General features: G+C 59.8%; 62 protein-coding genes (1 of these 62 running past the window's edge). 39 read left to right on the top strand and 23 right to left on the bottom strand.

Annotation, left to right across the window (positions count from 1 at the left end; genetic code table 11):
* The 7 genes from VWY34_RS04500 to VWY34_RS04470 all read left to right on the top strand — a co-directional run.
* Nucleotides 1–750, top strand: partial view of a DMT family transporter gene (locus tag VWY34_RS04500; protein WP_416538326.1) — the 3' portion only. The gene continues 144 nt to the left of window position 1, outside the view; the window shows 750 of its 894 coding nt (coding positions 145–894); its start codon lies off the left edge, out of view; it ends in the stop codon at nt 748–750.
* A 197-nt stretch (nt 751–947) separates the two neighbouring features.
* Entirely contained in the window at nt 948–1,292 is a 345-nt protein-coding gene (locus VWY34_RS04495) for an AtpZ/AtpI family protein (protein ID WP_374015478.1), read from the top strand.
* Nucleotides 1,293–1,319: 27 nt separating this feature from the next.
* Entirely contained in the window at nt 1,320–2,123 is an 804-nt protein-coding gene (locus VWY34_RS04490; protein WP_340546514.1) for a F0F1 ATP synthase subunit A, read from the top strand.
* Nucleotides 2,124–2,180: 57 nt separating this feature from the next.
* Nucleotides 2,181–2,405: a F0F1 ATP synthase subunit C gene (locus tag VWY34_RS04485; RefSeq protein WP_008562443.1), complete on the top strand. Its 225-nt coding sequence runs from the start codon at nt 2,181–2,183 to the stop codon at nt 2,403–2,405.
* Nucleotides 2,406–2,491: 86 nt separating this feature from the next.
* Nucleotides 2,492–3,037, top strand: coding sequence for a F0F1 ATP synthase subunit B' (locus VWY34_RS04480; protein ID WP_260112726.1), 546 nt, complete (start codon nt 2,492–2,494; stop codon nt 3,035–3,037).
* A 4-nt stretch (nt 3,038–3,041) separates the two neighbouring features.
* Nucleotides 3,042–3,602, top strand: a complete 561-nt coding sequence (locus VWY34_RS04475) for a F0F1 ATP synthase subunit B (protein ID WP_260082157.1) — start codon at nt 3,042–3,044, stop codon at nt 3,600–3,602.
* A 195-nt stretch (nt 3,603–3,797) separates the two neighbouring features.
* A complete protein-coding gene (locus VWY34_RS04470; protein WP_416538327.1) occupies nt 3,798–4,547 on the top strand; it encodes an N-acetyltransferase in 750 nt (249 codons plus the stop codon).
* Between the two features lie 33 nt (nt 4,548–4,580).
* On the opposite strand, the gene VWY34_RS04465 is transcribed toward VWY34_RS04470, so the two are convergent.
* Nucleotides 4,581–5,351: a FadR/GntR family transcriptional regulator gene (locus VWY34_RS04465; protein WP_416544496.1), complete on the bottom strand. Its 771-nt coding sequence runs from the start codon at nt 5,349–5,351 to the stop codon at nt 4,581–4,583.
* 620 nt (nt 5,352–5,971) lie between these two features.
* Between VWY34_RS04465 and VWY34_RS04460 the strand changes: the two genes are divergently transcribed.
* From VWY34_RS04460 to VWY34_RS04450, 3 genes are all read left to right on the top strand, one after another.
* The gene (locus tag VWY34_RS04460) at nt 5,972–9,427 is read left to right on the top strand and encodes a chromosome segregation SMC family protein (RefSeq protein WP_416548869.1); all 3,456 of its coding nucleotides are present in this window, start codon (nt 5,972–5,974) and stop codon (nt 9,425–9,427) included.
* A 58-nt stretch (nt 9,428–9,485) separates the two neighbouring features.
* Complete coding sequence (locus VWY34_RS04455; RefSeq protein WP_416534658.1) at nt 9,486–9,953, top strand: YbjN domain-containing protein; 468 nt, start codon at nt 9,486–9,488, stop codon at nt 9,951–9,953.
* Between the two features lie 75 nt (nt 9,954–10,028).
* Nucleotides 10,029–10,400: a hypothetical protein gene (locus VWY34_RS04450; protein WP_416544495.1), complete on the top strand. Its 372-nt coding sequence runs from the start codon at nt 10,029–10,031 to the stop codon at nt 10,398–10,400.
* A 25-nt stretch (nt 10,401–10,425) separates the two neighbouring features.
* Here the strand turns inward: VWY34_RS04450 and VWY34_RS04445 are convergent, their stop codons facing one another.
* The 4 genes from VWY34_RS04445 to VWY34_RS04430 all read right to left on the bottom strand — a co-directional run bounded on the left by VWY34_RS04445 (nt 10,426) and on the right by VWY34_RS04430 (nt 14,882).
* Nucleotides 10,426–11,598, bottom strand: a complete 1,173-nt coding sequence (locus VWY34_RS04445) for a lytic murein transglycosylase (protein ID WP_416544494.1) — start codon at nt 11,596–11,598, stop codon at nt 10,426–10,428.
* A 39-nt stretch (nt 11,599–11,637) separates the two neighbouring features.
* Nucleotides 11,638–12,549, bottom strand: coding sequence for an adenosylcobinamide-phosphate synthase CbiB (gene cbiB, locus VWY34_RS04440; protein WP_416544493.1), 912 nt, complete (start codon nt 12,547–12,549; stop codon nt 11,638–11,640).
* A complete protein-coding gene (locus VWY34_RS04435; RefSeq protein ID WP_416544492.1) occupies nt 12,546–13,499 on the bottom strand; it encodes a threonine-phosphate decarboxylase in 954 nt (317 codons plus the stop codon). Before VWY34_RS04435 ends, cbiB begins: the two co-directional genes overlap by 4 nt.
* Before the next feature lie 408 nt (nt 13,500–13,907).
* On the bottom strand, nt 13,908–14,882 hold the full coding sequence (locus VWY34_RS04430; RefSeq protein WP_416544491.1) for a glutathione S-transferase family protein: 975 nt from the start codon (nt 14,880–14,882) through the stop codon (nt 13,908–13,910).
* Between the two features lie 311 nt (nt 14,883–15,193).
* Between VWY34_RS04430 and VWY34_RS04425 the strand changes: the two genes are divergently transcribed.
* Complete coding sequence (locus VWY34_RS04425; protein ID WP_416544490.1) at nt 15,194–15,556, top strand: hypothetical protein; 363 nt, start codon at nt 15,194–15,196, stop codon at nt 15,554–15,556.
* Nucleotides 15,557–15,676: 120 nt separating this feature from the next.
* On the opposite strand, the gene VWY34_RS04420 is transcribed toward VWY34_RS04425, so the two are convergent.
* Complete coding sequence (locus VWY34_RS04420) at nt 15,677–16,849, bottom strand: MalY/PatB family protein (protein WP_416544489.1); 1,173 nt, start codon at nt 16,847–16,849, stop codon at nt 15,677–15,679.
* A 97-nt stretch (nt 16,850–16,946) separates the two neighbouring features.
* On the opposite strand from VWY34_RS04420, the gene def (VWY34_RS04415) reads away from it, so the two are divergent.
* The 5 genes from def (VWY34_RS04415) to VWY34_RS04395 all read left to right on the top strand — a co-directional run bounded on the left by def (VWY34_RS04415) (nt 16,947) and on the right by VWY34_RS04395 (nt 19,770).
* Nucleotides 16,947–17,468 carry a peptide deformylase gene (def, locus tag VWY34_RS04415; RefSeq protein WP_416534653.1) on the top strand — a complete coding sequence of 174 codons (522 nt, stop codon included), beginning with the start codon at nt 16,947–16,949 and terminating at the stop codon, nt 17,466–17,468.
* A 72-nt stretch (nt 17,469–17,540) separates the two neighbouring features.
* Nucleotides 17,541–18,050, top strand: coding sequence for a peptide deformylase (def, locus tag VWY34_RS04410; RefSeq protein ID WP_416544488.1), 510 nt, complete (start codon nt 17,541–17,543; stop codon nt 18,048–18,050).
* Entirely contained in the window at nt 18,047–18,544 is a 498-nt protein-coding gene (gene def, locus VWY34_RS04405; RefSeq protein ID WP_340546529.1) for a peptide deformylase, read from the top strand. The genes def (VWY34_RS04410) and def (VWY34_RS04405) overlap by 4 nt, the downstream gene beginning before the upstream one ends.
* 71 nt (nt 18,545–18,615) lie before the next feature.
* Entirely contained in the window at nt 18,616–19,521 is a 906-nt protein-coding gene (fmt, locus tag VWY34_RS04400; protein ID WP_416544487.1) for a methionyl-tRNA formyltransferase, read from the top strand.
* Nucleotides 19,522–19,533: 12 nt separating this feature from the next.
* Entirely contained in the window at nt 19,534–19,770 is a 237-nt protein-coding gene (locus VWY34_RS04395) for a hypothetical protein (RefSeq protein WP_416544486.1), read from the top strand.
* A 20-nt stretch (nt 19,771–19,790) separates the two neighbouring features.
* Here VWY34_RS04395 and VWY34_RS04390 read toward each other — a convergent pair whose 3' ends face one another.
* The 7 genes from VWY34_RS04390 to VWY34_RS04360 form a co-directional block, all read right to left on the bottom strand.
* The gene (locus VWY34_RS04390; RefSeq protein WP_340546532.1) at nt 19,791–20,414 is read right to left on the bottom strand and encodes a trimeric intracellular cation channel family protein; all 624 of its coding nucleotides are present in this window, start codon (nt 20,412–20,414) and stop codon (nt 19,791–19,793) included.
* Entirely contained in the window at nt 20,411–20,878 is a 468-nt protein-coding gene (gene rnhA, locus VWY34_RS04385; protein WP_340546533.1) for a ribonuclease HI, read from the bottom strand. Before rnhA ends, VWY34_RS04390 begins: the two co-directional genes overlap by 4 nt.
* On the bottom strand, nt 20,871–21,470 hold the full coding sequence (locus tag VWY34_RS04380) for a class I SAM-dependent DNA methyltransferase (RefSeq protein WP_416544485.1): 600 nt from the start codon (nt 21,468–21,470) through the stop codon (nt 20,871–20,873). The genes rnhA and VWY34_RS04380 overlap by 8 nt, the downstream gene beginning before the upstream one ends.
* Nucleotides 21,467–21,919, bottom strand: a complete 453-nt coding sequence (locus VWY34_RS04375; RefSeq protein WP_340546535.1) for a DUF3429 domain-containing protein — start codon at nt 21,917–21,919, stop codon at nt 21,467–21,469. The genes VWY34_RS04380 and VWY34_RS04375 overlap by 4 nt, the downstream gene beginning before the upstream one ends.
* The gene (locus tag VWY34_RS04370) at nt 21,916–22,533 is read right to left on the bottom strand and encodes a LysE family translocator (RefSeq protein WP_416544484.1); all 618 of its coding nucleotides are present in this window, start codon (nt 22,531–22,533) and stop codon (nt 21,916–21,918) included. The genes VWY34_RS04375 and VWY34_RS04370 overlap by 4 nt, the downstream gene beginning before the upstream one ends.
* Before the next feature lie 131 nt (nt 22,534–22,664).
* Nucleotides 22,665–23,615 (bottom strand): 4-hydroxy-3-methylbut-2-enyl diphosphate reductase, encoded by a 951-nt coding sequence (gene ispH, locus VWY34_RS04365; protein WP_416544483.1) that lies wholly within the window; start codon nt 23,613–23,615, stop codon nt 22,665–22,667.
* A 189-nt stretch (nt 23,616–23,804) separates the two neighbouring features.
* Nucleotides 23,805–24,374, bottom strand: coding sequence for an NYN domain-containing protein (locus tag VWY34_RS04360; RefSeq protein WP_340546538.1), 570 nt, complete (start codon nt 24,372–24,374; stop codon nt 23,805–23,807).
* Nucleotides 24,375–24,513: 139 nt separating this feature from the next.
* Here VWY34_RS04360 and folK point away from each other — a divergent pair, with 139 nt between their 5' ends.
* From folK to recO, 11 genes are all read left to right on the top strand, one after another.
* Nucleotides 24,514–25,083, top strand: a complete 570-nt coding sequence (folK, locus tag VWY34_RS04355; RefSeq protein ID WP_416544482.1) for a 2-amino-4-hydroxy-6-hydroxymethyldihydropteridine diphosphokinase — start codon at nt 24,514–24,516, stop codon at nt 25,081–25,083.
* 93 nt (nt 25,084–25,176) lie between these two features.
* A complete protein-coding gene (gene rpoZ, locus VWY34_RS04350) occupies nt 25,177–25,530 on the top strand; it encodes a DNA-directed RNA polymerase subunit omega (RefSeq protein WP_061049565.1) in 354 nt (117 codons plus the stop codon).
* A 40-nt stretch (nt 25,531–25,570) separates the two neighbouring features.
* Nucleotides 25,571–27,703: a RelA/SpoT family protein gene (locus VWY34_RS04345; protein WP_340546540.1), complete on the top strand. Its 2,133-nt coding sequence runs from the start codon at nt 25,571–25,573 to the stop codon at nt 27,701–27,703.
* A 33-nt stretch (nt 27,704–27,736) separates the two neighbouring features.
* On the top strand, nt 27,737–28,390 hold the full coding sequence (locus tag VWY34_RS04340; RefSeq protein ID WP_340546541.1) for a DUF2062 domain-containing protein: 654 nt from the start codon (nt 27,737–27,739) through the stop codon (nt 28,388–28,390).
* Nucleotides 28,391–28,489: 99 nt separating this feature from the next.
* Entirely contained in the window at nt 28,490–29,251 is a 762-nt protein-coding gene (locus VWY34_RS04335) for a pyridoxine 5'-phosphate synthase (RefSeq protein ID WP_416538338.1), read from the top strand.
* A gap of 59 nt (nt 29,252–29,310) precedes the next feature.
* The gene (gene acpS, locus VWY34_RS04330) at nt 29,311–29,742 is read left to right on the top strand and encodes a holo-ACP synthase (RefSeq protein ID WP_340546543.1); all 432 of its coding nucleotides are present in this window, start codon (nt 29,311–29,313) and stop codon (nt 29,740–29,742) included.
* Between the two features lie 63 nt (nt 29,743–29,805).
* Nucleotides 29,806–30,642, top strand: coding sequence for a signal peptidase I (gene lepB, locus VWY34_RS04325; RefSeq protein WP_340546544.1), 837 nt, complete (start codon nt 29,806–29,808; stop codon nt 30,640–30,642).
* Nucleotides 30,639–31,325, top strand: a complete 687-nt coding sequence (rnc, locus tag VWY34_RS04320) for a ribonuclease III (RefSeq protein ID WP_340546545.1) — start codon at nt 30,639–30,641, stop codon at nt 31,323–31,325. The genes lepB and rnc overlap by 4 nt, the downstream gene beginning before the upstream one ends.
* Nucleotides 31,322–32,227, top strand: coding sequence for a GTPase Era (gene era, locus VWY34_RS04315; protein ID WP_340546546.1), 906 nt, complete (start codon nt 31,322–31,324; stop codon nt 32,225–32,227). The genes rnc and era overlap by 4 nt, the downstream gene beginning before the upstream one ends.
* Before the next feature lie 6 nt (nt 32,228–32,233).
* The gene (locus VWY34_RS04310; protein ID WP_416534640.1) at nt 32,234–32,563 is read left to right on the top strand and encodes a DUF1491 family protein; all 330 of its coding nucleotides are present in this window, start codon (nt 32,234–32,236) and stop codon (nt 32,561–32,563) included.
* A gap of 2 nt (nt 32,564–32,565) precedes the next feature.
* Nucleotides 32,566–33,291 carry a DNA repair protein RecO gene (recO, locus tag VWY34_RS04305; RefSeq protein ID WP_340546548.1) on the top strand — a complete coding sequence of 242 codons (726 nt, stop codon included), beginning with the start codon at nt 32,566–32,568 and terminating at the stop codon, nt 33,289–33,291.
* Here the strand turns inward: recO and VWY34_RS04300 are convergent.
* Both VWY34_RS04300 and VWY34_RS04295 read right to left on the bottom strand, forming a co-directional pair.
* The gene (locus tag VWY34_RS04300; RefSeq protein WP_416538340.1) at nt 33,275–33,679 is read right to left on the bottom strand and encodes an META domain-containing protein; all 405 of its coding nucleotides are present in this window, start codon (nt 33,677–33,679) and stop codon (nt 33,275–33,277) included. The genes recO and VWY34_RS04300 overlap by 17 nt on opposite strands.
* Before the next feature lie 119 nt (nt 33,680–33,798).
* Entirely contained in the window at nt 33,799–35,484 is a 1,686-nt protein-coding gene (locus tag VWY34_RS04295; protein WP_416544481.1) for an acyl-CoA dehydrogenase family protein, read from the bottom strand.
* A gap of 146 nt (nt 35,485–35,630) precedes the next feature.
* Between VWY34_RS04295 and VWY34_RS04290 the strand changes: the two genes are divergently transcribed.
* Nucleotides 35,631–36,419 carry a sulfite exporter TauE/SafE family protein gene (locus tag VWY34_RS04290; RefSeq protein ID WP_416544480.1) on the top strand — a complete coding sequence of 263 codons (789 nt, stop codon included), beginning with the start codon at nt 35,631–35,633 and terminating at the stop codon, nt 36,417–36,419.
* A gap of 57 nt (nt 36,420–36,476) precedes the next feature.
* On the top strand, nt 36,477–37,376 hold the full coding sequence (locus tag VWY34_RS04285) for a cation diffusion facilitator family transporter (RefSeq protein WP_416534636.1): 900 nt from the start codon (nt 36,477–36,479) through the stop codon (nt 37,374–37,376).
* A 70-nt stretch (nt 37,377–37,446) separates the two neighbouring features.
* Here VWY34_RS04285 and VWY34_RS04280 read toward each other — a convergent pair whose 3' ends face one another.
* Nucleotides 37,447–39,045: a phosphoenolpyruvate carboxykinase gene (locus tag VWY34_RS04280; protein ID WP_340546553.1), complete on the bottom strand. Its 1,599-nt coding sequence runs from the start codon at nt 39,043–39,045 to the stop codon at nt 37,447–37,449.
* A gap of 348 nt (nt 39,046–39,393) precedes the next feature.
* Here VWY34_RS04280 and VWY34_RS04275 point away from each other — a divergent pair, with 348 nt between their 5' ends.
* The 7 genes from VWY34_RS04275 to VWY34_RS04245 are packed head-to-tail and all read left to right on the top strand — an operon-like array spanning nt 39,394 to nt 44,777.
* Nucleotides 39,394–40,095 (top strand): response regulator transcription factor, encoded by a 702-nt coding sequence (locus VWY34_RS04275; protein WP_340546554.1) that lies wholly within the window; start codon nt 39,394–39,396, stop codon nt 40,093–40,095.
* 33 nt (nt 40,096–40,128) lie between these two features.
* The gene (locus VWY34_RS04270) at nt 40,129–41,841 is read left to right on the top strand and encodes a sensor histidine kinase (protein WP_416544479.1); all 1,713 of its coding nucleotides are present in this window, start codon (nt 40,129–40,131) and stop codon (nt 41,839–41,841) included.
* Nucleotides 41,842–41,844: 3 nt separating this feature from the next.
* Complete coding sequence (locus VWY34_RS04265; protein WP_340546556.1) at nt 41,845–42,282, top strand: HPr kinase/phosphorylase; 438 nt, start codon at nt 41,845–41,847, stop codon at nt 42,280–42,282.
* Complete coding sequence (rapZ, locus tag VWY34_RS04260; RefSeq protein WP_340546557.1) at nt 42,275–43,165, top strand: RNase adapter RapZ; 891 nt, start codon at nt 42,275–42,277, stop codon at nt 43,163–43,165. Before VWY34_RS04265 ends, rapZ begins: the two co-directional genes overlap by 8 nt.
* Nucleotides 43,166–43,174: 9 nt before the next feature.
* Nucleotides 43,175–43,582, top strand: coding sequence for a PTS sugar transporter subunit IIA (locus VWY34_RS04255; RefSeq protein WP_340546558.1), 408 nt, complete (start codon nt 43,175–43,177; stop codon nt 43,580–43,582).
* Nucleotides 43,583–43,852 (top strand): HPr family phosphocarrier protein, encoded by a 270-nt coding sequence (locus VWY34_RS04250; RefSeq protein ID WP_340546559.1) that lies wholly within the window; start codon nt 43,583–43,585, stop codon nt 43,850–43,852. It abuts the gene before it with no gap.
* Between the two features lie 34 nt (nt 43,853–43,886).
* A complete protein-coding gene (locus VWY34_RS04245) occupies nt 43,887–44,777 on the top strand; it encodes a lysophospholipid acyltransferase family protein (RefSeq protein ID WP_416544478.1) in 891 nt (296 codons plus the stop codon).
* 120 nt (nt 44,778–44,897) lie between these two features.
* Here the strand turns inward: VWY34_RS04245 and VWY34_RS04240 are convergent, their stop codons facing one another.
* A complete protein-coding gene (locus tag VWY34_RS04240) occupies nt 44,898–45,773 on the bottom strand; it encodes a 3-hydroxybutyryl-CoA dehydrogenase (RefSeq protein WP_340546561.1) in 876 nt (291 codons plus the stop codon).
* Between the two features lie 155 nt (nt 45,774–45,928).
* Between VWY34_RS04240 and VWY34_RS04235 the strand changes: the two genes are divergently transcribed.
* The gene (locus tag VWY34_RS04235) at nt 45,929–46,750 is read left to right on the top strand and encodes a DUF6473 family protein (protein WP_340546562.1); all 822 of its coding nucleotides are present in this window, start codon (nt 45,929–45,931) and stop codon (nt 46,748–46,750) included.
* Between the two features lie 79 nt (nt 46,751–46,829).
* Here VWY34_RS04235 and VWY34_RS04230 read toward each other — a convergent pair whose 3' ends face one another.
* The 6 genes from VWY34_RS04230 to VWY34_RS04205 form a co-directional block, all read right to left on the bottom strand.
* Entirely contained in the window at nt 46,830–47,756 is a 927-nt protein-coding gene (locus tag VWY34_RS04230) for an electron transfer flavoprotein subunit alpha/FixB family protein (protein ID WP_340546563.1), read from the bottom strand.
* Nucleotides 47,756–48,514 carry an electron transfer flavoprotein subunit beta/FixA family protein gene (locus tag VWY34_RS04225; protein WP_340546564.1) on the bottom strand — a complete coding sequence of 253 codons (759 nt, stop codon included), beginning with the start codon at nt 48,512–48,514 and terminating at the stop codon, nt 47,756–47,758. The genes VWY34_RS04230 and VWY34_RS04225 overlap by 1 nt, the downstream gene beginning before the upstream one ends.
* A 310-nt stretch (nt 48,515–48,824) precedes the next feature.
* Nucleotides 48,825–49,397, bottom strand: a complete 573-nt coding sequence (locus VWY34_RS04220; RefSeq protein WP_416544477.1) for a cob(I)yrinic acid a,c-diamide adenosyltransferase — start codon at nt 49,395–49,397, stop codon at nt 48,825–48,827.
* 3 nt (nt 49,398–49,400) lie between these two features.
* Nucleotides 49,401–49,607 carry a twin transmembrane helix small protein gene (locus VWY34_RS04215; RefSeq protein ID WP_040176068.1) on the bottom strand — a complete coding sequence of 69 codons (207 nt, stop codon included), beginning with the start codon at nt 49,605–49,607 and terminating at the stop codon, nt 49,401–49,403.
* A 67-nt stretch (nt 49,608–49,674) separates the two neighbouring features.
* Complete coding sequence (locus VWY34_RS04210) at nt 49,675–50,505, bottom strand: SDR family NAD(P)-dependent oxidoreductase (protein ID WP_416544476.1); 831 nt, start codon at nt 50,503–50,505, stop codon at nt 49,675–49,677.
* Nucleotides 50,506–50,538: 33 nt separating this feature from the next.
* Nucleotides 50,539–51,252 (bottom strand): SH3 domain-containing protein, encoded by a 714-nt coding sequence (locus VWY34_RS04205; RefSeq protein ID WP_340546567.1) that lies wholly within the window; start codon nt 51,250–51,252, stop codon nt 50,539–50,541.
* A gap of 313 nt (nt 51,253–51,565) precedes the next feature.
* Here VWY34_RS04205 and VWY34_RS04200 point away from each other — a divergent pair, with 313 nt between their 5' ends.
* Together VWY34_RS04200 and VWY34_RS04195 are read left to right on the top strand one after the other, a co-directional pair.
* Complete coding sequence (locus VWY34_RS04200) at nt 51,566–53,914, top strand: DNA topoisomerase IV subunit A (protein WP_340546568.1); 2,349 nt, start codon at nt 51,566–51,568, stop codon at nt 53,912–53,914.
* Between the two features lie 128 nt (nt 53,915–54,042).
* The gene (locus tag VWY34_RS04195) at nt 54,043–54,654 is read left to right on the top strand and encodes a hypothetical protein (RefSeq protein ID WP_416544475.1); all 612 of its coding nucleotides are present in this window, start codon (nt 54,043–54,045) and stop codon (nt 54,652–54,654) included.
* Nucleotides 54,655–54,929 lie beyond the last annotated feature (275 nt).

The raw sequence follows: 54,929 nt of genomic DNA, 5'->3' as shown, positions 1-54,929 counted from the left end.
ATCTATGTTTTGGCGGCCCGCAAACGGGTGCCGGAGCAACCGTCGCGCTGGTTGGCTTTGTTTGGCTTCGGCGTATTGAGCTACGCTGCGCCCTTTGCCTTTTACGCACTGGGTCAGCAGCATATTGCCAGCGGCGTGGCCGGGATTCTCAATGCCTTTACCCCGGCGCTAGCAGTTGTTGTGGCGCATTTCTGGCCGGGTGGAGAGCGGGCGACAGTGCTGAAATCAATGGGTGTGATGTTTGGGTTCCTCGGTATTCTGGTGCTGTCGTTGCCGCTTTTGCAAGGGGGGCGGCAGTCCGAGATATGGGCCGTGCTCGTGACGCTTTGTGCGCCGCTGTGCTACGCGTTCTCAGTCAATATTGCCCGGCAGTTTCGCGATATGGATCCGGTGGTCCTGGTTGCCATCGCCCTGACCGGAGCAACAGCCGCGATCGCGCCGCTTGCGATCTGGGCCGAAGGCGTGCCTGTCATCACACGGCTGGAGACCTGGGGAGCGCTGCTGGTGATTGGCTTCATTCTGACCTCCGCCGCCTTTATCCTGTTCTACTGGGTTCTGCCGCGGGTGGGGCCAACCAATATTACCCTGCCCACCTTGATTGCGCCGGTTTCGGCTTTGGTGATGGGGGCCTGGGTGCTTCAGGAACCTCTTAAAATGGAGCATCTGGCGGGCATGGCTGCGATCTTGCTCGGGCTGGTGATGATCGACGGCCGTTTGGTTGGTAAAATCCGGCGCAAACCCGCGCTCTGAGGAAAATCAACCTTTTGGTTGAATATGAGTTTTCAGGGTGAGTTTCATGGGGCCGCTACGAAAAGTCATCCGCGGCCAAGAGGGGGTGTCTTTAATATTTATTATTTTCAATACCTTGCGCGTCCTGCCGCAGTGCAATCTGCGTTGTTGACTCTGGACCTAGGACTCCTTAGCACCGCATCAGAATTCACATGAGGATGGCGCCCGTGTCACAAGAGCCGGAAAAGCAGCGTTTGGCGCAGCTCGAGGCCAGGCTGGCAGAGGCGCGTAAGGCCCATGAGCCCAAGCCGCGTGTGGACGAACATTATTCGACGGCAAGCGATGCCTGGAGAATGGTGATTGAATTGGTGGCCGGTCTGATGATCGGCTTTGGCATCGGGTACGGTTTGGATCTTCTTTTTGGGACCATACCGATCTTTCTGGTGCTGTTCACAATGCTGGGTTTGGCGGCCGGGGTAAAGACAATGCTCCGCAGCGCGCAAGAGATCCAGGAAAAGAAACTGGCCGAAATGGCCGAACAAGATGCGCAAGACCGGGATTGATCCCCCGGCGACAGGAGAAACGGGACAATGGGCAAACTAATCTTTGGTGCAGCTTTTCTGCTGGTACTTGCGTCTGGGCTGTTCTTTGCGCCCGCTATTCCGGGGCTCCAGATTCACCCGACTGACCAGTTCCTGGTAAAGCCGCTGGGTGGCGCAGCAGAGCTGAACTTCTACACCCCGACCAACGTGACCCTGTGGATGGGGCTGGCGATTGTCGCAATCTTCGCTCTGATGGTACTGGGATCGTCCAAGCGCGCGATTGTTCCGTCGCGCATTCAGTCGGTTGCTGAACTTGCCTACGGGTTCATCTACAAGATGGTCGAAGACGTCACCGGTAAAGACGGTCTGAAGTTCTTCCCCTACATCATGACCCTTTTCATGTTCATCCTGACCGCGAACATGCTGGGCCTGATCCCCGGCAGCTTCACCACCACCTCGCATTTTGCCGTAACTGCGGTTCTGGCGATGCTGGTTTTTGTGACCGTGACCGTGACCGGCTTTGTGCTGCACGGCACCAAGTTCCTGGGCCTGTTCTGGGTCAGCTCCGCACCGCTGGCGCTGCGCCCGGTGCTCGCGATCATCGAACTGATTTCCTATTTCGTGCGCCCCGTCAGCCATTGCATTCGTCTTGCAGGTAACGTGATGGCTGGCCACGCGGTTTTGAAGGTATTCGCAGGTTTTGCAGGCGCATTGGGCCTGTTCAGCTTCCTGCCGATCTTTGCCATCACCGCGGTCTACGCACTCGAAGTTCTCGTGGCCTTCATTCAGGCATACGTGTTCACCATTCTGACCTGCGTGTACCTGAAGGACGCGCTTCATCCGTCGCATTAAGTCGCGGTTAGGTCCGAACAACAAGATCCTCAACTTCCAATCGTAAGGAGATACACAATGGAAGGCGAACTCGCACACATCGGCGCTGGCCTGGCTGGCATGGGTACTGGTATTGCTGCACTGGGTGTTGGCAATGTTGCTGCTAACTTCCTGGCAGGCGCTCTGCGCAACCCCTCCGCGGCTGCTTCCCAGACCGCAACCCTCTTCATCGGCATCGCATTTGCAGAAGCTCTGGGCATCTTCTCGTTCCTGGTCGCTCTGCTGCTGATGTTCGCCGTCTAAGACCCTTCGGAACCATTTTCCTTACGGCCGGGCGGTGTGGACGACTGCGCCGCCCGGTGTAACGGCAAGTTCCCTAGGAGGACGACATGGCAACTCAGACGCAGGACGCAGGTCACGGTGCCGCAGAGGCTGCCCACGGTTCGGGCGGCATGCCGCAGCTGGACTTCTCGACCTATGCGAACCAGATCTTCTGGCTCGTGGTCACGCTCGTCGTGATCTATTTTATCCTGTCGCGCATCGCGCTGCCCCGCATTGCGGCAGTGTTGGCCGAGCGTCAGGGAACCATTACCAACGACCTCGCCGCGGCTGAAGACCTGAAGGCCAAAGCCGTTGAGGCCGAAACCGCTTACAATCAAGCTCTGGCGGATGCCCGTGCCGAGGCTCAGCGCATCGCTGCTGAGACCCGTGCGGAAATCCAGGCAGATCTGGATGAAGCCATTGCCAAGGCAGACGCACAGATATCAGCCAAAGCAACGGAATCAGAAGCTGTCATCGCCGAGATCAAGGCCGGTGCCATCGCCAGCGTCGAAGCCGTCGCTGTAGATACCGCCGCCGAAATCGTCGCCGCATTTGGCGGCAAGGCAGACGAAAAAGCCGTCGCAGCCGCGGTTGCCGACCGGATGAAAGGATAAGAACATGCGCTCAGTATTGGCTCTTGCTCTGACCTTTGGTGCCACCAGCCCCGCGTTTGCGGCTTCTGGCCCGTTCCTGTCGATGAGCAACACCGACTTTGTCGTGACGCTCGCGTTCCTGCTGTTCGTCGGTATCCTGCTCTATGCCAAGGTGCCCGGTCTGCTGGGGGGTCAGCTTGACGCCCGTGCCGAAGGCATCAAGAAGGACCTCGAAGAGGCCCGTGCCCTGCGTGAAGAAGCCCAGACCATTCTGGCGTCTTACGAACGTAAGCAGCAGGAAGTTCAGGCGCAGGCCGACCGGATCGTTGCTTCGGCACGTGAAGATGCTGCCAAGGCGGCTGAGCAGGCCAAGGCGGATCTGGAAGTCTCGATCGCCCGTCGTATGACGGCTGCCGAGGAGCAGATCAAGGCAGCGCAGGATTCTGCGGTGAAAGAAGTACGCGATCAGGCCATCCTCGTTGCTATCGCGGCGGCGGATGCTGTGATTTCGAAGCAGATGACAGCGACAGAAGCCAACAAGCTGATCGACGCTGCTATCGCTGACGTGGACGCCAAGCTGCACTAACCTGCACTTGTTATCGGCGCGTATTAAAAAAACCCGGCTCATGTGGCCGGGTTTTTTGTTCGCCCAGCTGTGGGCTTGGCCATTGGAGTGGGGCGGTTGCTGACCTAAATGGTGGATCGGACGCGGGCCGAACGATAGAAGTGAGCCAAGATCCCGAGCCGGAGCTCGGGCCTCCAAGTCCCGAAGGAGACTCACATGCGCGCCCACCCGACGGCCATTGTCAGCCCCAATGCCAAGATTCACCCAAGCGTGGAAATCGGTCCGTTCTCGATCATCCATGACAATGTCGAGATCGGTGAGGGCACAAGCATAGGAAGCAATTGCGAACTCGGCGTTGAAACCCGGCTTGGGGATGGGACGCCGCTGCGGATCTCGGCACGCTCCAACATACGTTCACACAGTGTTTTCTATGAAAGCTCGACTTTTGGAGAGGGGCTGGTGACCGGTCATCGTGTCACCGTCCGTGAACTGACCTCGGCCGGACGCGGTTTCCAGATAGGCACTCTGGGCGATATCCAGGGTCATTGCACCGTTGGTGATTACGTCCGGCTGCACAGCAATGTCCATATCGGCCAAAAGAGCGTCATCGACGATTATGTCTGGATCTTTCCCTATGTTGTGCTGACCAATGACCCCCATCCGCCCAGCGAGGTATTGCTTGGCGCTCGGATCAAGTCATTTGCTGTGATTGCCACGATGACCACTGTCCTCCCCGGGGTGACTGTCGGCGAGGGTGCCCTGGTTGGAGCCTGTAGCGCAGTCACGAGAGATGTTGCAGATCATCGGATCGCGGTTGGGAACCCGGCGGTCGACAGGGGGGATGCGAATAAGGTCCGGCTGAAAGACGGCACCGATCGGCCAGCCTACCCGTGGAAGTCGCATTTCCACCGAGGATACCCCGAAGAGGTCGTGGCCGAATGGCTCGCGTCCTTGCCCGAAGCCTGACCCCGGCCGTGCTGAATGGGGTCGGCGCCTGGCTCAGGATTTGCTGATTTCGTGCTCAAGCCTCTGCTTGGCGATTTCCGCGTTGCGCAGGGTGCGCTGATGGCCGCTGAGCGCCTGTTTCACGTAATCCAGATGGGTTTCGACCGCCGCCCGCGCTGCATCCGGGTCGCGCGCCTGCAAAGCGGCGTTGATGGCGCTGTGCTGCGCGAGCAGGGCCTCGCGCGTGGTGTGCTGTTGGAACATGATCTGCCGGTTGTAGAAGACCCCCTCCCGCAGCAGGTCGAACATCGACCGCATCATATGCAGCATGACGACATTGTGGCTCGCATCCATGATCGCGGAATGGAACTGCGCGTCCAGAGCTGCCGCTTCCTCTGAAGTGGCAGGATCACCGGCCTGTTCCATCTTTTCAAAGATGGTCTGAATGACCTGAAGATCATAGTCGGAGCCGTATTTGGCCGCGCGCTCCGCCGCGAGGCCTTCCATGTCCCGGCGAAAGCTGAGGTAGTCGAAGACGGCCTCATCATGGCTGGCAAAGAGCTGGACCAGGGCAGGCGAAAAGGCTGAGCCGAGCACATCGGCAACAAAAACACCGGCACCGGCCCGCGACGTGAGCAGGCCTCGGCTCTGCAATTCTGCCAGTGCGTCCCGTAGGGATGGCCGCGATACGCCCAGACGCTCCGCCAGTTCGCGTTCCGCAGGCAACCGCTCGCCCGGTGTCAGGATGCCTCGCAGAATGAACTGTTCGATCTGGCGCACCACTGAAGCAGAGAGTTTTTCGGGCTGAACTTTTTGAAAGGGCATGATGATTGCCTTCTGAGGTGCGTTATTGGTCAAAACATATGACCACGCGGCAGGTGCGGCTGCAAGAGGGCGGCATCCATTCGGCAGACAACCTGCGCGTTCCATGCTAGCTGTGAGAGCAAGACCGAAGAATTTGTCACAACCGTCACGGTGATACACATGTTCGACCCGGCCAGATCCACGGTTCTATTCCGCTCGATTTTTACATTCCTCCTTGTCGTATTACTTGCCGCCTGCGATACCGCAAGTCCGCATTTTCGGGGCCAGACCGTGCAGAGGATTGCCGTGGACGGCAGCGTTTTTGATGTCAGGATGCGCGGTCGGTTGGCAGAAGCCGTTCGCGTCAACCCACAGTATGCGCCGCGGCTTGGACCGATCAGAGGTCGGGCGGCCCGTGCCATGGAATTGGCCAGTGGGTGTAGCGTGGGCTATGTACTGGGCGATCAGGCCGTGCTGGTCGGGCGATTGGACTGTGTAGCCGGTTAAGCGGGAAATAGAAAGTTATCCACAATATATGGTGGCGATATCGCGCTGAGCTAGCGGATTTGGGGGGCGGCCACATTGACAGTGGTGTAACAAACCCATGACACTTGGACCCCAATGAATCACAGGATATCGGCTTGCGCTTCTCGAAACTCAGACTGAATGGCTTCAAGAGCTTTGTGGACCCAACGGATCTGCTGATCGCGGATGGCCTGACTGGGGTTGTCGGACCAAATGGCTGCGGCAAATCGAACCTGCTCGAGGCGCTGCGTTGGGTGATGGGCGAAAACCGCCCGAAGGCCATGCGCGGCGGTGGCATGGAGGACGTGATCTTTGCGGGGACAAGTTCCCGGCCTGCGCGTAACTTTGCTGAGGTCAGCCTGCAAATCGACAATAGCGAGCGGCTTGCGCCGTCCGGGTTCAACGAAAGTGACAATCTGGAAATTCTGCGCCGCATCACCCGTGATGTTGGCAGTGCCTACAAGACCAATGGCAAGGATGTGCGCGCCCGCGACGTGCAGATGCTGTTTGCTGATGCCTCGACCGGCGCACATTCGCCAGCGTTGGTTCGACAGGGACAGATTGCCGAACTGATCAATGCCAAACCGAAAGCCCGGCGGCGTATTCTGGAGGAGGCTGCAGGTATTTCGGGACTCTACCAGAGGCGGCATGAGGCTGAACTGAAGCTCAAGAACACCGAACAGAACCTGCTGCGCGTGGATGACGTGATCGAGCAACTGGCTGCTCAGCTTTCGCAACTGGCCCGTCAGGCCCGACAGGCGCAGCGCTATCGTGATATCGGTGAGCAGCTGCGCCGGGCGGAGGGGATGTTGCTGTATCGCCGCTGGCGCGAGGCCGATGACGCGCGGCTTGAGGCAGAAGATGTCCTACGCGCGCGTGAGACGCAGGCCGCCAAGGCCGAGGCGCTGGCCCGTGTCGCAGATGGGAAGCGACTAGAAGCAGAGGGCGCATTGCCGCCTCTGCGCGAGGAAGAAGCGATCGCAGCGGCGGTCCTGCAACGTCTGTTCGTGCAGCGCGATGCGCTGAGCGATCAGGAGGCACAGGCACGCCAGACAATCGAGACGCTGACCAACCGTGTGGCGCAGTTGGGCCTTGATATCGAACGTGAAAGCGGGCTGAACCGGGATGCCGGCGAGACAATCGAGCGGCTGGACTGGGAACAGCGCGAATTGGCGCGGGCGGCCATTGGCCATGATGACCGCATGGCCGAAGCCGTTGAGCGATCCCGCGAGGCCGGATCTGTTCTTCAGGCGCGCGAAGAGCATCTGACGAGTTTGACCGAAGATGTGGCACGGCTAGCCGCGCGCCACCAGTCCGCGCAGCGCCAGGTTGAGGATTGCCGTCGCGCACTGAGTCGTGCGGAAGAGGAAGGCGGCAGTTCCCGCGAGGCGATGGCGGTCGCCCGCGAAACACTGGCCGAAGCCGAGGCCGCATTTGAAGCGGCAGTCGACGCTGAAGAAGAGGCGCGCGCAGCTGCTGAACTGGCAGATGAAACCCTCGCGGCGGCGGATGAAGCCCGCAATGACACCCAGTCGCGAGAAGCAGAGGCCCGTGCTCGCCGCTCCGAAGCTGAAGGAGAGCTGGGTGCGCTGCGTGCTGAGGTGACGGCCCTTGCGAAGCTGGTGGAACGTGACACTGCCGAGGGCGGGCATGTTCTGGATGAAATGCGTGTCGCCGCCGGTTATGAAAAGGCACTCGGGGCGGCGCTGGCAGATGATCTGCGTGCGCCTCTTGCTGAGATCGACGGGCCAAGTGGATGGGTTACCCTGCCGCCTTATGACGGCGATGCGGCTCTGCCTGCGGGCGCTGTGCCGCTGTCTCTGCATGTCAGCTGCCCGGCAGCGCTGCAGCGCCGGATTTCGCAGGTTGGTCTGGTCGACAGTGATGCCGCAAGAGACCTGCATTCGCGCTTGTTGCCGGGGCAGCGTCTTGTGACATTGGAGGGGGATCTCTGGCGCTGGGACGGGTTCCGCGCCTGGGCGGAGGATGCACCCAGTGCTGCAGCGCTGCGTTTGGAGCAGATGAACCGTCTCGAGACGCTGAAACAGGACATGGAGCATGTAGGAGCGCGTGCCGATGGCGCCAGGGCGGCACATGAGGTCCTGATGCGAAAGCTTGAGGAGGTGACCGCCGCTGATCAGGCCGCCCGTCAGGCGCGCCGGGTCGCGGATCAGCGCGTCGCCGATGCTGCGCGTGCGCTGAGCAGGGCCGAAAGCCACCGCAACCTCTCCGAAGGCAAACTCGAAACTCTCAGCATTGCAGTGACCCGCCATGACGAGGATGCAGCGGCGGCAAAGGCGCAGCTGGCTGAGGCTGAGACTGCGGTGGAGGGCCTTGAAGACCTCTCCGAAGCGCGCGCCAAGGTCGAGGATGTGAAGCAAGCGGTCGAAGCCGCGCGGATCACCATGCTGACGCATCGGTCAACGCAGGATGAATTGCGTCGCGAAGGCGAGGCTCGGACCGCACGCGGACAGCAGGTGACCAAAGAGCTCTCCGGCTGGCGTCATCGTCTGGACAGCGCCGAGAGGCGCATTGCCGAGCTGACCGAGCGTCGCGCGGCAACAGAAGACGAGCTGGAAGAGGCCCATGCGGTTCCAGCTGAAATTGCGGAGAGACATGACGAACTGAATGCCGCGATTGAAGAGGCAGAGGCGCGCAAGGCTGCCGCGTCGGACGCGCTGATCGGCGCTGAAACCGTGTTGCGCGATGCCGTGCAGGCCGAGCGCGAGTGCGCGCGCCTTGCGTCAGAGGCACGTGAAGCACGAGCCCGCTCCGAAGCGCGTTGCGATGCCGCCCGTGAGGCGGTGGGACATGCGGAGGCGCGGATCCGTGAGGAACAGCAGACCGTGCCGGACGACCTGTTGGCCCGCCTTGATGCCACGCCTGAAGATATGCCCAATGCAGAGGAGCTGGAAGCGGAGGTCAACCGTCACAAGCGCCAGCGCGATGCGCTGGGAGCCGTCAATCTGCGCGCCGAAGAAGACGCCCGTGTGGTGCAGGAAGAGCATGACCAGCTGGTCACCGAGAAAGCCGATCTGGAAGAGGCGGTGAAGACGTTGCGCGCAGGGATCGCCAGCCTCAATCGTGAGGGACGTGAACGGCTTCTGACCGCCTTTGAGGAGGTGAACGCCAGCTTTACCATGCTGTTCACCCATCTGTTCGGCGGCGGCGAGGCCAATCTGGTTATGGTCGAAAGTGACGACCCGCTGGACGCCGGGCTTGAGATCATGTGCCAGCCACCGGGTAAGAAGCTGTCAACGCTCTCACTGTTGTCCGGCGGAGAACAGACTCTGACCGCTATGGCCTTGATTTTTGCGGTGTTTCTGTCGAACCCGGCACCGATCTGTGTGTTGGACGAAGTCGACGCACCTCTGGATGATGCCAATGTCACCCGTTTCTGTGATCTTCTGGATGAGATGTGCCGACAGACCGACACCCGTTTTCTGATCATCACGCACCACGCGGTGACCATGGCGCGGATGGATCGGTTGTTTGGCGTGACCATGCAGGAGAAAGGCGTGAGCCAGCTGGTGTCTGTCGATCTCAAGAAGGCCGAATCTCTGGTCGCCTGAACCCTTGTTCAACAAGGCCTCTGGTTCTATCGTCGCCGCGACAATGACAGGATTTGCAATGAAATTTCTTTCTCTACTGACAGCCGCAGCCCTGGTCGCCATTCCTGGTCTGGGGCACGCTGAAAATATCCTTGCAAAGGATGCAACCACGCTTGCAAATTTTTTTGAGACTGAAGGGGTCGATTTTGAGGTCACAACTGACGATGTGGGCGACCCCAAGCTAAAGGTCGACTATTACGGCAATGACTTCTCAATCTATTTCTATGGCTGCGAGAACAATAGGAACTGCGATGCGATACAGTTCTTTTCGGGCTACCAGACGGATGGCGGCGTGCGCGTGGCGAAGATCAACGAATGGAACACGGAGAACCGCTTTGGCCGTGCTTATATCTCGGACGAGGGATCCGCTCGGGTTGAGCTGGACGTCTATCTTGGCAAAAGCGGGATGAACCCGGACGATTTCGCCGAGCTCTTGAGCTACTGGTCCAGGATCATACAGGAATTCGAAGAATTCATTGATTGGTGACCCATAAGGTTTCGTCACCGAAACGTGACAGATCAGACTCTGAAATACCGCTAGGCTGGCTGCATGAGATACCCCATGTTGCTGGCCTTTTATGTTTTCCTTGCTGCAGTTGCCGGCTTCGGTACCGTGTCGGCCCAAGACGGTGCGATGCGCAGCGGAGACCGACCTTTTGATGCCGAGGCCTTGGCGGCACTGCCCGGACGTTCCTTTGTCTTTTACGATGATGGCGAGGCGCTGTTCGGCTCGGATGGGGCCTACGCCTACACATATTCTGCGAAGAATGGCGGAGGTACGGCCTGGGGCAGCTACAGCGTCAAGCCGGACGGCCTCATATGCGTAACCTTTGTCAACGGCGCCTCACGCTGCGATCAATATGTGACAAACCGTGACCGCACGGTGGTAATCACCTCCGACGGTCAGAGGTTCCCGGTGCGCTCGACCCGGTGAATATCAGGGGTGCTGCACCAGCTGATCAGAGACGCGACAGCAGCGTTTCGGTCGGCCAGGCGTCGGCTGGTAAGCCCAGGCGCTCCTGCTCTTTTTGCACCGCGATCCGTGTCTTGGCGCCAAGGATGCCATCCACATCGCCGACGTCATGGCCCCGCGCGATGAGTTTGCGCTGAAGCTGTTCCATCTGCTTGGCCACAAGACCTGTATCAGGTGCGCCCGCATCATAGGGGGCGGCTCCTGACAGGCGGGTGGCGAAATATGCCGCCGTCAGCACATAGGTAAAGCTCTGGTTCCACTCGAAATAGACGTCGAAGTTCGGATAGGCCAAAAAGGCAGGCCCTTTGTGACCCTGTGGCAGAATGAGTGCAGCCTTGGTGCCGGTGGCTGCCAGCCGACCGGACCGGGACCGCACGCCCAAAGCCCGCCAATCGCCGACTGTCTGCTTGTGATGAACACCACTCAGGCGGAGGTCCAGATCTTCGGGGATTGTCACCTGCTGCAACCAGGGTTCGCCGGGCCGCCAGCCCAAATGCGACAACATCTTCGCCCCGGACATCAGCGCATCGGGAGCGGAGGTCTTGAGGCTGACGAGGCCGTCACCATCCGCATCGACCCCGTTTTCGAGGATATCGCCGGGCAGCATCTGCACCATTCCGATTTCGCCCGCCCAGGCGCCGGTGGTGCGGCGTGGATCAAAGTTGCCCTGACGAAACAGTTCCAGCGCCGCAAACACCTGCGGGCGGAACAGCTCAGGTCGGCGGCAGTCATGGGATAGGGTGACAAGGGCGTTCAGCGTGTTGAAATCCCCTTGAACGGCGCCGTAGTCGGTTTCGAAGGCCCAGAACGCAAGCAGCACGCTGCGATCTATGCCATAGGTCGTCTCGATCCGGCGGAAGGTCGTATCATATTTGCGCGCCATCGCCAGACCCCGGTCCAGCCGGTTTTTGGAAATCAGGCGCCGCGAAAATTCGATGAACGGTTTTTGGAATACACCCTGCGCGCGGTCCGCTTTCAGGACCGACTGATCCTGCCGAACACCTTCGAAGAACCGGTTCACCGTAGCGCTATCATATCCGCCGGTCAGCGCTTCTTCTTTCATCAACTGGACGAAATTGCGAAATCCGCCGCCACATTGTGCTTGGGCCTGAAGAGGGAGCAGGAATGAGACGAGGGCGAGAAGGCTGGGGCGCAACACGGTTGGCGTGTCCTTTTTGAGAGTGCTGCCCCTTGTTAGCTACAATAGCGCGGCAATGGCAACCGTTAGCGCAAGCCCCAGCGCCCAAGACATCCAAAGCAGGCGAACGCAACGGGTGATACTATGGGCACTGGCGCTTTTCGAGCCGACAGCATTGACCCAAGGAAAATCCTGCATTTTTCCATCGTAGGAGCGGGGCCCGGCCAGCGCGACCTGAAGCGCGCGTGCCATCGCAGCCTCGGGCCAGCCTGCATTCGGGGAGCGATGGCGGCCTGCGTCCTGTGCAATTTCGGGCCAGCTTGGCAGCACGCGACTAACGGCTGCGATCATCAACGCTGACAGCCGCGCCGGGATCAGGTTCAGCGCGTCATCCAGCCGTGCAGCTGCCCAACCAAAATTTCTGTGGCGCGGTGTTTTATAGCCAACCATGCTATCGGCTGTATTGGTGATCTTGTAGATCATCAGCCCGGGCAGGCCACCGACAAGAAACCAGAATGCGGGGGCGATCACCCCGTCGGAGAAATTTTCGGCACCGCTTTCGATGGCTGACCGCGCGATCTGCGGGGTTGTCATGCCGGTGGTATCGCGGCTGACGATCATAGAAACCGCCGTACGACCCTCTGCGAGATCGTGGCGCAGGCCGTGGGCAACAGCTTCGACGTGTTCGCAAAGCGATCGTTGTGCCAGCAGAACCGCAGCTACCAGAAACTGCATGACCGGCCCAAACAGCGACAGAACCCAGCCAAGCCAGCCTGCCCCAAGAACCAGAAGGACGATGGCCAGAACACCTTTGGCCTTGCGTTGTTTGCCGGTGTTGAGCGACCGGTCGGTAAGCTCAACCGCACGCCCCATCAAAACCGCAGGGTGCGGCAGCCGCGTCCAGAGCCAGCGTGGTTCGCCAAAAACAGCATCCAGCAGCAAGGCCGGTATCAGCAGTTCCGCAGTTGTCACAGAGCCGCCTCAAGCCTCGCCCAGCCATCCCCTGTGGGCAGGCCGAGACGCAGATAGTTTTTTGAATAGGGGAAAATACGCGTCCAGATATGTGCGCGTGCAAGCTGGGTCTGCCAGGCCGCAGCGTCGTCCACATCATATAGGCGGAACAAATCGGTGCCACCGACAATCTGGGCGCCCTTGGCGATGAGCATCTGATCCAGGCGCTCGGCATCCTGCCGCAGCCTCAGCCGTGTGGTGGTGGCCCAGTCCTCGTCCCGCAAGGCCTGCGCGCCGATGCGCAAGGCCGGACCGGAGACCGCCCAGGGGCCTTGCCAAGCTGCCAGACCGTCGATCAGGCAGGGGTCGCCGATAGCAAAACCAAGCCGCAGGCCCGCGAGGCCCCAGAATTTGCCGAAACTCTTGAGGATGATAACGCCCGGGCGATCTGCAAGATGAATAAGGCTGTCCTCAGGGCAGACATCGCAAAAACTCTCATCAATCACGACCAGCGGGGCCTGTGCATCCTCAGCACTCCACCGGCGTCCGTCGGGATTGTTTGGATGGACCAGAACCCGCGCCTCTGCCGGGCCCCCGGCGACGGTCTGCCACCCGTGAGTGGTAAAGGCAGCGGCATGTTCGTTATAGGTCGGTGGCGTGATCTGGACCCACCGTGGGTCAGCCAAGGCCGGAATGGCGGCAATCAGCGCCGAGGCGCCCGGGGCAGCGAGGATTTTTGCATCTTTCGGCACCTTCCAGAAGGCGCGCGCTGCGGCAACCAGATCGGCCTGTGCCGCCTGGTCGGGCAGGGCACCCCAATCCGCGGATGTCAGGCCAGTGACCGGATATGGCACGGGGTTGATCCCGGTCGAAATATCGACCCAATCTCTGGCTACACCACCATATTCCGAAATAGCGGCACTAAGGTTGCCGCCGTGGTCCCGCTGAGGGACCTCTGTCAGATCCAGCATGCCTGTCATCTTGGGCCTTAACAAATGAACCAGAACCGAGGGCCAAGAAAACCGCTGACCCAATACCGCCGTATGGAGCAGCAATGACGAGAAAGCAACCATAGCCCCATGCAATCAACAATTCGCTAATCTCGGGGAGATTGCGGCGCGGAAAATCTGGCTATGGGTGTGCTTGGCGAATACCCGACAATAGGGACGTAATATCTCGTTTGCCGGAAACCGGCTGTCCGGGAGCAACTGCCGATTCCCGCATCGACGGTTGTGATCGCCGATCACAGCGGCAAGGAACATCCATGGGCGACAATCCGGGAACCACGTGAGGATTGTAGCCCGCGCATTCGGCGTACCACGAATGCGCGGTTGCAGGCAGGCACGGCAGCAACCATGCGACAGTGGCAGGCTGGCAGGTCAGCCGCGGCCGTGATGCGCCATCCAGTCGATCTGCGGGTTGATCGGGATGATCCGATGCGGGTTGATGGTCTCATGGCTGTAATGATAGTGGCGCACAATGTGATCCATTCCGACGGTGCCAGCCACGCCCGGCCATTGATACAGCGCGCGAGTATAGGCCCAGAGATTCGGATAATCGATCAGCCGTCGCCGATTGCATTTGAAATGCAGGTGATAGACCGGATCAAAACGGACAAGGGTGGTGAACAGCCGCCAGTCTGCCTCGGTCAACACGTCGCCAAGCAGGAAACGATGTTCGGACAGGATGTCTTCCAGCCAGTCGAGGGTCTCGAACAGCGGCTCAACAGCGGCGTCATAGGCCTCCTGCGTGGTGGCAAACCCGCATTTGTAAACCCCATTGTTCAGGGTGGAATAGACCCGATTGTTCACGGCTTCGATCGGTTCGCGCAGTTCTTCGGGCCAGTAGTCATCATCATTGTGGCTGATGCCGTCGAAGGCGCTGTTGAACATGCGGATGATGTCGGCGCTTTCATTGGAAACGATGGTATTTTGCGTTTTGTCCCAGAGGATTGGCACGGTGACCCGACCGGAATACTGTGGGTCGGCGCGGGTGTATATCTGGTGGAGATGATCATTCCCGAACAGCGTGTCACCCGTCGCGCCATGGTCGTCCTTGGCAAAACTCCACCCTGAGTTCAGCATATCCGGGTGTACGACCGAAACGCTGATATGATCTGCCAGCCCTTTGAGCTGGCGGAAGATGAGCGCACGATGCGCCCATGGACAGGCCAGCGAGACATAGAGATGATAACGCCCGCTCTCCGCGGCAAAGCCTCCTTTGCCGGTTGGCCCGGCCAGACCATCTTTGGTGATCCAGTTTCGAAATTGGGCCTGCGAGCGTTTGAACGCGCCACCGGTTGATGCTGTGTCGTACCATTGGTCGTGCCAGACGCCATCAATCAAGAGGCCCATCACCGTCTCCTGTATGCTGTGAATACATATGTCGAGAGGTAACCTAGGTTGAGCGGGGGCGCGCGCCCATCGCAGTTTACGCGCATCATCCCTGCGCCAGTGCACAGCTGCGACAAGGGGCGTATCCAGCCTGCAACGCGCAGATCAAAAGTGGTGCTGCGCGCAAGATGTGGAAATGACTCAAAAAGTTCACTTGATTTTATCCTTTCCAAGTTCACACTTGTGGTGAACCGGGCAAAACGCCCGCTCGCGCTGGAACAATTATCGCCATGCGATGACGCCAGCGTTTGCCAGATCGAAAGGTCACTGCGATGACGACATTTGTTCCGAAGTCTGTGCTGGACGCGCTGGATGCCGCGCGGCTGGATGGAATGAAACGCAAGAGCCGCCTGCGCGTGTCTGTAGACGATCACATGTTTCCGGTCTTGCGCATGTGGAAAGACGGCTTTTCGATCGAGGCAGCAGATGCACCGCAGCTGCGGGGCCTGGTTGATCTGTTTGACGGCAGTCGGCATCTGTCCCAATGCCTGATCGTTGCCTCTGATGAGGAGGGCGGCGAAATGCGGTATGAGTTCAAACGCGCAACACCGGCCTCGGACAAGGCACCATTGGATTTCTACCGTGCTCCGGACGCGCCGGTGGGGCTGATTGCACAGGATGACCTGCGGCTCTGAGCCGGGCGAATTTGCTTGGGTATATTGATATTTGATTGGAAAACGGGGGCCTTAAATAGAGCCCCAGTTTTTTTCTCCTCGGTCTCGCGTATCTGAGCGAGACCGATTTTCCACCCGGCATTATTGAAGGTCGGCGAATGCCCTGCGCAGACGCTCGCAGGCCTCTTCGACCCGTGCGCGCTGGGTGCCTAGGTTGAACCGCAGGAAGCTGCCGCCACCAGTTCCAAAACTTGGCCCGTGGTTGGCAGCAATCTTCGCGTCGTTTTCAACCCGTGCGGTGAACTCCTCGCGGCTCATGCCAGTGCCGGAGAAATCGACCCAGGCCAGATAGGTCGCTTCCAGCCGGGTTGAATGTAGACCGGGGATCTCGTTCACGGCGGCATCGAAGATCTGCCGGTTGCGGTCCAGATAGGGCACCAGTTCATCCACCCAGGCGGCGCCTTCCGGAGAGTAGGCGGCAGCCGTTGCCCATTGGCCGGGAGAGTTCGGCGACAACGCCAGCGCCAGCATCCGGCGGGAGAATTTTGCGCGCAGATCGGGATCGGGAATGATGACCTGGCCGGTGTGCATACCGGCAAAGTTGAACGTCTTGGACGGCGCGGTCAGCATCAACAGGCGATCGGTGATATCCGGTGCCGCGTTTTGCATCGGGATATGAGTTGCACCGTCGAATACCAGATCGTGATGAATCTCATCGGAGAGCAGGATCAGATCGTGCCGCTTGGCAAAATCGGCAACGCCGCGCAGTTCATCCTGGGTCCAGACACGGCCGACCGGGTTATGGGGAGAGCAGAGGATGACCATCTTTTCCGAACCGGTCATCTGCGCATCATAGGCCGCAAAATCCATTTCGTAGCGCCCATCGTTGACGGCAAGTTCGCATTCGACCACCTCACGTCCGGCGTTGCGAATAACCTTGGCGAAGGCGTGATAGACTGGCGTGAACAGCACAATGCCGTCACCCGTTTGCGTATAGGTATCCAGACACATACCGACGCCGTTCACTAGACCGGTTGTCGTGAAAATCGCGTCGGGGTCGACCGACCAACCGTGACGGTTCTGCATCCACCAGCAGATTGCGGACCGGTAGGGGCTGTCGCAATTCACATAGCCATAGACACCATGGTCGGCCATTTCCCGCATCTTGTCGGTCACGACCGATGGCACTGCGAAATCCATATCGGCCACCCACATCGACAGACCTTTGTCTCGTGGCACGCCATAGAGATCCTCCATCATGTCCCATTTGATGCAATGTGTATTCCGGCGGTCAATGATCTTGTCAAAATCCATGTCTGAACTCCCGTTGTTCAGGGGCGAAGCTAACGGCAATCCAGCGACACGCAAGGGGGCCGTTGCAGGGCGGGCGTCAATGGCCTAAATCAGCGGCATGAAACGACCGATCCTGATCCATCCTGATCCCCGCCTCAAGAAGGTATGTGCAGCTGTTCCCGACCTTTCGGACGCATTGCGCACGCTGGCCGACGACATGCTGGAAACCATGTATGCTGCGCCGGGTATCGGCCTTGCAGCGCCGCAGATCGGCGTGCTGGACCGCCTTATCGTGCTGGATTGTGTCAAGGAAGAGGATGGCCCGGCCCGCCCTCTGGTCATGTTCAACCCAGAAGTGGTTGCAGCATCGGATGACATCAATGTCTATGAGGAAGGCTGCCTGTCCATTCCCGATCAATACGCCGAGGTGACACGCCCCAAGGTGGTTGACGTCGAATGGATCGATCGCAACGGCAATCCCCAGCGGGAAACCTTTGATGGTCTTTGGGCGACCTGCGTCCAGCATGAGATCGACCATTTGAACGGTAAGCTGTTCATTGATTACCTGAAACCGCTGAAACGGCAGATGATCACACGGAAAATGCAGAAACTGAAGCGCGAGCGCGGACGCGGTAGCTGACGTTGGGCGGGTGGCTCCGTCTGTGGACGAGATGGCGTACGTCGGCTGCTTTGACCCGGAAAGGTGGACAAGATGACGGTTCTCCAGATCAGGGCTTGGCCCGACCCGGTGCTGAGCACCCCAGCTCCGCCGGTGACTGACCCATCAGAGGTTGCGGATCTGGTGCGCGATATGCTCGATACCATGTATGCCGCGCCGGGTCGTGGACTGGCCGCGCCCCAGGTCGGTGTTCTGGCACGGGTATTTGTTATGGATACGACCTGGAAGGAAGGCACGCGCGACCCGCTGGTCTGCCTGAACCCAGAGATCATCGCCCTTTCCGATGAGATGGCGACACGCACCGAGGGGTGCCTGTCGATCAGGGGCCTCAGTCTCGATGTGACGCGCCCAGCCTGGGTAGATCTCGGTTGGACCGACATGGAGGGCGTGCGCCATCAGCGCCGGTTTCACGGGTTTGCTGCGGCTTGCGTGCAGCATGAATACGATCATCTTGATGGTCGTGTCACTTTTGACCGGGTGGACCCAGAGGCGCGCGATGCGGCCCTTGCCACCTATGAAACTAATCTGGAGACACCCCGATGACCGTGCGCCCCTGCCTGCCCTGGCCCGACAAGCATTTGCGCAGCCGCGCCGAGGACGTGAGTGAAATCACCGAGGATACGCTGACCCTCTGGCAGGATATGATCGACACGATGGAGGCAATGCCCGGTGTTGGCTTGGCCGCAAACCAGATCGGCGTCCTGCAGCGACTGGCAGTTGTCGACGGCTCCAGCGAACGAGGGCGCGCTGTCCGGCTGGCGAATCCCGAAATCCTGCATGCTTCGGTCGCGCTGCGGGAACATGAGGAGGCCAGTCCCAACCTCCCCGGCGTCTCGGCCAAAATCAAACGACCGCGCGCGGTGACCGTGCGATATATGGATGAAACCGGCGCGGTGGTCGAACGGGATTTCGTCGGGATCGAGGCCACCAGCGTGCAACATCAGATCGATCACCTGAATGGCCGTATGTATTTTGACCGGCTGTCGAAGGTGAAACGCGATATGCTGATCCGCAAGGCGAAGAAGCTGAATGGCTGAGACACGTGCGGGGACAAACCCGCGGTTCGGGGCCTGTTTCAGGCGAATGGATTGAGAGTAAGGGGCAGCGGATGCGTATTGTTTTCATGGGGACGCCGGAGTTTTCGGTTCCGGTACTGGATGCGCTGGTTGACGCGGGTCATGAGATTGCTGCGGTCTACTGCCAACCGCCCCGTCCGGCCGGGCGCGGCAAGAAGGATCGACCAACGCCGGTTCATGCCCGCGCGATTGAACTGGGTCTTGATGTCCGTCACCCGGTCAGCCTCAAAGGGGCCGAGCAGCAGGCCGAATTCGCGGATCTACGGGCGGATGTCGCGGTGGTCGTGGCCTATGGTTTGATCCTGCCACAGGCGGTGCTGGATGCGCCCAGACACGGCTGCCTCAATATCCACGCGAGCCTGCTGCCGCGTTGGCGCGGAGCGGCACCCATTCACCGAGCCATCATGGCGGGCGACAGTCAAACTGGCGTCTGCATCATGCAGATGGAGGCGGGGCTTGACACCGGCCCGGTCCTGCTGCGCGAAGCGACCGAGATTGGCCCGGAGGAAACCACCGCCCAGCTCCATGATCGGCTGTCGGAAATGGGGGCAGACCTGATCGTCCGTGCCCTGGACGGGCTGTCTGACCTGACACCTGAGGTGCAGCCGGACGCGGGCGTGACCTATGCCCATAAGATCGACAAGGCCGAAGCCCGCATCGACTGGCAACGCTCCGCGGTGGAGGTTGATCGGACGATCCGCGGGTTGTCTCCGTTTCCCGGTGCCTGGTGCGAGATTGAGGGTCAGCGCGTAAAGCTGTTGGCATCCCGCGTTGTCGACGGGGCCGGCGCGGCGGGAATCGTTCTGGACGATGCGCTGCGGGTTGCCTGTGGTGAGGGCGCGGTTGAGCTGTTGCGATTGCAGCGGGCAGGCAAGGGAGCACAGGAACGCGAGATTTTCCTGCGTGGCTTTCCCGTAGCCCGCGGCACACAGCTTTAAAGGGAGGCGGATATGTTTCTGGCCCTGTTCGGCAGCGTCGTTATTGCCGGGATCGTCGGCTACCTGGCGGAGCGCACCGATTTTACCCACAATGGGTATCTCTCGTCGATCATCATCTGCGTTGGCGGCGCGTTCCTGTTCCATTTTGTGGTGATCATGTTTGGCGTCGGCTTTCGCGCACCGGGTTGGAACGCCATTGCCGCATCCGTCGGCGCGTTGATCATCGTGCCGTTTCACTGGCGCCGCTGAACCTGCCTGCCGACTGTTGCTCAGCTGCGCGGCGGGCGTGAACGATAAACTGGCAGATGCCAGCCAAACGCGATTGAGCCCGCCCGCAAAACCCAGCAGACCACCGCGCAGGCCACAAGCGCCCAGCGGGTCGGCAGGCCAAATGCCATGCTGACCACCGCCGTAATCGCGCCTGCCATGGCGCATGAGATATAGAGCTCGCCCTGTTTCAGCACCAGCGGCACTTCATTGCAGACCACATCACGCATCAACCCGCCCAGGGTGCCTGTTGCCATGCCCATCAGCACAACGATCACCGGCGTCTGGCCGGTTAGCAAGGCAGCGCCGGTGCCCGCCGAAACTGCGATTGCCAGTGCAAAACTGTCGAGCCAGACAATCCAGCGCAGCCGACTTTCCACCAAATGGGCGGTGAAGAAGACAATCACCGCAGTCACCGCCGCCAACAGGATTATCGTAGAATCGCCGATCCAGAACACTGGGTTGCGATCCAGCAAAAGATCCCGCACCGTCCCTCCGCCGACGGCGGTCAGGCAGGCCACGAAAGCAAAGCCGACAATGTCGAGCTGTGCCCGGCTGGCCACCAGGGCGCCGGAGGCCGCAAAGACCAGAACGGACGCATAGTCCAGAAGGGTAAGGATGGTCATGCCTTTGCTTTGCCAGTCTTGAACGGGGCCATGCCTGCACGCGCAAGTTCATCGGCGCGTTCGTTCTCGGGATGGCCTGCGTGGCCTTTGACCCATTCCCACGTGACCGTGTGACGGCGCTGCGCCTCGTCCAGACGTTGCCACAGCTCAACGTTTTTCACGGGTTTCTTTGACGCGGTCTTCCAGCCATTTCGTTTCCAGCCGTGGATCCAGCCGGTGACACCGTTTTTGACGTAGGCTGAATCGGTCACCACGGTGAGGGTAGAGGGGCGCGCCAGGCTTTCCAGGGCATTGATCGCTGCCAGCAGTTCCATCCGGTTGTTGGTGGTCTCGGCTTCGCCGCCCTGCAGTTCCTTTTCCTTGACAACAGTGTCGCCGTCCATTGCGCGCAGCAAAACCCCCCAGCCACCCGGGCCAGGATTGCCGGAGCAGGCGCCATCCGTGTAGGCGAAGAGATCAGCCATGACAGGCCACCGAAATCCAGCGCGCCATGGCGCCGTCCAGCCCTGCGTTTTCGCCGGTGGTGCGGTTGTCCGGGGTGAACCCAGCAGTGCGCAATAGATCGATCAATTCGTCTTCCTCGTAGTAGGTATAATATCGCCCAAGGGCATCGCGGGCCTCGCCCTTACCGAGCTTTAGCGCGATGTAAAAGGGCCGACCTGACCGCAGCGCCAGCCGGATGGCCCTCAGGTGACGCGGAAAATCGGCACGCGGCGCATGTAGCAGACTGAAATTGGCCCAGATGCCATCATAGATGTCGCACCCCGACAGCTCATCAAAACTAGCGAGACACGTCTCAACACCCGGCATATGTTCCGCCAGTGCGATCATTTCCACGGAAGCATCCATCGCCACAGGGCGCAACCCGGCTGCGGCCATAACCGCGCTGGAGGTGCCGGGACCGCAGCCCAGATCCAGCACCCGTGCGTTCGGCGGGCAGGCAGCGATGAACTCGTGCAGGCGTGGGTCTTCTCGCAGGTGTGTCTGGTTCCGGTCAGCATAATCCGCAGCCTTGTTGTTGTAGATCTCCAGTGTCTCGCGGTCAGGCCCGCTCACAGGTAGACACCGACGGCGAGGCTGGCGACCACGATGCCGGTCAGCAGAAGGCGCAGCTGCATCCACCATGATGGGGTCAGACGCCAGACGTAAAAGGCATAATCCAGCAGCAACAGGCCGGCAAAGCCGTAGATCAGGTTTATGCCCGCGCTGGTCGGTCCACCGCCGGTCATGAAAAATGCCCAAAGCGCTGGTAGCACCGACAGGGCATAACCAGTTGCCGCCTGCATACCCGATGTCTTGGTCGCAAATCCCCAGAGCACGCCGGACATGAAGCTGAGGATCACAGAGCCATAGAACAGCTGCACATATGGGCCGACAAACCGCGCCCCAAGATGGCTGGCACCCCAGACCTGCAACGCCGGGATCTGCGTGGTGAGTGCTCCCCAGACGAATGGGATCAGCCCGGCTAGCCCCAAGACCAGCGGTGCCGGTGGTATCCTGCTCATGCCCGTTCCATCGCCAATCGGGCCGCCAGCGCGGCAAACAGCGCAGCAAAGCTGCGGTTCAGCCATTTGACCACGGTGTCCGACCCCAGGATCAAGCTTCGCGCCTGCGCTGCAAAGAGCCCGTAGAGCAGAAAGACACCAAAAGTCATGGCCATGAAAATCAAGCCGAGCACGACCATCTCCTGTGTCGCTGTTGCGGCCGCGCCTGACAGGAACGGCGGGAGAAGCGCCAGAAAAAACACCGAAAGTTTTGGGTTCAGGATGTTGATCAGGGCGCCGCGCTTGGCGATCCTTAGACCATGATCCGGAGCAGCAGGCGCGCCGGACAATGACAGCGCGCCGTCAGTTTTAAGCATTTGCCAGGCCAGATACAGAAGATACAGAACGCCCGCAATCTTCACCGCCTGAAACAGCACCGCCGAGGTGTGCAGAACCGCAGCCAGCCCCAGTGTCGCAGCCACAAGATGGGGCACGATGCCAAAGGTGCAGCCGACCGCTGCCCAAATCGCTGCACGCCGCCCCTGACCAAGACCAAGCGCCAGCGTGTAGAGCACACCGGTCCCTGGCGCGAGGACGACGACAAATGCGGTGACCAGAAATTGCAGTGAAATCAATTGACCAGCTCCTTATGATAGACAAGGTGGTTCAGGCCAAGGGTAATCGGCTGCCGGTCAGTTGCAAGACAAAGAAATCCGCAGACCGGCAAAGCGGCTACGTCATTATCGTTTGCAGGGGACAAGCCACCTCAGGCTGTTTCCCGCAGAACCCGGGGAACTTTGAACTCAACCCGTTCAATCGCGGTTTCCACCAGCTCGACTTTTACCTCGAACCGCTCGCGGAAGGCATCAATGACTTCGTTCACCAAGAGCTCGGGCGCAGAGGCACCAGCGGTGATCGCGACCGAGGAAATTCCCTCAAGCGCGCGCCAATCAATGTTTTCGGCCCGTTGTACCAGCTGTGCATATTGGCATCCCGCCTTGGCGCCAACTTCGACCAACCGTCGTGAGTTCGATGAATTGGGAGCGCCGACAACCAATAGGGCATCTGCCTTCGGGGCGACTTCCTTGACGGCCTCCTGGCGGTTGGTGGTAGCATAGCAGATGTCTTCCTTGTGAGGGCCGACAATATTCGGAAACCGAGCCTGAAGTGCTGCAACAATATCCTTGGTGTCATCGACCGACAGGGTCGTCTGGGTGACATAAGCGAGATTGTCAGGATCGCGAACCGTCACTGTGGTGGCATCATCCGGGGTTTCCACCAGCAGCACTTCTCCCTCGGGCAGCTGTCCCATGGTGCCAATGGTTTCAGGATGTCCCTTGTGACCGATCATGATCATCTGGAGCCCGTTTTCCGCATGACGCTGCGCCTCGATATGAACCTTCGACACCAGCGGGCATGTGGCATCGACATAGATCATCTGGCGCCGGTCTGCCTCGGCCGGGATCGACTTCGGGACGCCATGTGCTGAAAAGATGACCGGCCGATCATCGGGGCATTCATCCAGCTCTTCAACGAAGACGGCCCCTTTGTCGCGCAGCCCGTCAACCACATATTTGTTGTGCACGATCTCATGGCGCACATAGACAGGCGCCCCCCATTTCTCGAGCGCCATTTCGACGATCTTGATCGCCCGGTCGACACCGGCACAAAAGCCGCGCGGCGCGGCGAGATATAGCGTGAGGGGGGGCTTGGTCATCGCGGTCTCCTTATCGCTCAGAGCTAGGGCTTTCTGTCGGCGAGGTCCAGCCCCGTGGCAATTGATTAAGCGGCGGTCCCTGGGACAAGGAAACCAAAAACAGCGCAAGCAAAAGCCCGCAAACAATGAATATCACTGCTGCGGGCCATGTCTGGGTCGTGGTGGCCTCCGGCAGGCCACAGATCTGTATCAGCCGGTGGCGGCTGATACGGAGCGCGGGTCACTTTGTTCGCGGGGAGGGCGGCCGATCACGTCCTTCAACTCTTCCAACTCGATGAAATTATCGGCCTGTCGGCGCAGCTCGTCCGAGATCATTGGCGGCTGGCTGCGGATGGTGGAGACAACGGAGACGCGCACACCCTGCCGCTGCAGGCTGGCGATCAACGGGCGGAAATCACCATCACCGGAGAACAGCACGATATGGTCCACGCGGGGAGCAAGTTCCATGGCATCGACCGTCAGCTCGATATCCATATTCCCCTTCACCTTACGCCGACCCATGCTGTCGGTATATTCCTTGGCTGGTTTGGTCACCATGGTGAAACCGTTGTAATGCAACCAGTCAACCAATGGCCGGATCGGAGAGTACTCATCATTTTCCAGCAGAGCTGTGTAGTAAAACGCGCGCAACAACTTGCCCCGGCGCATGAATTCCTGCCTGAGCAACTTGTAATCGATGTCAAACCCAAGCGCCTTTGCTGCCGCATATAGGTTCGATCCATCGATGAACAGCGCGAGCCGTTCGTCCTTGTAAAACATCAAATATGTCCTTCCGGTAGGTCCGTCCCAGCAGTGAGGTTCCGTGAGTGAATGCTGAAATACGCTAAAACGGGTGGACTTAATGTAGGTTATTTGACATTTGCCGCAAGTGTATCGGGATTAAGAAACGAGGGCAAAAATGACCGAATTCCGGTCAGAGGCGCTTATCGCCATGGGGGGGAACCTGCCTATCGGCGAACAGTCGGTTGAGCATACCCTCATAGGGGCTGTTGGGCAGTTGTCCGAATCAGACATCAGCCTGAGGGCAATCTCGCGCTTCTATCAAACGCCTTGCTTCCCGGCGGGCTCGGGTCCTGACTATGTGAACGCAGCGATTGCGATCGGCACAAACCTGCCCCCGCGTGAACTGTTGGATCTGTTGCATGAGGTGGAGGCGGATTTTGCCCGCCGACGTGTGCAGCGCTGGGGCATGCGGACACTGGATCTGGATCTGGTCGCTTATGACGATCTGGTCTGTCCGGATGTGGCGACCTTCCAACGGTGGAGGGATCTGCCACTGGATCTGCAGATGAAAGAGGCGCCGGGCCAGCTGCTGTTGCCGCATCCCAGGCTTCAGGATCGTGGCTTTGTGCTGGTGCCGCTGCGCGATGTTGCACCTGATTGGCGCCATCCGATTCTGGGTCAGACCGTGCGTCAGCTCTGTGCGGCGCTGCCAATGTCCGATTTGACCGAGATTTCGCCGGTCTGAGCCGCCAATGCGCCCCATTCGGCGCTTGTCAAGAGAAAGCTTTGGTTTTAGAAGTCACCCTTCTGGACTTATTTTTGATTTGGAGAGTCGCCCATGGCCCGCGTGACGGTTGAAGACTGCGTAGACAAGGTTCCCAACCGCTTTGAGCTGGTGATGCTCGCAGCGCATCGCGCTCGTGAGATTGCCGCTGGTGCGCCGCTCACGGTTGAGCGTGACAACGACAAGAACCCCGTCGTGTCCCTGCGTGAGATCGCTGATGAAACGCAGAGCGCCGACTCCCTGCGTGAGCGTCTGATCGAAAGCAACCAGACCCAGATCGAGGTTGATGAGCCGGAGGATGACTCGATGGCCCTGCTGATGGGCGCGGAAAGCGACAAGCCTGCCACGGATGATATGTCGGAAGAGAAACTGCTGCGTGCGCTGATGGAGGCGCAAGGGCAGGGTTAAGACGTCGCAAGACATAATGAGCTGAGGCTGCGGACCGGAAATGATTTCACCAGAAGACCTGATTGCTCTGGTCCGCAACTACAATCCCAGGACCAATGCGGACAGGATCGCTGATGCTTATGCGTTCGGCGAACAGATGCACGACGGGCAGTTCCGCCATTCGGGTGAGGCCTATTTCACCCATCCCGTGGCGGTTGCTGCCATCCTGACAGAGCAGCGGCTGGATGACGCCACGATCATCACGGCGCTGCTGCACGACACCATCGAAGATACCAAGGCGTCTTACGACGAAATCGCCAGCCGCTTTGGCAAAGAGGTGGCGATGCTTGTTGATGGTGTCACCAAGCTGACCAATCTCCAGCTGTCCAGCCGCGAAACCAAACAGGCAGAAAATTTCCGCAAGCTGTTCATGGCAATGTCCAAGGACCTGCGGGTTATCCTCGTGAAGCTTGCCGACCGTCTGCACAACATGCGCACCATCAAAGCGATGCGCCCGGAGAAACAGGCCCAGAAAGCCCGTGAAACCATGGATATCTACGCGCCACTGGCTGGTCGCATGGGGATGCAATGGATGCGCGAGGAGCTGGAGGATCTGGCCTTTCGCGTGCTCAATCCAGAAGGTCGCCAGTCAATTATCCGCCGCTTTGTCACGCTACAGCGGGAAACCGGCGATGTGATCCATCGGATCACCGGCGACATGCGGGCCGAACTGGAAAAGACCGGGATCGAAGCCGAAGTTTTTGGCCGCGCCAAGAAACCCTATTCCATCTGGCGCAAGATGCAGGAAAAGGATCAGGGCTTTTCGCGACTGTCCGATATCTACGGGTTCCGCATTATCACAACGAGCGAGGAAGACTGTTACCGGGCCCTGGGCGCCATACATCAGCGTTGGCGTGCTGTCCCTGGGCGGTTCAAGGATTACATCAGCCAGCCAAAGTCCAACGGCTATCGGTCGATCCATGCAACCGTCTCCGGGCGCGACGGCAAGCGGGTAGAGGTGCAGATCCGCACCCGGCAGATGCACGATGTGGCAGAAACCGGTGTGGCGGCCCATTGGTCCTACCGCGATGGCGTGCGCTCTGAGAACCCCTTTGCGGTTGATCCGGCCAAATGGATTGCGTCCCTGACGGAGCAGTTTGATGCGGAGGAGGATCACGATGAATTCCTCGAAGCCGTCAAACTGGAGATGTATTCCGACCAGGTGTTCTGCTTCACTCCCAAAGGCGATGTGATCAAGCTCCCAAAGGGCGCTACTCCGATCGACTACGCCTATGCCATTCACACCCGCATCGGCCACGCCTGTGTCGGGGCCAAGGTGGATTCGATCCGCGTGCCGCTTTGGACACGCCTGCGCAATGGCCAGTCGGTTGAGATCATCACTGCTGAGGGCCAGACCCCGCAGGTAAGCTGGCTGGATATTGCAACCACCGGCAAGGCGCGTACTGCGATCCGCCGTGCCCTGCGCGAGGCTGACCGCGCCCGGTTCGTGAAATTGGGCCACGAGTTGGCGCGATCCGCGTTTGAACATGTCGGGCGCAAGGCCACTGACAAGGCGTTGGAGACGGCGGCCCGTGCGCTTCGCGTCAGCACGGTCGATGAATTGCTGGCCCGTTTGGGGGCTGCGGTACTCACCGCGCATGATGTGGTTCAGGCGGTCTATCCGGAACTGGCCGCTGACAACAGCGATGAGGTTTCGCCGCGTCGTGCGGTGATTGGTCTTGAGCCGGGGCAGAGCTTCGAGCGGGCCCCCTGCTGCCAGCCACTGCCCGGCGAACGTATCATCGGCATCACCTATCGTGGCCGGGGCGTTGTGGTCCACGCTGCAGATTGCGACGCTTTGGGAGAGGTCGAGGATCAGCCCGAACGCTGGGTCGATCTGCACTGGCATAGTGGGACCCACCCCGCAGTCTACGGCGTGACGCTGGAGCTGACGATTGGCAATGACGCCGGTGTCCTGGGACGTATTTGCACATTGATCGGCGAAAAAAAGGCCAATATCTCCGACCTTGAATTTGTCGATCGGAAACCAGACTTTTACCGGCTGATGATTAATGTCGAACTGCGGGATGTAGAGCAGTTGCATTCGCTGATGTTGATGCTGGAAGCAGAGAGCGATGTCGCCGCCGTTGCACGGTACCGCGATGTGCCGGAAAGCCGCCCAAAGCTCGGGTAGCCGTTCAGTAGGATTTGGGAAGGACGCGAACCTTTGGTATTCAGGCGCCGTGATAGACGTCCGCCTCTGCGCGCGGTTGCCGATTTCCTGTGGCCGCGGGGCGGGTGGGGGCGCGCGTTTCACTATGTGAAGCATCGTGTGCGTCGTCTGCCCGATTCGCCGGAGCGGATCGCCCGCGGTGTCTGGGCGGGGGTATTCACCACCTTTACCCCATTCTACGGGATGCATTTCGTTGTGGCCGCGATTATCGCGCGGCTGATGAACGGCAATATCCTCGCCGCCCTCAGCGGCACGTTTTTTGGCAACCCGCTCACCTATGTGCCGATCGGCGTTGCCTCTCTGCAGACCGGCCACTGGATCCTTGGGACAGAGTTCGACGCCGATGTCGACAAGTCTCTGGTCGGGAAATTTCTGGCCGCCGGGAATGATCTTTTTGACAACCTGATCGCTTTGGTAACTGATCGACCGGCGGATTGGCAGGGGCTGACCCTGTTCTACCACGATGTGTTCTATCCTTATCTCGTCGGTGGCGTGATCCCCGGCCTCATCACCGCAACCGTCTGCTATGTGCTGAGTGTACCGGTCATCCGCGCCTATCAGCAGCGCCGCCGCACCAAGATCAAGGCTAAGTTCGACGTGATCAAGAAACGCGCCTCGCTGGACGCCGCAGACGACAGCAGCAGCTAAGCCGCTGCCAAACTGCGCGATTTGGCGGTTTCCGGGCTTGCCCTTGCCAGCGCAACCCCTAGTGTCAGGCAAAAGGCACTCAATTGGGAACTGCGATCCATGGCACAGACTTCCTCGCACAACACAGACCTGCGGCTTGGCGTGAACATTGACCACGTGGCCACCGTTCGCAATGCACGCGGCGGCCAGGTACCTGATCCGGTGCGCGCTGCCAAGCTGGCCGAGGAAGCCGGAGCCGACGGGATCACCGCCCATCTTCGCGAAGACCGCCGTCACATCACCGATCGCGATATCGACGGGCTGATGGAAGCGTTGAGCGTGCCTCTGAATTTTGAGATGGCCGCAACCGAAGAAATGCAGAAGATCGCCCTGCGCCACAAACCCCATGCGGTTTGTATCGTGCCGGAAAAGCGGGAAGAACGCACGACCGAGGGGGGGCTGGAAGTGGCCCGCGAGGAAAACAAACTGGCCCATTACATCGCGCCGTTGCGCGATGCCGGGTGCAGGGTGTCGATCTTCATTGCCGCTGACCAGCGGCAGATCGAGGCGGCACATCGCATCGGTGCTGAGGTGATCGAGCTGCATACGGGTGCCTATTGTGAGGCTCATGCCGAGGGCGATTTTGCCAAGCGCGATGCCGAGCTGGCAGCCCTGCGCGAAATGTCCAGCTTTGCCCATTCCCTGGGGCTGGAGGTTCACGCGGGCCATGGTCTGACCTATGATTGTGTGCAACCGATCGCAGCTTTTCCAGAGGTGCGCGAACTGAACATCGGCCATTTCCTGATCGGCGAGGCCATCTTCAGAGGGTTGACCCCGGCCATCGCCGAAATGCGCCGCCTGATGGATGAGGCGCGCGTCTAGGACAGCCACCGACGCCCACGGGTCTTGCCAGTTCCGGTCAGATCGCCTTTGATCGGGGCATGATATTGGGCGTTGGCACTGACTTGGCAAATATCGAGCGTATTCAGCGCACTTTGGACCGGTTTGGTGACCGGTTCAAAAACCGTGTTTTCACCGAAATCGAACAGCGCAAGGCCGAGCGGCGCATGGATGTCGCCGGAACCTATGCCAAACGCTGGGCTGCCAAGGAGGCCTGCTCCAAGGCACTCGGCACCGGGTTGCGGATGGGAATCGCCTGGAAAGACATGGCCGTTTCCAATCTGCGCAGCGGCCAGCCGGTCATGCATGTCACCGGCTGGGCCGCAGATCGGCTGGCAAAGATGACTCCCCCGGGTCACGAGGCCATCATCCATGTCACATTGACTGATGATCATCCCTGGGCGCAGGCTTTTGTCGTCATCGAAGCGCGCCTAATCACCAGTGAACCGCTTGCGACGCCGGGCGATGCTTGACTTACCCGGAGCGGCCCCGCATGTAGCGCCGGACCCTTGTTTACAGTTAGACCGGAGAGCCTGATGACGGCCAAAGCAACAGTCGGAAGTTCGATCCTTGAGACGGTCAAGACCATTGTCTACGCCCTGCTGATCGCAGGTGTATTCCGCACCCTGTTCTTTCAGCCGTTCTGGATCCCTTCGGGCTCGATGAAGGAAACCCTGCTGATCGGCGACTTTCTGTTCGTGAACAAAATGGCTTACGGCTACTCTTCGGCGTCCTGCCCCAGCCTGAAATTCCCCAGCGTCGGCATCGACATCGACAGCAGTGATATCTGTGGCTTCCTTGACGGTGATAACTCGCGCATCTGGGCCGATGAACCCGAACGCGGCGATGTCGTTGTCTTTCGCCACCCGGTAAACCAGAACGATTTCATCAAGCGGCTGGTTGGCTTGCCGGGGGACAAGATCCAGGTCAAAAACGGCGTCCTGCATATCAATGGCGCGGCTGTTGCCCTGCAGGATGCAGGCGAGTTCGAGGAGCTGATGGCGCCGCAGGGACCTGCCGGATCTTATCCTCTTTGTGAAAACGCCCCTGTGGGTGAAGGGGCAACCTGCACGAAATCCCGCCAGATCGAAACTCTGCCGGGCGGCAGTCAGCACGTTGTGCTCAACATCGGCAATCAGGGTATGGATCACACAGGCATTTATCAGGTGCCTGCTGGTCACTATTTCTTCATGGGTGACAATCGCGACAATTCCTCCGACAGCCGACTGCCGCAATCGGCCGGTGGTGTCGGCTATGTGCCTTTCGAAAATCTCATTGGTCGCGCAGATCGGATCATGTTCTCCTCGGCTGGCCGGTCGATGCTGTTTTTCTGGACCTGGCGCGCGGATCGCTTCTTCAAGGGGATCGAGTGAAACTCTCTAAAGAAATGCGCGCGTTTGAGACGCGGATCGGCTATCATTTCTCCCAGCCGGCACTCTTGGTGCGCGCCCTCACACATGCCTCGGTCTCGTCTCCGAACCGGCAGGACAACCAGCGGCTTGAATTTCTGGGCGACCGGGTTCTGGGGTTGGTGATGGCGACGGCGTTGTTGGATACGGACAAGACCGCAACCGAGGGCCAGCTGGCGCCACGTTTCAACGCCTTGGTGCGCAAGGAAACCTGTGCCGATGTGGCACGGGAGATTGATCTGGGGGCCGTGCTAAAACTGGGCCGCTCCGAGACCATGTCAGGCGGTCGACGCAAACTGGCCTTGCTGGGGGATGCAATGGAGGCGGTCATCGCCGCAGTCTACAAGGACGGTGGTTTTGAGGCCGCCCAGCAGTTGATCCTGCGGCTCTGGGGCCATCGAATTGGCCGGGTCGAGGCGGATGCGCGCGATCCCAAGACCACATTGCAGGAATTTGCTCAGGCGCGCGGAGAGCAGCCGCCCACCTATGTACTGGTTGAGCGCAAGGGTCCCGACCACCAGCCGGAATTTACCATCTCCGTGCAGCTGCAGGACGGCACCGAAGGCCGCGCAACCGCCGGATCAAAACGTCAGGCCGAACAGGCCGCAGCCAAATCTCTGTTGGCTCGATTGGAGCAGGAAAAATGACCACACGCGCCGGCTTTGTTGCCCTGATTGGTGAGCCCAACGCGGGCAAATCCACCCTTCTCAACCGTATGGTTGGGGCAAAGGTGTCGATTGTAACCCATAAGGTGCAGACCACTCGCGCCCGCATCCGCGGTGTCGCCATGGAGGGGGAGAGCCAGATCGTCTTTGTCGACACGCCTGGTCTGTTCCAGCCGCGGCGGCGTCTGGACCGCGCGATGGTTGCTGCCGCCTGGGGTGGAGCTGCGGACGCTGATGTGGTTGTTCTGATGGTTGAGGCGCATCGTGGTATCACCGAAGGGGTAGAGCGCATCCTGGAAGGTTTGGAGAACATCGGCGAGGGGCGCAAGATTGCCCTCGCAATCAACAAGATCGACCGTGTTCAATCCGAAGTGCTTCTTGGCCTGACCAAGGAACTCAACGACCGCTACCCCTTTGCCGACACATTTATGATCTCGGCCGAGAAGGGCCACGGTGTCGACCATCTGCGCAGCTGGCTGGCGGAGCAGCTGCCAGAAGGCCCGTGGCTCTACCCTGAGGACCAGATCGCCGATCTGCCAATGCGGATGATCGCCGCAGAGATGACCCGCGAGAAACTGACCCTGCGCCTGCACCAGGAACTGCCCTACCAACTGACGGTGGAAACTGAAAACTGGGAAGAGCGCAAAGATGGCTCCGCCAAGATCGACCAGATCATCTATGTCGTGCGCGATGGTCACAAGGGCATCATTCTGGGCAAGCGTGGCGAGACCATCAAGGCTGTGAGCCAGGCGGCGCGCGCTGAGCTGGAAGAGTTTCTGGACCGCAAGGTGCATCTCTTCCTGCAGGTGAAGGTCCGCCCGAACTGGCTGGAAGAATCCGAGCGCTATTCCGAGATGGGCCTCGATTTCAAGGACGGGAATTGATCCCATATGGCGCGGCTGACCGCCAGTTTCTGGGTGCAGGCCTATCTCACCCGATTGCGGCTCGCCGATATCCCTGCCTTTGTGACCTCTCATGGTGATGACACAGCGGGGGCCGTATTGGTGAAGCTGAACACGCTGGACCGTCGGGCGCAGGCTCTGCACCGCTCCTATGACCTGATGAGCGGCTTGCGCAGCTGGGTCACTCTGGCCGAGGGGGATGAGGCGGATGTCGATGCCGCCATCGCCAAACAGCGCAGTTTCGACCCTGACCTCTGGGTAATCGAGGTCGAAGATCGCGATGGGCGGCATTTGCTGGACGAGCCGGGGCTGGATTGATCATGGAGTGGCGCGACGAAGGCATATTGCTGACGATGCGCCGCCATGGGGAAAGTGCTGCCATCGTGGATGCGTTTACCGTCGAACACGGGCGTCACTCCGGGATCGTCCGCGGTGGCGCGGGGCGCCGGATGGCGCCGGTGTTGCAGCCGGGTGCCCAACTGGACCTGACCTGGCGCGCGCGGCTCGAAGACCATCTTGGCAGCTATCAGGCTGAGCTGATCCGCAGCCGCGCCGCCACGGCAATGTCCAGCCGATTGGCGCTTGCCGGGCTGAACGCGGTGACGGCGCTGCTCGCCTTCTGCCTGCCTGAACGCGAACCGCACCCTGACCTGTATCTGCGCAGCGCGCAGCTTCTGGACCTTCTGGGGCGTGACGATATCTGGCCTCTGGCCTATCTGCGCTGGGAAGTTGCGCTGCTGGAGGAGATGGGCTTCGGCTTGGATCTCGATCACTGCGCCGTCACTGGCAGTCGACATGAGCTAATCTATGTCTCCCCCAAAAGCGGGCGAGCGGTGTCGCGCGCTGGGGCGGGGGAATGGGCCGACCGCATGTTGCCCTTGCCGGACGTGTTACTGGGACGTGGAGGGGCCGAGACGCAGGACATCGTAGCGGCTTTGTCCACCACGGGTTTCTTTCTGGAACACAGGCTTGCACCATCGCTGGGCAACATCCCGCTGCCAGAGGCGCGGGGGCGCTTTTTGGATGTGCTCAGTCGGCAGCCTTGAAAACCATCTCGCGCCCGGTTTCATTTGACAGGATCATGACGTCGCCCTTGATCTCCACGATCTGCATCTGCTGCAAGGCGTCGAGAACCGCCACCTCTTCGCCGAGAGCCGGACAAACACGGCGCGTGGTCGCCATCTGCGCTAGGTCAAACCACGGGTAGGGGACGTCCAGCCGTGCGGTGAAACGATTGCAGGGCAGGGCGCCGGACACGTTCTCCCCGCGATCAAAGGACAGGGTTGTGGCGTCTTTCACAATATGGCCGTCGATCTCCTGCAGCTGCCATAGCACGCCACGGCCGCCGTAGCCGCGCAGGGTTTCATCGCCGAAACAGCCCGTTAGGGGCAAAGCGCAAGTCAGGGTGACGAGAGAGAAAAACTTGGTCCGCATCGGCGCACGCTACTCGATGAGGGGGCGAGGTCAACCAACCAGGGACGCGCAAAGATAAAAAAGACCCGGCGCGAAACGCACCGGGTCAGAGGAGTGTCCAGGGGAGTTAATGACTGAACTCAGGCCAAGAGGCGTCTCGCGATGACTTGCGCCTGAATTTCTGCAGCGCCTTCAAAGATGTTGAGAATGCGGGCATCGCAGAGCACGCGGCTGATCTTGTATTCCAAGGCAAACCCATTGCCTCCGTGGATCTGCAGGCCGTTGTCGGCAGCCGCCCAGGCAACACGTGCGCCAAGCAGTTTTGCCATGCCCGCCTCTAGGTCACAGCGATGGCCGTTGTCCTTTTCCCAGGCGGAGAAATAGGTTAGCTGACGCGCGATCATGATCTCTACCGCCATCATCGCCAGCTTCGATGCCACACGCGGGAAGGCGATCAGCGGCTTGCCGAACTGCTTGCGGTCCTGGGCATATTGCATAGCGATATCCAGAGCCGATTGCGCAACACCGATGGCGCGGGCGGCGGTCTGGATACGGGCGGATTCAAACGTTTCCATCAGCTGTTTGAAACCTTTGCCCTCTTCACCACCGAGGAGGTTCTCACGCTTCACGTGAAACCCGTCAAAGCCCAGCTCGTATTCCTTCATGCCGCGATAGCCCAGAACCTCGATCTCGCCACCGGTCATACCGTCGGTTGGGAACGGGTTTTCATCGGTGCCCGGTGTTTTTTCCGCAAGGAACATCGACAGGCCACGGTGATCTGTGCTGTCGGGGTCGGTCCGCGCGAGGAGGGTCATCACATGGGTCCGGGCGGCATGGGTGATCCATGTCTTGTTGCCGGTAATCTTGTAGTCGCCATTGTCATCCTTCACCGCGCGGGTGCGCAGGGAGCCGAGGTCGGAGCCTGTGTTGGGTTCTGTGAACACAGCCGTTGGCAGGATTTCTGCACTCGCAATCTTGGGCAACCAACTGGCCTTCTGCTCCTCAGTCCCACCTGCGATGATCAGCTCAGCTGCGATTTCGGAGCGGGTGCCAAGGCTGCCGACGCCGATATAGCCGCGCGACAGCTCTTCGGAGACAACACACATCGACGCCTTGGAGAGACCAAAGCCGCCGTATTCTTCGGGGATGGTCAGACCAAAGACGCCCATCTCGGCCAGTTCCTCGATGATCTCCATCGGAATCAGCTCATCCTTCAGATGCCAGTCATGGGCGTTTGGCTCGACCTTTTCGACCGCGTAGCGACGGAACTGGTCGCGGATCATCTCCAGTTCTTCGTCCAGACCCGAGGCGCCGAACATCACCGATCCGGCCTGTTCCTGCATCAGCTCAACCAGCCGGACGCGCGCTGCCTGCGTGTTGCCGCTGTCACAGAGCGTCATGACGGCAGGGGCCATCAGCATCCGCTGGCTCTCTTGCGACAGGCCCAGATCCTGCAAACGCAGGATTTCGCCCTGGTTCATCTGGATGCCGCCGTAGATCTGCCAGAGGTATTCGCCAAAACCGATTTGTAGCAGCAGGTGCTCCATCTCGCCAAACTTGCCATTTGAGTGCAGGTCGCTGGCCCAGCGGTGCATCTGGCGCAGGCTGTAGGCGTAGGTCGCGAGCCAGGCGAGGCCATGGGCGGCGGTCTGGTTGGCCTCGACCAGCGCGCCAGAGACCCGGCCGCCTTCGCTGACCTGATCGCGGACGGTGCTACGGGCCGCCTCCAGCAGCTGGTCAACCGGTTCCAGCGCAGCAGCGGTCAGCGCCAGCAAATCAGGAATAAGCGTTGGTTGCATTTGCGGGTCCTGTCCGTCGTGGGCCATGAATCACATCCTTTTCAGCTGGCTCAGTGGTAAATCATTTTGCAGTTGCAGCGCAACAAAAATACCCTGCAGCATTATGATTGGATCAAAAATTACGTAACGATTTTGCGCGCACGGCGATGGAAACCTGTGCTAAGGGTTTGATCATGTCCGATAATTCGATCCTTACCGTTTTCCTCTCTGCGGGTCTTACCCCGGAAAACTTGATCTTTGCGTTTGCGATTGCAGCACTTGCCGGCACGGTCAAGGGGATGGTTGGTTTTGCCATGCCGATGATCCTTGTTTCAGGACTTAGCCTGTTCTTACCGCCCGATATCGCGCTTGCCGGATTGATTCTGCCCACGCTGGTGACCAATGGGATGCAGGCCCTGCGGCAAGGGGTAATGGCGGCCTGGGAGTCGATTCGGCGGTTCAGGGTCTTTCTGCTTGTGGGTCTGATCTTTCTGCTGGGCAGTGCGCAGCTGGTCCGCGTATTGCCACAGGACGTCATGCTGATCCTGATAGGTGGGCCGGTCACCCTGTTTGCTTTGTTGCAGCTGTTTGGGATTCCAATCCCCATTTCCAGCGCCACACCGCGTATTGAGGTAACGGTCGCTGCTGTCGCCGGCTTCATCGGTGGCTTCTCCGGTATCTGGGGGCCGCCCACGGTGGCCTATCTGACAGCGCTTGGAACCGAAAAGCGCGAGCAGATGCGGGTACAGGGAGTCATCTACGGGCTGGGCGCCGTGGCGCTGCTGGTGGCGCATATCGGGTCCGGTGTCATGAGGGCCGAGACCGCGCCCTTTTCAATGTTGCTGATCCCTCCGGCGATTCTGGGAATGTGGATCGGCGGACGGTTGCAGGATCGGATCAATCAGGTCACCTTTCGGCGGGTAACTCTGGTTGTATTGCTGCTGGCGGGGGCAAATCTGCTGCGGCGGGGCCTCATCTCATAGGCTCTAACACCATCACTAGAGCCTGTATGATCCGAACGGGCAGACGAAGGACGGCATATGGTGAAGAGATTTGGCGCGGAACAGTTGGCCACTGCATCTATTGTCGTTGCGCTGCTGGTGCTGGCGCTGAAGGCGCTGGCCTGGTGGATGACCGGATCAATTGCCCTGTTTTCCGATGCGATGGAGTCTCTGGTCAATATCGGTGGTGCTATCATGGCGTGGTTCGCGGTTCGCTACGCCAATCGCCCGCCTGATGCTGGTCACCCCTTTGGCCATCACAAGGCCGAGTATTTCTCGGCGGTGCTGGAAGGGATCATGATTATCGTCGCGGCGCTGCTGATCCTGCACGAGGCGATAGAGGCGCTGCGCACCCCGGCGCCATTGGTGTGGAGCCCGTTGGGGCTGCTGGTGAATGCCGTGGCGATGCTGGTCAATCTCTGGTGGGCGCGGGTTCTGATCGGGCGTGGTACGGCCTTGGCCTCGCCTGCCTTATCTGCCGGTGGGCGCCACCTGATGAGCGACGTCTGGACCTCTGCCGGGGTTCTTTGCGGCCTTGGTCTTGCGCTTGCGACAGGCTGGCCATGGCTGGATCCGCTTCTGGCGCTGCTTGTGGCAGTCAATATCCTGCGCGAAGGGTACCGCGTCGTAGCCAGTTCTGTTGGCGGGTTGATGGATCAGGCTGCGCCATCCCACGAACGCGAGGAGATTGCCGAGATCATCCACCGGACCGCGCAGGGTGCCTTGCAGGTGCACGGTCTAAAAACCCGGCGCGCCGGGCAGGCAGTTTTTGTCGAGTTCCATATGGTTGTCGCAGGCGAGATGACCGTGCGGGCGTCGCACGCGATCTGTGATCGTATCGAAGAGGCGATCCGCGTCTCCCTGCCTACAGCGCAGGTTACGATCCACGTGGAACCGGAACACAAACTGGAAGATGGCGGGATCAAACCGGGGCAGTAGATCGGTCATTGCCAGACACGAAAAAGCCCCGGCCATGGACCGGGGCTTTTCTGATCTGACTGTGGTCGGCTTAGCTGATCGCGGCTGCCTTCACATCATCGTCGATGTAGGGCAGGTACTGCTCGAAGTTGTCGGAGAACATCTGAACCAGCTTCGCAGCCTGCGCGTCATATGCGGCCTGATCGTCCCAGGTCCGGCGCGGATCCAGCAGAACCTCGGCCACGCCCGGAACGGTCACAGGTACGTCAAAGCCAAAGTTGCCATCCTTGCGGAACTCAGCCTCGGCCAGCGAACCATCCAGGGCGGCGGTCAGCAGAGCGCGGGTTGCGCGGATCGGCATCCGTGAACCGATACCATAGGCGCCGCCGGTCCAGCCGGTGTTTACCAGCCAGCAGGTGGCGCCATGCTGGGCGATCTTCTCACGCAGCAGGTTGCCGTAAACCTCCGGGCGGCGCGGCATGAAGGGCGCGCCAAAGCAGGTGGAGAAGGTCGGCTCCGGCTCGGTCACGCCGCGCTCGGTGCCCGCCACCTTGGAGGTGAAGCCGGACAGGAAGTGGTACATCGCCTGCGCTGGGGTCAGCCGCGCGATCGGAGGCAGCACTCCGAAGGCATCGCAGGTCAGCATGATGATATTCTTCGGGTGGCCGCCGCGGGCGCTTTCCGAGGCGTTGGAGATATAGTGCAGCGGGTAGGCGCAGCGCATATTGGCCGTCAGGCTGTCGTCGTTGAAATCCAGCTTCTTGGTCTCCGGGTCGAACACCATGTTCTCGATCACGGTGCCGAACTTGGAAGTAGTGGCGTAGATTTCCGGCTCTGCCTCGGCATTCAGGTTGATGGTCTTGGCATAGCAGCCGCCTTCAAAGTTGAAGGTGCCGTTGTCGGCCCAGCCATGTTCATCGTCGCCTATCAGCACCCGGTCAGGATCCGCGGAGAGGGTGGTCTTGCCGGTGCCGGAGAGGCCAAAGAACACGGCGGTGTCCACAGGGTTGCCCTTGGCGTGGTTGGCGGAGCAGTGCATCGGCATGATGCCTTTTTCCGGCAGCAGGTAGTTCAGCAGCGAGAAGACGGATTTCTTGTTCTCACCGGCATATTCCGTACCGCCAATCAGGATCATCTTGCGATCGAAGTTCATCGCAATCACCGTCTCACTGCGACAGTTGTGGCGCTCAGGGTTCGCCTGGAAGCTCGGGCAGTTGATCACGGTGAAGTCGGCGATGAAATCATCCAGATCCTCACGATCCGGGCGGCGCAACATGGTGCGGATGAACAGCCCGTGCCAGGCCAGTTCGGTGACCATGCGCACATTGATCGCATGGACAGGGTCGGCCCCGCCGACCAGATCTTGCACGTAATAATCTTTGCCCTGCATATGGACGAGCATGTCCTCGTAGAGCGCATCAAAGCCCTCTGGGCTCATCTCGGCGTTGTTTTCCCACCAGATGGTATCAGCGACGCTGTCGGTTTTCACCACGTGCTTGTCCTTGGGGGAGCGGCCGGTGAACTTGCCGGTGGTCACCAGGAAGGCGCCGCCGTTGCCAAGAGTACCTTCGTCGCGCTTCAGAGCTGCCTCGATCAGAGCTGGCTCCATGAGGTTGTAATAGACGTTCCCCAGTCCTTCGATACCTTGATCTTCGAGGCGGAATTGCGGGTTAACCCGTCCAGATGCCATGTGTTCTTTCTCCTGTGTCGACCATTGAAGGCCGCAAACAATAAAAGCCGCGCCCTGGGGCAGAGATCGGCACAATCGGCCGATGTGGGTGGTCTTAACATGAGGTTTTACTGGCTGAACAGAACGGTTTGACGCAGTTAGCGCCATCAAGGCGATGTTTAGCGCAACCATTTTTTTTAAAGACAATTTGCGAGGGTAGATGCCGGAATGTTCAGCGCCTGCTAAGGTATTTTTGTCTCAATTGAGGCGAAACTGTGTCGAGATTCCTCAATTGGCATTGATTCGCCGAGGTAGAACGGCGATGAACGTCTAAAAAACGCAAAAAAGAGCAGATTAGGGGCCAATCAGATGTCTAAGATTGCTTTAGTCGATGATGATCGGAATATCCTGACTTCGGTCTCGATGACCCTTGAGGCTGAAGGCTTCGAGGTTGAGACCTATAATGACGGGCAGGCTGCGTTGGACGCGTTCAACAAGAAGCTGCCCGATATGGCCGTCCTTGATATCAAGATGCCACGGATGGACGGCATGGACCTGTTGCAGCGACTGCGCCAGAAGACCCAGATGCCGGTGATCTTCCTCACCTCCAAGGATGATGAGATTGACGAGGTTCTGGGCCTGCGCATGGGCGCTGATGACTACGTCAAGAAACCGTTTTCGCAGCGGCTGCTGGTCGAACGCATCCGCGCATTGCTCCGCCGTCAGGAGGCGATCAGCGGCGATGCAGTGGCCACCACCACCGAAAACAAGGTGATGGAGCGTGGCAACCTGCGGATGGATCCCCTACGCCATTCTGTCAGCTGGAAGGGGCAGGATGTATCGCTCACGGTGACCGAATTCCTGCTCCTGCAGGCACTGGCACAGCGACCGGGTTTCGTCAAAAGCCGCGACCAGCTGATGGATGTCGCCTATGACGATCAGGTCTATGTGGACGACCGGACCATCGACAGCCACATCAAACGCTTGCGCAAGAAAATGCGCAATGCGGACCCTGAATTCTCGGCGATTGAGACGCTTTATGGTATCGGGTACCGTTACAATGAAGAGTAAGCCCTGCTCAGGGTCAGGCGGAGTACAACGCCGATGCGCGATTCTGGCATAACCCGTCCACGGCGGGATAGTGATGTTGTTCTGGGCGATGATTGGGTCGCGCCGGAGCAGAACGTCGCGCGTGAACTTCAGGACCGGCGCGCCCGTCGCGGCGTCCTGACGCTGCGGGCGTCGCCGCTCACACGCAGGATCATCACGCTGAACCTGATTGCGCTGATCATTCTGGTGTCGGGTATCCTCTATCTCAATTCCTCGCGTCAGAGCCTTGTGCTTCAGCGCGCAGGTGCCCTGGCGGCCGAAGCGATGCTGATCTCGGATGTGTTTGAGGCACAGCTGCCTGAACTGGGCACCGTGAGCCTTGCGGTCGGCGACGGGATAGATCCGGTAACGACCCTTCAGAACATCAGCCTGCGGGCCGGTGCGGAAGTGTTTGTCTTTGACACCGCAGGGACGCTGATTGCCCAGACCAAGGGGGTCGAACAGGGCGGCGCGCTGGACCTTCTCAATGACGCCAGCCCATCAGCAACCCTGATCAGCGATGCTCTGGCGGCTGTTTGGTCCTTTGTGGGCGGACTGTTGAAGTCGGACACGCCGGAGAGCCCGGCCCAGCCTCTTGAGGACCAGCTGCGCGCTATGGTGCAACAGGCGCTGGTCGGCGGGACAGAGGTAAAGGCCGTTGTTGATACCAGCGGCGGCACGGTCTTCTCCGCTGCCACGCCGATCCTGTTTCAGGGAGAAGCGATCGGCGTTGTCACGCTGGCCTCACCAACCGGCGAAATCGACGCATTGGTTCGCGGCGAGCAGGAGCGCGTCCTGCAGATGTTTGTGGTTGCGCTGGTGGTATCCATCGGGTTGAGCTTGGTGCTGGCCTCCACGATCGCAAACCCGCTCGCAGACCTCGCAGAAGCCGCAGAGCTGGGTCGCGATGGCGACTCCCGAAAATCAAAGCCTGGGCGCATTCGCATTCCCGATCTGAGCGCCCGCCCGGATGAAATTGGCCGTCTCAGCCGCGCCCTGCGTGGTATGGTCAAGGCGCTCTATAATCGCATCGACAGCAATGAACAGTTTGCCGCAGATGTGGCTCATGAGATCAAGAACCCGCTGGCCAGCCTGCAATCGGCGGTCGGTACGCTACGGATGGTCAAACGCGAAGATCAGCGTGACAAGCTGCTGGATGTCATCGAACACGACGTGCGGCGTCTGGACCGGCTGGTCAGCGATATCTCCAATGCCTCGCGGCTGGACGCTGAGCTGGTGAAAGAGGAGGAGGAGAGCTTTGATCTCCTCCATATGCTTGGCAACCTCAATCAATTCCTTGGCGAGGATGCGCGCAGCAAGGGGATCGACTATATCACCGACCTGCCAAAGACACCGATAACAATTCAGGGGCTGGAGGCCCGGCTGGCGCAGGTCTTCGTCAACCTGATCACCAACGCGATTTCCTTCTGCGAGGACGGCGATGCCATCCGCGTCTGGGCGCGCCGTCGCGACAACCGCGTTCTGGTCGTGGTTGAAGATACCGGTCCCGGCATCCCCGATCAGGCCCTGAGCAAGGTGTTCAAACGCTTCTATTCACAACGGCCCGTTGAGCATTTTGGCAATAACTCGGGCCTTGGCCTGGCGATTTCCAAACAGATCGTCGAAGCACACGGTGGTGTGATCTGGGCCGAGAATATCCGCCCGACCGAAGCTGACATCACCTCGGAACCTCTGGGGGCTCGGTTTGTCGTCGGCCTCCCGGTCTGATCCATGGCTGCGACGCCGACCTGTCGGCTTCACGCCAGCTGTGTCGCGGTGGCGGGGCAGGGTCTGTTGATCACGGGCGGCTCCGGCAGTGGAAAATCGACACTGGCCTTGCAAATGATGGCGCTCGGGGCGGAGCTGATCGCGGATGATCAGGTGATCATAACTGCCAGCGATGACGCTCTGGTGGTCAGCGCGCCGGAACCATTGCGCAATATGATCGAGGCGCGCGGGTTGGGCCTGCTGTTCGCCCGGGCAGCAGACCAGGCGCATTTGGCCGGTGTCGTCGATCTGGATCATGTTGAAACCGAACGTCTGCCGCCCCAGATTGAAACCACGATCCTCAACCGGCCAATCCGCCAGCTGCGTCGTGTCGACGGCCCGCATTTCGCCCCTGCGCTGCTGCAGTTTCTCAAACACGGAGCCTTGAATCCCGATGCCTGACCCGGATGCTGTCCCTGATCCAACGGCGGTGCCGATCGTTCTGGTGACAGGCCCGTCCGGTGCCGGGCGCACCACGGCCATCAACGTGCTGGAGGACCTCGGTTTTGAGGCGATTGACAATCTGCCTTTGCGCCTGCTGCCCGGTCTGGTGGAGACCAACAGCCTGACCCGACCGATGGCGCTGGGTCTCGACAGTCGCAACCGGGATTTCTCCCCCGCCGCCTTGCTCGATGTTATCGACATGCTGGCTGCGCGCCGGGATCTACATCTGACCGTGCTCTACCTCGATGCCGACCCCGATGTCCTGCTGCGACGCTACTCGGAGACCCGGCGCCGCCATCCGCTTGCCCCGGCCGAGGATCCTGAGGTCGGGGTGCTTCGCGAGATTGATCTGATGCTGCCGATCCGCGACCGTTCCGACCTGTTGCTTGATACCTCGGAGATGAACATCCACCAGCTGAAGGCGGATATCGAACGCCGCTTTGCCCCCGAAGGGCGGGCGCTGGCGGTTTCCTTGCAGAGCTTTTCCTACAAACGCGGCGTGCCACGCAGCATTGATATGGTGTTCGACTGCCGGTTCCTGCGCAATCCCTATTGGGAGAAAGACTTGCGAAGCCTAGACGGGAGGGATCCGAAGGTGCAGAGCTATGTCCAGGAAGACAGCCGCTATCAGCCGTTCTTTGACCGGGTGCTTGATCTGATCCGCTTGCTGTTGCCTGCGTATCGAGAAGAGGGTAAATCGCATCTCTCTATAGCATTTGGATGCACCGGAGGGCAGCACCGCTCGGTCACGATGGCAGAAACCCTGGCCAAGGACCTTGCGGAAAACGGGCAGCAGGTGTCAATTAGACACCGCGAGCTGCACGGCCAGCGACAGAAGTGAGGGACCGGCTTGATCGGAATCGTGATCGTTGCACATGGGGGGCTGGCCAGAGAATATCTGGCCGCCGTGGAACATGTTGTGGGTCCTCAGGTCTGCCTGGAGGCGATCAGCATAGGCCCAGAAGACGACAGGGATGAGAAGCAGCGCGAGATCTGCCGTGCTGCCGATGCCGTCGACAGCGGCGGCGGTGTCGTTGTGGTCACGGACCTGTTTGGCGGTTCTCCGTCGAACCTCAGCCTCTTGGCCTGTACGCCACCAGATCGCCGGATCCTCTACGGGGCCAATCTGCCGATGCTCATCAAACTGGCAAAATCCCGCCATCTGCCTGTTGCGGATGCGGTCAGGCATGCCATGGAGGCGGGCCGCAAGTACATTAACGCCCAAAATATCAACCCCGAAGGGGAGCAAGCGCACTAAATGGTTCGTAAAACGCTGAAAATCGTCAATGAAAAAGGACTGCACGCGCGCGCCTCAGCGAAGCTGGTCGAGGTGGTCGAGGGTTTTGATGCCACGGCCGAAGTCTCACGGGACGGGCTGTCGGCCTCCGGGGACAGCATCATGGGGCTTTTGATGTTGGCAGCCTCAAAAGGAACGACTATTGACATCGAGACCTCGGGCCCGGATGCAGAGGCGCTTGCCTCGGCGTTGGACACGCTTGTTGCTGACAAGTTCGGCGAAGGCTACTGAGGCTCATTCAAAGCTACGGAACAGGACAAGGCACTTGGCGGATACTGCGCATGATCGCGACGCTGGCGCGACGCCAGGGACCGAAGAGACCGGCGAGATCTATGACCGCCGGACTCTCACCTATGCCAATTCCTTTGACGACCGCTGGACGTCTCTTGCGATCCGCGCCATCGAATGGTGCACGGGCAAGCTGACGATCCTCAGGATGGTGCGCCGGTTCGAGCGCAGCAACGCCGAATACCGGGGCCAGAAATTCTGGCGCGGTGCCCTCAATGTCATGGGAATCGATCTGGAAACACCGCAGGAGCAAATCCTGCGCATCCCGCGAGAGGGGCCGGTGGTGGTGGTTGCAAATCACCCGCATGGGATGGTCGATGGGATGATCTTTGCGGATCTCATTGGCAGGGTGCGTCAGGATTATCGCATCCTGACCCGCTCCGTGCTGACCGGCCTGGACGAGGCGGCAACCTCTTTTATGATCCCGGTCCCGTTTCCCCATGACCCCGAAGCACAAAGCAAGATGGTCGAAATGCGGGCCAAGACGATGGCACATCTGAAAGAGGGGGGCGTGGTCGCGCTGTTTCCCTCCGGTGTGGTGATGTCCTCGGACAGCTGGTTCGGCCCCGCAATCGAGCGGGAATGGAACGTGTTCACCGCCCAGCTCATTCGCCGCTCCGGCGCGCGTGTGGTGCCCATCTTTTTTCCGGGCAGCAATTCTCGCTGGTACCAGATCGCCAATCAGGTCTCGCCGATCCTGCGTCAGGGGCTGTTGCTGCATGAGATCGTGCGATCCTGCAACAAGCCGCAGAGCCCGGTTGTCGGTGAACCCCTTAGCGATGCGCAGATGGAAAAGCTGCAGAGCGATCCGCGCGGCTTTATGGCCTGGCTGCGCGAACATACGCTGTCGCTCGGCAAGCAGGGCTAGAGCCGCCGCGCCTCATCTTCTGGCTGAAAATATCCCGGGGGATGAGCAGGCTTCCCGGAAACCGTCTGGCAGACGGTTTCGCCTGCGAAGGGGGCAGCGCCCCCTTTCTGAGATATCCGCCTATCGCGTCGGCACTGGGATCTCGCCCCGGTAATCATAGAACCCGCGTTGCGTTTTCCGGCCCAACCAGCCTGCTTCGACATATTTCGTCAGCAGCGGGCAGGGGCGGTATTTGGTGTCCGCCAGACCATCATGCAGTACATTCATGATGGCAAGACAGGTATCCAGACCGATGAAATCAGCCAGCTCCAATGGTCCCATCGGATGATTGGCGCCCAGCTTCATCGACTCATCAATGGATTTCACGGATCCCACGCCTTCATACAGGGTGTAGACCGCCTCATTGATCATCGGCATCAGGATCCGATTGACGATAAAGGCGGGGAAATCCTCCGCGCTTGCTGCGGTCTTGCCCAGTTTTTCCACCACCGCGTGACAGGCCGAGAAAGTGGCCTCATCTGTGGCGATGCCGCGGATCAGTTCGACCAGCTGCATGACCGGCACCGGGTTCATGAAGTGAAACCCCATGAAGCGCTCCGGCCGGTCGGTCCGGCTGGCCAGTCGGGTGATCGAGATCGATGAGGTGTTGGAGGTGAGAATCGTGTGCGGCAGCAGATGCGGCAGCAGATCCTCGAAAATGGCCTGCTTCACCGTTTCGCGTTCTGTCGCCGCTTCGATGACCAGATCAGTCTTGCCGACATCCGCCAGCGTTAGCGTTGTCGAAATGCGCCCTAGTGCAGCGTCAACATCCGCCTGCTCAATCTTGCCCTTGCTGGCCTGCCGGGTCAGGTTCTTCTTCACCGCATTCACGGCACTGTCCAAGGCCTGTTGGCTTATGTCATTCAAAACAACATCATAGCCTGCCAGCGCCATCACATGTGCGATGCCATTGCCCATCTGGCCTGCACCAATCACGCCTATTTTCTGGATGTCCATCGCTCATGCCTCTTGGGAGTTTTCCGGCGGATCATACTGGCGGGTCCGTGGGCGGCACAAGGCCGATTGGCCGGGTTTTTAGGCAAAGTTGAGCATTAGCAATTCGTCAACGGATCTCGGATTAAGTGAGTCTCGGGTGAAATTTGGTGGGTATTATGAGCTATGAACTCAAGAGCGCGACAGCGCTTGCGGGCGAGCCTTGCAGCTATGCGGGCTCGAAATTATTGGTCCGCGGGCCGGCGCGTAATCTGACTGAACCATATTTGGCATTTATTGGCGGCACAGAGGTCTTTGGACGCTTTGTCGAACGTCCCTTCGTGGCCGAAGCAGAAACGATTCTACAGCGCCCCTGCGTAAACCTTGGCAGCGTGAATGCCGGGGTCGACAGCTTTTTGAGCGATCCGGATATTCTGGATATTGCCCGCAAGGCCGAAGCATCTCTTGTCCAGGTGCTGGGGGCACAGAATATCTCCAACGGCTATTACAAGGTTCATCCCCGGCGCAATGACAGGTTCTTATGCGCTCATGAGCCGCTGCGGGATCTGTATCCGGAAATGGATTTCACGGAGTATCACTTTAACAAGCACCTGCTGAGCGCGCTCCGATCTTGTTGCAGAACCCGTTACGAAACCGTTCGTGATCATCTGCAAGAGACCTGGGTTGACCGTATGGGAGAGCTGATCGCGGCGCTCAATGGGGAGGTGACTTTGCTCTGGATCCATTACGACGTCGATCATCAGGCCCTGTTTGGGCATGAGCCTGCGCTGGTTGACCGGCCGATGGTGGATGCACTGCGTGCGCGTGTGCTCGGGGTTGTTGAGATCCCTGTCCATACCGCGCGGGATGCCGCAGACATTGACGGCATGTTCTACGGACAGCTTGACCTGCCGTCGGCCCAGCGAATGGTCGGCCCGAAGGAGCATGTTAGAATTGCGGCGCAGGTGGCGCAGTATCTGCAACCCCGCCTCAGGAACTGATCGCGACCCGAAAGGTTGTTTGAAACAAAAAAAGCCCGCGACAGATGTCGCGGGCTTTTCACATGTTTACGCGATGCGCTTACAGTTTTTCGATCAGCTCGGGTACGGCCTGGAACAGGTCGGCCACCAGGCCGTAATCGGCAACCTGGAAGATCGGAGCCTCTTCGTCCTTGTTGATCGCAACGATGATCTTGGAGTCCTTCATGCCTGCCAGGTGCTGAATTGCGCCGGAGATCCCAACCGCAACATAAAGCTCAGGCGCCACGACCTTGCCGGTTTGACCCACCTGCCAGTCGTTCGGTGCATAGCCCGAATCCACGGCCGCGCGGGAGGCGCCAACCGCCGCACCCAGCTTGTCGGCCAGGTTTTCGATCAGTTTGAAGTCCTCTTCGGACCCAACACCACGACCACCGGACACAACAACACCGGCCGAGGTCAGCTCGGGGCGATCGCTGGCGGCGACTTTGTCCTCGACCCATTCGGACAGGCCGGGGTTTTCGGCAGCGGAAATGGTGTCAACGGAGGCGGAGCCGCCGTCACCAGCCGCGTCGAAGGTGGATGTCCGGAACGAGATCACCTTTTTGGCGTCGCGCGACTTTACGGTCTGAACCGCGTTGCCTGCGTAGATCGGACGCTCGAATGTGTCGCCATCGACAACACCGGATACATCCGAAATGACCATCACGTCCAGCAGGGCTGCAACGCGGGGCAAGACGTTCTTGGCGTCAGTGGTCGCAGGCGCCACGATGTGCTCATAGTCGGATGCCAGCGAGGCGATCAGCGCAGCAGTCGGTTCCGCCAGACGGTGGCCGAGCGAGGCGTCTTCAGCAACCAGAACCTTCGACACGCCTGCAATCTTGGCGGCTTCTGCACCGGCTGCTGCCGCAGAGGCGCCAGCGGCCAGAACGGTCACGTCGCCCAGCTTGCTTGCCGCGGTCACGGCTTTTGCGGTTGCGTCCAGCGCCAGGGCGCCATCGGTCACTTCGGCAAGGAGAAGAACAGCCATTACACAGCCCCCGCTTCTTTGAGTTTACCGACCAACTCATCCACGGAGCCCACGATGATGCCTGCGGCACGGGCTGCGGGTTCGGTGGTGGAGATGATTTCCAGACGCGGGGAGACATCGACGCCGTAGTCGGCGGCGGTTTTCTCGTCCAGCGGCTTCTTCTTGGCCTTCATGATGTTCGGCAGCGAAGCGTAACGCGGCTCGTTCAGGCGCAGGTCAACGGTGACGATGGCGGGCATCTTCACTTTGATGGTCTGCAGGCCGCCGTCCACTTCGCGGGTCACAACGGCGCTATCGCCATCGATGTCCAGCTCAGAGGCAAAGGTGCCCTGCGACCAGCCCAGAAGCGCCGACAGCATCTGACCGGTGGCATTCATGTCGTTGTCGATCGCCTGCTTGCCTGCCAGAACCAGGCCGGGCTGCTCTTCCTCGACCACTTTGGCGAGGATTTTGGCAACGGCCAGCGGCTCGATGTCGGTATGCACGTCATCTGCTGCAACAACCAGGATCGCGCGGTCGGCACCCATGGCGAGCGCGGTCCGCAGGGTTTCCTGCGCCTGCTTCACACCGATGGAGACAACGACGATCTCATCAGCTTTGCCGGCTTCCTTGAGGCGGATCGCCTCTTCGACGGCGATTTCGTCAAACGGGTTCATCGACATTTTGACGTTGGCGAGATCGACACCGCTGCCGTCCGCTTTGACGCGGACCTTCACGTTGTAGTCAATCACGCGCTTGACAGGCACAAGTACCTTCATTTTGCGTTCTCTCCTTAACAAACGGTAAGCCGCCGGGGCGACTCTCCTCCATGCTCTCGCGATGTTGATAGCGGCTTAGATTGCGCCGCAACAGGGCAAAATCGTCACGTTACCGCCCTCCGACGTCGCGTCTGACGGTTTGCATCAGCAGTTTTGCAGGAATGTTTCGCCGATAATGCTGCACTGCCGCAGCGGCAGCTATACCGGTGCTTGATCTCGATGGGACAGGTTGCCGCAGCGCTATGCGATCATCCACCAGCTCTGCCACGCGCCGCTCGGCCGGGCGCGTGGGGTATTGTCATTGCGGCATTTACCGATTGGCGCCGGGCACCCAGAGCACATCTCGCGCGCCGTTGTCATTGGCGGCACGCGACGCAACAAAGAACCAGTCGGACAGCCGGTTGAGATATTTCACCGCTGCCGGATTGATGTCCTCCTGCGTGGCAAGCTCGGTTGCCAGACGTTCGGCGCGGCGCGCCACGGTACGACATACATGGAGATGTGCGGAGAGAGCTGCGCCACCGGGCAGCACAAAGCTGCGCAGAGGCGCGAGATTGGCGTTCATGACATCAATTTCCGCCTCCAGACGCGCAACCTGTGCATCGGCAACACGCAGTGGCGGGTATTCGGCATTGGCATCTTTGTCCATTTCAGGTCGGCAGAGGTCCGCGCCCAGGTCAAACAGGTCATTCTGAATACGCGCCAGCGCCGCGTCCATCTCGCCGTCGGCCTCCTGTCGCGCCACCCCGACAAAGGCGTTCAGCTCGTCCGAGGTGCCATAGGCATTGACCCGCGCGGAATGTTTGGCAACGCGGTCTCCATTGCCAAGAGCGGTGTCGCCCTTGTCGCCGGTACGGGTGTAGATCTTGTTCAATACGACCATGATTTACTGACCTCCCTGAGCGCGAAGATAGACATATCCGAGGATGAAAACCACGGCGAGGAACTGAAACAGGATGCGCAGGCGCATCATCTTGTTGGCATTTCTGGCATTGAAGGCGCCGCCGGCGCCGAACCCACCAATGCCGATTACCAGCACGATGACGGTTGCGGCGATCGCAGCAATCGCCAGGATGTAGAGCGGATCGCCCATCTTCTCATATTCCTTGTTTCTTGCCGCGACAGCCGCTGCCTTCATGGCAGGGCCCGCCGCGCATCAGCTATCTAAGCCGCGCGAGGATACGGTCAATCGCGCGTGTGGTCAGGATGCGTTTTAGCACACCTCCGATATGGGTCGGCACGGTGACATAGTAACGCGGACGTGGCCGTCGGCTCTCGCAGGCATGGATCAGTTTGGCCGTGACTGAGGATGCCGGGAGTTCGAACCTGTCTGGTCCATTGCTTTCATAGAGCCGCTTCAGGAGGCTGGCCTCATAGCGGTCGCGCAGGGCGGAGTTCTCCCAATCGACGTATTTCTCGAAATGGGGAATGGCCTTTTCGCGGATCTTCGACGTCACAGGGCCGGGCTCGATCAGAACGACCTTGATGCCGCTGTCGCGCAGCTCAACCCGCATGGTATCGGTCAGCCCTTCGATGGCGTGTTTGGTCGCCACATAGGCGCCGCGCCAGGGGAAGCTCACAAAACCGAGGATCGAGGAATTCTGCACGATCCGCCCGTGCCCCTGTGCGCGCATCACCGTGATGACGTTGCGGGTCAGCTCGTGCCAGCCAAAGACATTGCTTTCAAAGATGCTGCGCAGCCCTTCAGTCGAGACGTCCTCAACAGCGCCGGGCAGCCCGTGCGCACCATTGTTGAACAATACGTCCAGCGTGCCGCCGGTGCGCTCCAGCACCTCTGCCAGACCGCTGCGCAGGCTTTCTGCATCTGTATAATCCATCAGCGGGCTGACAAATCCCTGCGCGCGCAGCCTGTCGCAGTCGACCGGTTTGCGGCAGGAGGCGAACACGGTCCAGCCACGTTCGCGCATACCATGCGCAGCATCCAGACCGATCCCGGAGGAACAGCCTGTGATCAGGATCGTTTTCTGCATAAAACCCCTCGCGCGGTCACCTGTACCGGCGCTTTATGGGCGTTTCTTGCTCACCAGGGAAGCCGCAATCCAGCCAACCTTGCCGTCTTTTACGGTGCGCAGGTGCAGCCAGCCGGTGCCAATGTCCTCAACAACCGTGACTTTCTCGCCGTTGCTGAGCCGATCCAGGATCGGGTAAACCGTGCCGGGGCCTGTCCGCATGTTGACGCGGGTTGCAGTGATGGTCCGGATGTCTTCTGCGGGTTCGGCCGGGTTCAATTCGGCGGCATCCGCTTCGAGCGCGGCCTGAATCAGGGGTTGCCCCGACAGCCCATCCGACAGCGAGGCCAGCTGCACCGTTGCCGTATCGCCCGAACCCGGTATCCGCGCAGAGGCGGGCGCCGCAGCCTGGGCCACGGAAAATGCAGCGTCACTGTTGCTCAGCCCCTCACCAACGGCGGCGATCTGCGCCATCGCGACACGCGAACGCAGATTGGGGTCTGCGGAGGGGCGCGGCGATTTTGCGTTCATTGAGGTTGTGGCTGCGGTCTGTGGCACGCGCAGGGCCACCTTGCTGACCAGCGATTCTGCGGTCACCGCGGTGCGGCGCGCTGCGGTGTCGCTGGTGTCGACATCACTGCCAAAAGCAGCCTTGGCGATGTCGATGGCAGCAGAGGGGCCTTTGGGCGGCTCAAAATCAGCGCCGCCACTGGCTTCGTAAAAACCCCAGCCCAAAAACAGAAATGATGCGATAACAAAGCGTGACATATACAAATCCCCCCCAGGATCAGCCTGAAAACCTGTGCAAATTCATGATTATCGAGCATTCGCTCGGCTGCAGGTAATACGCACCCGCTGCACAGATTGTTCCGGCTTAACTTAGATCTTACAGCAGTTTTTCGAGTCGTAGTAGGGGAGAGGTGGCGACTTTCTCCCCCAAGCCGGCTTTGTCGGTCGTACGGGCGGTGGTCGGGCGACGGGCAGACCCTGCCGGTTGTGGCGGGGTCGATATGTGGGGGTAACTCCGCATTTTCGCACGGCCCCGCTTTACCAAGACCGGAGGGGGCAGTATCACCAGAGCATGACCGACCTGGTAGATGATCAAGACACCCCCGATTCCCCCGCAACCGGAGAAATACTGGAGCCGCTGCGCCGTGCGATTGGCGAGCGGTACCTGACTTATGCTCTCAGCACCATCATGCACCGGGCGCTGCCCGATGCCCGCGATGGCCTGAAACCGGTGCACCGCCGCATTCTCTACGCGATGAGCCGCCTGCGTCTCACCTCGACGGGCGGCTTTTTGAAATCGGCCAAGATCTCCGGCGACACCATGGGTGATTTCCATCCCCACGGCGACGCGGCGATCTACGACGCGATGGCGCGTCTGGCGCAGGATTTCAACGTCCGCTATCCGCTGGTCGACGGGCAGGGCAACTTCGGCAATATCGACGGCGATAACCCGGCGGCCTCTCGTTACACCGAGGCACGGATGACCTTTGTAGCCGAGGCGATGCTGGACGGGCTGAGCGAGAACGCCGTTGATTTCCGTGACAATTACGACGGGCGTTTGACCGAACCGGTTGTTTTGCCCGCAACCTTCCCGAATATCCTGGCCAATGGTGCGGCCGGTATCGCGGTGGGCATGGCGACCAATATCCCGCCGCATAATATCGGCGAACTGATCGATGCCTGCCTGCATCTGATCAAGACCCCGGATGCCCGTGATGATACGCTGTTGAACTACGTGCCGGGACCGGACTTTCCCACCGGCGGCGTGATTGTCGAGCCACGCGAAAATATCGCCAAGGCCTATAACACCGGGCGCGGATCCTTCCGTCTGCGCTGTACCCATGAGGTTGAGGATCTGGGTCGTGGCCAGTGGCAGATCGTCATTACCGAAATCCCCTATCAGGTCCAGAAATCCAAGCTGATCGAAAAGATCGCCGAGCTGATCCAGACCAAGAAGATTCCGATCCTGGCCGATGTTCGGGACGAATCAGCCGAGGATATCCGCATCATTCTTGAGCCGAAGTCCAAGAATGTGGATCCCGAAGTGCTGATGAACATGATGTTCCGCAATTCGGATCTGGAAATCCGCTTCAGCCTGAACATGAACGTGCTGATCGACGGCGTGACCCCCAAGGTCTGTTCGATGAAGGAGGTGCTGCGCGCCTTCCTTGATCATCGTCGCGACGTGTTGCAGCGCCGGTCGCAGCACCGGATGGACAAGATCGATCACCGGCTCGAGGTTCTGGAAGGGTTCATTATCGCCTTCCTCAATCTGGATCGCGTGATTGATATCATCCGTTATGACGATGATCCCAAGGCCGCGTTGATGCGCGAGAACTGGGCGCTTGATCACCCGCGCGCCTATACCGAAGCCGATTATATCTCGCCCGCCGCCGGGCCTGGAGAGCTGAGCGAAGTCCAGGCCGAAGCGATCCTGAACATGCGGTTGCGCAGCCTGCGTCGCCTGGAAGAGATCGAACTGGTGCGCGAACGCGATGCCCTACAGGAAGAACGCGCCGGTCTGGTCGAATTGCTGGCCTCCGAAGAGCTCCAGTGGAGCCGCATCGCCGAACAGCTGAAGGACACCAAGAAGCAGTTTGGCAAATCCTATGAGGGCGGTCCGCGTCGCACCCGCTTTGCCGAGGCGGGCGAAGTCGAAGATGTGCCGCTCGAAGCGATGATCGACCGCGAACCGATCACCGTGGTCTGCTCGCAGATGGGCTGGATCCGTGCCATGACCGGCCATATCGACCTGGGCCGGGAATTGAAGTTCAAGGATGGCGATGGCCCCCGCTTTATCTTCCATGCCGAAACCACGGACCGGCTTCTGGTCTTTGCGTCCAACGGGCGGTTTTATACGATTTCCGCGTCCAACCTGCCCGGCGGGCGCGGCATGGGTGAACCCCTGCGCCTGATGGTGGATCTGCCCAATGAGGTCGAGATTGTCGATATCCTGATCCACAATCCAGACGGTCGCCTGCTGGTCGCCTCGGATGCGGGCAACGGCTTTATCTGCGCCGAGAAAGATATCGTTGCCCAGACACGCGGCGGCAAGCAGGTGCTGAACGTCAAGGATGACGACCGTGCCAAGATCTGCATCCCCGTGATTGGCGATCACGTTGCAGTGGTGTCTGAGAATGGCAAATTCCTGGTCTTCGCGGTTGAGGAGATGCCCGAGCTGTCCCGTGGCAAGGGCGTGCGGTTGCAGAAATACAATATGGCCCGTGGCAAGCAGGGGTCGCTGGAGCTGGATGGCGGTTTGAGCGATGTCACCACGTTCAACTGGGATGACGGTCTCAGCTGGGAAATGGGCGGTGGCAAGACCCGTCATGAAACCGATCTGGGCCAGTGGTTGGGCAAGCGCGCAGGTGTCGGCAAACGGCCGCCCTACGGGTTCCCGCGCAACTACAAGTTCAAATAGGATCAGATGTGGCTGCCCTGCACCTGTGACCTCAGCGCCACCCGGTGGAACCGTAGGGCCATGACGGCTTTACCGGTTCCGTACCGGGCGGCTATCTGGGGATGTCTTCTAACTGAAATGAGACTGCTATGATCCGGATCTTTACCCTCCTGGCCGCCATGGTCGCTGTCGCCGCCTGTACCGCCGCTGCGCCGGACGAACCGCTGGAGGAACTCGGGAACTTCAAGCTGGGTCATAACATCGTCATCGCATCCAAGGTTCAGATGGTGCCGGGGTCGCGGAAAGTCTCAAAAGAGGAATGGGTCGATATCCTCACCAATGAGGTCAATGCCCGCTTCAGCCAGTATCAGGGCGACAAGATCTATCATTTCGGGATCAGCGTTGAAGGGTATTTTGTTGCCCCCGGCGGCGTACCCCTCGTGCTCAGCCCGAAATCGGTTCTGGCGGTCAATGTGACCGTTTGGGACGACGCCGCAGGTGCCAAACTGAACAAGGTCGTCAAGAAATTCACCGTCTTTGAGACAACAACGGCAGACAGTTTCCTGGTCGGATCCGGTCATGCCCGGACCCGCGAAGAACAGATGCGGGGACTGGCGCGCAACGCTGTGGGCCAGATCGAGGATTGGCTGGTCGAGCAGCGCAAGAAAGAGGGCTGGTTCGGGCCCGAACAGACCTCCGGACAGGTCGACCAACTGCGCACCACCGGGGCAACAGAACCACCGGTAGCCGCGGCGGGCTGATTCCGCCTCACGCGCGCGGTGGATCCAGATCCGTTTCCGCCAGGCTCTGACCGGCCGGACCCCTGACACCGACATGGCCGATCATGCCCGATACAATGAACCCTGTTGCCATTCCCCTGTGGCGGCAACTCTGTGGCCTATGGTTCATGATCTGGCGGTGATTTGCGACAGGACGCACAGGAACGGGTTGATTTTCACCTATAAACCAAATAAGCCGCGCGCGCAGAGGAAATTCGGGTCGGGTTTCGACCCCCAATTCAAAAGGGCGCCTACAG

This window comes from Phaeobacter sp. JH20_02 (assembly GCF_048056915.1).
Taxonomy (GTDB): Bacteria; Pseudomonadota; Alphaproteobacteria; order Rhodobacterales; family Rhodobacteraceae; genus Phaeobacter; species Phaeobacter bryozoorum.
This window is presented reverse-complemented; position numbering and strand designations above follow the sequence as displayed.

Bases quoted from the DNA above. Each gene is read 5' to 3' on its own strand.
- VWY34_RS04225 (WP_340546564.1), bottom strand. From the start codon at position 48,514: ATGAAGGTACTTGTGCCTGTCAAGCGCGTGATTGACTACAACGTGAAG.
- VWY34_RS04455 (WP_416534658.1), top strand. From the start codon at position 9,486: ATGAAATTTCTTTCTCTACTGACAGCCGCAGCCCTGGTCGCCATTCCT.
- VWY34_RS04285 (WP_416534636.1), top strand. From the start codon at position 36,477: ATGGTGAAGAGATTTGGCGCGGAACAGTTGGCCACTGCATCTATTGTC.
- rapZ (WP_340546557.1), top strand. From the start codon at position 42,275: ATGCCTGACCCGGATGCTGTCCCTGATCCAACGGCGGTGCCGATCGTT.
- VWY34_RS04200 (WP_340546568.1), top strand. From the start codon at position 51,566: ATGACCGACCTGGTAGATGATCAAGACACCCCCGATTCCCCCGCAACC.
- VWY34_RS04375 (WP_340546535.1), bottom strand. From the start codon at position 21,919: ATGAGCAGGATACCACCGGCACCGCTGGTCTTGGGGCTAGCCGGGCTG.
- VWY34_RS04270 (WP_416544479.1), top strand. From the start codon at position 40,129: ATGCGCGATTCTGGCATAACCCGTCCACGGCGGGATAGTGATGTTGTT.
- VWY34_RS04215 (WP_040176068.1), bottom strand. From the start codon at position 49,607: ATGGGCGATCCGCTCTACATCCTGGCGATTGCTGCGATCGCCGCAACC.
- VWY34_RS04490 (WP_340546514.1), top strand. From the start codon at position 1,320: ATGGGCAAACTAATCTTTGGTGCAGCTTTTCTGCTGGTACTTGCGTCT.
- VWY34_RS04210 (WP_416544476.1), bottom strand. From the start codon at position 50,505: ATGCAGAAAACGATCCTGATCACAGGCTGTTCCTCCGGGATCGGTCTG.
- rpoZ (WP_061049565.1), top strand. From the start codon at position 25,177: ATGGCCCGCGTGACGGTTGAAGACTGCGTAGACAAGGTTCCCAACCGC.
- fmt (WP_416544487.1), top strand. From the start codon at position 18,616: ATGCGTATTGTTTTCATGGGGACGCCGGAGTTTTCGGTTCCGGTACTG.
- VWY34_RS04205 (WP_340546567.1), bottom strand. From the start codon at position 51,252: ATGTCACGCTTTGTTATCGCATCATTTCTGTTTTTGGGCTGGGGTTTT.
- VWY34_RS04425 (WP_416544490.1), top strand. From the start codon at position 15,194: ATGACGACATTTGTTCCGAAGTCTGTGCTGGACGCGCTGGATGCCGCG.
- def (WP_416534653.1), top strand. From the start codon at position 16,947: ATGAAACGACCGATCCTGATCCATCCTGATCCCCGCCTCAAGAAGGTA.
- VWY34_RS04395 (WP_416544486.1), top strand. From the start codon at position 19,534: ATGTTTCTGGCCCTGTTCGGCAGCGTCGTTATTGCCGGGATCGTCGGC.
- VWY34_RS04345 (WP_340546540.1), top strand. From the start codon at position 25,571: ATGATTTCACCAGAAGACCTGATTGCTCTGGTCCGCAACTACAATCCC.
- VWY34_RS04360 (WP_340546538.1), bottom strand. From the start codon at position 24,374: ATGTTTTACAAGGACGAACGGCTCGCGCTGTTCATCGATGGATCGAAC.
- VWY34_RS04240 (WP_340546561.1), bottom strand. From the start codon at position 45,773: ATGGACATCCAGAAAATAGGCGTGATTGGTGCAGGCCAGATGGGCAAT.
- VWY34_RS04310 (WP_416534640.1), top strand. From the start codon at position 32,234: ATGGCGCGGCTGACCGCCAGTTTCTGGGTGCAGGCCTATCTCACCCGA.
- VWY34_RS04195 (WP_416544475.1), top strand. From the start codon at position 54,043: ATGATCCGGATCTTTACCCTCCTGGCCGCCATGGTCGCTGTCGCCGCC.
- VWY34_RS04290 (WP_416544480.1), top strand. From the start codon at position 35,631: ATGTCCGATAATTCGATCCTTACCGTTTTCCTCTCTGCGGGTCTTACC.
- VWY34_RS04265 (WP_340546556.1), top strand. From the start codon at position 41,845: ATGGCTGCGACGCCGACCTGTCGGCTTCACGCCAGCTGTGTCGCGGTG.
- VWY34_RS04475 (WP_260082157.1), top strand. From the start codon at position 3,042: ATGCGCTCAGTATTGGCTCTTGCTCTGACCTTTGGTGCCACCAGCCCC.
- VWY34_RS04300 (WP_416538340.1), bottom strand. From the start codon at position 33,679: ATGCGGACCAAGTTTTTCTCTCTCGTCACCCTGACTTGCGCTTTGCCC.
- VWY34_RS04235 (WP_340546562.1), top strand. From the start codon at position 45,929: ATGAGCTATGAACTCAAGAGCGCGACAGCGCTTGCGGGCGAGCCTTGC.
- VWY34_RS04450 (WP_416544495.1), top strand. From the start codon at position 10,029: ATGTTGCTGGCCTTTTATGTTTTCCTTGCTGCAGTTGCCGGCTTCGGT.
- VWY34_RS04485 (WP_008562443.1), top strand. From the start codon at position 2,181: ATGGAAGGCGAACTCGCACACATCGGCGCTGGCCTGGCTGGCATGGGT.
- ispH (WP_416544483.1), bottom strand. From the start codon at position 23,615: ATGACCAAGCCCCCCCTCACGCTATATCTCGCCGCGCCGCGCGGCTTT.
- VWY34_RS04390 (WP_340546532.1), bottom strand. From the start codon at position 20,414: ATGACCATCCTTACCCTTCTGGACTATGCGTCCGTTCTGGTCTTTGCG.
- folK (WP_416544482.1), top strand. From the start codon at position 24,514: ATGACCGAATTCCGGTCAGAGGCGCTTATCGCCATGGGGGGGAACCTG.
- VWY34_RS04470 (WP_416538327.1), top strand. From the start codon at position 3,798: ATGCGCGCCCACCCGACGGCCATTGTCAGCCCCAATGCCAAGATTCAC.
- def (WP_416544488.1), top strand. From the start codon at position 17,541: ATGACGGTTCTCCAGATCAGGGCTTGGCCCGACCCGGTGCTGAGCACC.
- VWY34_RS04275 (WP_340546554.1), top strand. From the start codon at position 39,394: ATGTCTAAGATTGCTTTAGTCGATGATGATCGGAATATCCTGACTTCG.
- VWY34_RS04335 (WP_416538338.1), top strand. From the start codon at position 28,490: ATGGCACAGACTTCCTCGCACAACACAGACCTGCGGCTTGGCGTGAAC.
- era (WP_340546546.1), top strand. From the start codon at position 31,322: ATGACCACACGCGCCGGCTTTGTTGCCCTGATTGGTGAGCCCAACGCG.
- VWY34_RS04495 (WP_374015478.1), top strand. From the start codon at position 948: ATGGCGCCCGTGTCACAAGAGCCGGAAAAGCAGCGTTTGGCGCAGCTC.
- VWY34_RS04430 (WP_416544491.1), bottom strand. From the start codon at position 14,882: ATGGGCCTCTTGATTGATGGCGTCTGGCACGACCAATGGTACGACACA.
- VWY34_RS04250 (WP_340546559.1), top strand. From the start codon at position 43,583: ATGGTTCGTAAAACGCTGAAAATCGTCAATGAAAAAGGACTGCACGCG.
- lepB (WP_340546544.1), top strand. From the start codon at position 29,806: ATGACGGCCAAAGCAACAGTCGGAAGTTCGATCCTTGAGACGGTCAAG.
- VWY34_RS04280 (WP_340546553.1), bottom strand. From the start codon at position 39,045: ATGGCATCTGGACGGGTTAACCCGCAATTCCGCCTCGAAGATCAAGGT.
- VWY34_RS04230 (WP_340546563.1), bottom strand. From the start codon at position 47,756: ATGGCTGTTCTTCTCCTTGCCGAAGTGACCGATGGCGCCCTGGCGCTG.
- VWY34_RS04420 (WP_416544489.1), bottom strand. From the start codon at position 16,849: ATGGATTTTGACAAGATCATTGACCGCCGGAATACACATTGCATCAAA.
- acpS (WP_340546543.1), top strand. From the start codon at position 29,311: ATGATATTGGGCGTTGGCACTGACTTGGCAAATATCGAGCGTATTCAG.
- VWY34_RS04435 (WP_416544492.1), bottom strand. From the start codon at position 13,499: ATGCTGGATCTGACAGAGGTCCCTCAGCGGGACCACGGCGGCAACCTT.
- def (WP_340546529.1), top strand. From the start codon at position 18,047: ATGACCGTGCGCCCCTGCCTGCCCTGGCCCGACAAGCATTTGCGCAGC.
- rnhA (WP_340546533.1), bottom strand. From the start codon at position 20,878: ATGGCTGATCTCTTCGCCTACACGGATGGCGCCTGCTCCGGCAATCCT.
- recO (WP_340546548.1), top strand. From the start codon at position 32,566: ATGGAGTGGCGCGACGAAGGCATATTGCTGACGATGCGCCGCCATGGG.
- VWY34_RS04220 (WP_416544477.1), bottom strand. From the start codon at position 49,397: ATGGTCGTATTGAACAAGATCTACACCCGTACCGGCGACAAGGGCGAC.
- VWY34_RS04480 (WP_260112726.1), top strand. From the start codon at position 2,492: ATGGCAACTCAGACGCAGGACGCAGGTCACGGTGCCGCAGAGGCTGCC.
- VWY34_RS04465 (WP_416544496.1), bottom strand. From the start codon at position 5,351: ATGCCCTTTCAAAAAGTTCAGCCCGAAAAACTCTCTGCTTCAGTGGTG.
- VWY34_RS04295 (WP_416544481.1), bottom strand. From the start codon at position 35,484: ATGGCCCACGACGGACAGGACCCGCAAATGCAACCAACGCTTATTCCT.